The sequence below is a fragment of the Rhodococcus sp. RS1C4 genome (assembly GCF_002258225.1).
In the GTDB taxonomy this organism is placed as follows: domain Bacteria; phylum Actinomycetota; class Actinomycetes; order Mycobacteriales; family Mycobacteriaceae; genus Rhodococcoides; species Rhodococcoides fascians_E.
In genome coordinates, this window is sequence record NZ_NOXZ01000028.1 from 1 (window position 1) to 57671 (window position 57671).

Consider the following 57671-nt stretch of genomic DNA (forward strand, 5'->3'; position numbering starts at 1 on the left):
GGCGAGGGTGAGAACGGACCGATCGGGATGGTTGTGAAACGGGCAGTGGGTGCGAAAGTCGACGGTTGTTCCTCTTGACGCCGGGGCGCGCAGGGGTCACTCTTGTCCTGACGAAGGCACCCCGAAGCGATCGTGGAAGACGATTGCTCGACCGCGACACGCCGTGTTCGACGGCGACGCCGGTTCTTGGCTCGGGTGCTACTTTTGATGCCCCTGTTGCGCCCTGCGCACATTTGGGGTACCTTTGGACGTTGCGCTGGCTGCCTCCTGTCCACCTCTCGATTGCCGTGTCTGCGAAGTGTTACTTCGAAGAGATTGCAGTGGGGATTCGGTCTGGTTGTGACCAGCGAATTCGCCCCACATTGAAGCAAGCAGATACAGCGGCGGTCGCACTGCACGAGCGGCCCGCGTGAGGTGCTGGAAGGACGCATCTTGGCAGTCTCTAGCCAGACCAAGGCAGTTGTCGGAACACCGGGAGCCCCGAGGAGGGTTTCGTTCGCGAACATTCGCGAACCGTTGGAGGTACCCGGTCTCCTCGATGTACAGACGGACTCTTTCGAATGGCTGGTAGGCGCGCAGAGTTGGCGTGACCGTGCCGCCGCGCGCGGGGACAGCAATGTCTCCGGTGGTCTCGAAGACATCCTCACCGAACTTTCTCCGATCGAGGATTTCTCGGGTTCGATGTCTCTTTCCTTCTCCGACCCACGGTTCGACGAGGTCAAGGCCTCGCAGGACGAGTGCAAGGACAAGGACATGACGTACGCGGCTCCGCTGTTCGTCACTGCCGAGTTCATCAACAACAACACCGGCGAGATCAAGAGCCAGACGGTGTTCATGGGTGATTTCCCCATGATGACCGACAAGGGCACCTTCATCATCAACGGAACCGAGCGCGTCGTCGTCTCGCAGCTCGTCCGTTCGCCCGGCGTCTACTTCGATCACTCGATCGACAAGACGACGGAGAAGGACCTGCACAGCGTCAAGGTCATTCCTGGCCGCGGTGCATGGCTCGAGTTCGACGTCGACAAGCGCGACACGGTCGGTGTTCGTATCGACCGCAAGCGTCGCCAGCCCGTCACGGTGCTGCTGAAGGCTCTCGGCTGGTCCACCGAGCAGATCACGGAGCGCTTCGGCTTCTCCGAGATCCTCATGGCGACGCTCGAGAAGGACAACACCGCCGGTACCGACGAGGCTCTCCTCGACATCTACCGCAAGTTGCGTCCGGGCGAGCCGCCCACGAAGGAGTCGGCGCAGACTCTGCTGGAGAACTTGTTCTTCAAGGACAAGCGCTACGACCTCGCTCGCGTGGGCCGCTACAAGATCAACAAGAAGCTGGGCCTGAACTCGGGCCAGCCGATCGTTGCGTCGACCCTCACCGAGGAAGACATCGTCGCCACCATCGAGTACCTGGTGCGTCTGCACGCAGGTGACACCTCGATGACGGCGCCGGACGGCGTCGAGGTTCCCGTCGAGGTCGACGACATCGACCACTTCGGCAACCGTCGTCTCCGTACCGTCGGCGAGCTGATCCAGAACCAGATCCGCGTGGGCCTGTCCCGCATGGAGCGCGTCGTTCGTGAACGTATGACCACTCAGGACGTCGAGGCGATCACGCCGCAGACCCTGATCAACATTCGTCCCGTCGTCGCCGCGATCAAGGAGTTCTTCGGAACCTCCCAGCTGTCGCAGTTCATGGACCAGAACAACCCGCTGTCGGGTCTGACGCACAAGCGTCGTCTGTCGGCCCTCGGCCCCGGTGGTCTCTCGCGAGAGCGCGCAGGCCTCGAGGTTCGTGACGTTCACCCGTCGCACTACGGCCGTATGTGCCCCATCGAGACCCCTGAAGGCCCGAACATCGGCCTGATCGGTTCGCTGTCGGTGTACGCACGGGTCAACCCGTTCGGTTTCATCGAGACGCCGTACCGCAAGGTCGTCGACGGACAGGTCACCGACGAGGTCGACTACCTGACCGCGGACGAAGAGGATCGCCACACGCTCGCGCAGGCCAACTCGCCTGTCGATGCAGGCGGCCACTTCACCGAGGACAAGATTCTGGTCCGTCGTAAGGGTGGAGAGGTCGAGTTCGTCTCGTCCTCGGACATCGACTACATGGACGTGTCGCCTCGTCAGATGGTGTCGGTCGCGACCGCGATGATTCCGTTCCTCGAGCACGACGACGCCAACCGTGCCCTGATGGGCGCGAACATGCAGCGTCAGGCTGTTCCGCTGGTGCGGAGCGAGTCGCCGATCGTCGGAACGGGCATGGAACTGCGTGCTGCCGTCGACGCCGGTGACGTCGTCATCACCGAGAAGACCGGTGTCGTCGAAGAGGTCTCCGCGGACTACGTCACGGTCATGGCCGACGACGGAAGCCGCAAGACCTACCGCATGCGTAAGTTCGCGCGCTCCAACCAGGGCACGTGCGCCAACCAGCGTCCGATCGTGGACGAGGGTCAGCGCGTCGAGTCCGGTCAGGTCCTCGCCGACGGCCCGTGCACCGAGAACGGTGAGATGGCGCTCGGCAAGAACCTGCTGCTCGCGATCATGCCGTGGGAAGGCCACAACTACGAGGACGCGATCATCCTGTCGCAGCGCCTCGTGGAAGAGGACGTCCTCACCTCGATCCACATCGAGGAGCACGAGATCGATGCCCGCGACACCAAGCTCGGTGCCGAGGAGATCACTCGCGACATCCCCAACGTCTCCGACGAGGTCCTCGCCGACCTCGACGAGCGCGGCATCATCCGTATCGGTGCCGAGGTTCGTGACGGTGACGTCCTCGTCGGAAAGGTCACGCCGAAGGGCGAGACCGAGCTGACCCCGGAAGAGCGCCTGCTGCGCGCGATCTTCGGTGAGAAGGCGCGCGAGGTTCGCGACACGTCGCTCAAGGTTCCTCACGGCGAGAGCGGAAAGGTCATCGGCATTCGCGTGTTCTCACGCGAGGACGACGACGATCTGCCTCCCGGCGTCAACGAGCTCGTTCGCGTGTACGTCGCGCAGAAGCGCAAGATCCAGGACGGCGACAAGCTCGCCGGCCGCCACGGAAACAAGGGCGTCATCGGCAAGATCCTCCCGCAGGAGGACATGCCGTTCCTGCCCGACGGCACCCCGATCGACATCATCCTGAACACCCACGGTGTTCCGCGTCGTATGAACATCGGTCAGGTTCTCGAGACGCACCTGGGATGGATCGGGAAGACCGGATGGAACGTCCAGGTCGCCACCGACGGCACGAAGCCCGATTGGGCCGAGCGTCTGCCGGAGGAGATGCTGGCTGCTCCTGCCGACAGCAACATCGCCACCCCGGTGTTCGACGGCGCCAAGGAGCATCAGCTCGCTGGTCTGCTCGAGAGCACCATCCCCAACCGTGACGGCGTACAGATGGTCGGACCGGACGGAAAGGCCACGTTGTTCGACGGTCGTTCCGGCGAGCCGTTCCCGTACCCGGTGTCGGTGGGCTACATGTACATCATCAAGCTGCACCACTTGGTCGACGACAAGATCCACGCTCGTTCGACCGGGCCGTACTCGATGATCACGCAGCAGCCCCTCGGTGGTAAGGCTCAGTTCGGTGGTCAGCGCTTCGGTGAGATGGAGTGCTGGGCAATGCAGGCGTACGGCGCTGCCTACACGCTGCAGGAGCTCCTCACCATCAAGTCGGACGACGTCGTCGGCCGCGTGAAGGTGTACGAGGCCATCGTCAAGGGCGAGAACATCCCGGAGCCCGGTATTCCCGAGTCCTTCAAGGTGCTCCTCAAGGAGCTCCAGTCGCTGTGCCTCAACGTGGAGGTGCTGTCCTCGGACGGCGCAGCCATCACGATGGCCGACGGTGACGACGAGGACCTCGAGCGTGCCGCAGCCAACCTGGGAATCAACCTCTCCCGCAACGAAGCTGCCACCGTCGACGACCTCGCGCAGTAGATTTCTCGGTCCCGTGGGCCTCACCGCACTGCCGACACGCAGCAGGTGGGCCCACGGGGCGATCGACTTGATCTGATTCGCACAGCACAACACCCATCACGGGGAAAGGAAGTTACGTGCTCGACGTCAACTTCTTCGATGAACTCCGCATCGGTCTCGCGACCGCGGAGGACATCCGCAATTGGTCCTACGGCGAGGTCAAGAAGCCGGAGACCATCAACTACCGCACGCTCAAGCCCGAGAAGGACGGCCTCTTCTGCGAGAAGATCTTCGGCCCCACCCGGGACTGGGAGTGCTACTGCGGCAAGTACAAGCGCGTCCGCTTCAAGGGCATCATCTGTGAGCGCTGCGGCGTCGAGGTCACTCGCGCCAAGGTGCGTCGTGAGCGCATGGGCCACATCGAACTGGCCGCTCCGGTCACCCACATCTGGTACTTCAAGGGTGTTCCGTCACGCCTCGGTTACCTGCTCGACCTGGCACCGAAGGATCTCGAGAAGATCATCTACTTCGCTGCCTACGTCATCACCACGGTCGACGACGAGCTCCGCCACAACGAGCTCTCGACGCTCGAGGCCGAGATGGAGGTCGAGAAGAAGGCTGTCGCCGATCAGCGTGACGCCGACCTCGAGGCACGCGCTCAGAAGCTCGAAGCCGACATCGCCGAGCTCGAGGCGGAGGGCGCCAAGTCCGACGTCCGTCGCAAGGTCAAGGACGGCGGCGAGCGCGAGATGCGTCAGCTCCGTGACCGCGCGCAGCGTGAGCTGGATCGTCTCGAGGAGATCTGGAACACCTTCACCAAGCTGGCTCCGAAGCAGCTGATCGTCGACGAGCTCATCTACCGCGAGCTCATCGACCGGTACGGCGAGTACTTCACCGGTGCCATGGGTGCCGAGTCGATCCAGAAGCTCATGCAGAACTTCGACGTCGACGCCGAGGCCGAGAACCTGCGCGAGACCATCCGCAGCGGCAAGGGCCAGAAGAAGTTGCGCGCTCTGAAGCGTCTGAAGGTCGTCGCCGCGTTCCAGGCCGGCCGCAACTCGCCGATGGGCATGGTTCTCGACGCCGTCCCGGTCATCCCGCCGGAGCTTCGTCCGATGGTGCAGCTCGACGGTGGACGTTTCGCGACGTCCGACCTCAACGACCTGTACCGCCGTGTCATCAACCGCAACAACCGACTCAAGCGACTGATCGACCTCGGTGCTCCCGAGATCATCGTCAACAACGAGAAGCGGATGCTGCAGGAGTCGGTCGACGCCCTGTTCGACAACGGCCGTCGTGGACGTCCGGTCACCGGACCGGGTAACCGTCCGCTGAAGTCGCTGTCCGATCTGCTCAAGGGCAAGCAGGGTCGTTTCCGCCAGAACCTCCTCGGTAAGCGTGTCGACTACTCGGGCCGTTCGGTCATCGTCGTCGGCCCGCAGCTGAAGCTGCACCAGTGTGGTCTGCCGAAGCTCATGGCTCTCGAGCTGTTCAAGCCGTTCGTGATGAAGCGTCTGGTGGATCTCAACCACGCGCAGAACATCAAGTCGGCCAAGCGCATGGTCGAGCGTCAGCGTCCGCAGGTGTGGGACGTTCTCGAAGAGGTCATCGGCGAGCACCCCGTGCTGCTGAACCGTGCACCTACCCTGCACCGGTTGGGCATCCAGGCGTTCGAGCCGCAGCTCGTCGAGGGCAAGGCCATCCAGCTCCACCCGCTCGTGTGTGAGGCGTTCAACGCCGACTTCGACGGTGACCAGATGGCTGTCCACCTTCCGCTGTCGGCCGAGGCTCAGGCCGAGGCACGCATCCTGATGCTGTCCTCGAACAACATCCTCTCGCCGGCCTCGGGCCGTCCGCTCGCCATGCCGCGTCTGGACATGGTGACGGGTCTGTACCACCTCACGCGTCTCGACGCGGGTGCCGTGGGCGAGCGCGTCGATGCCAAGACCGACGAGCCGGAGTTCGGTGCGTACTCGTCGCCTGCCGAGGCTCAGATGGCAGTGGACCGTGGCGCTCTTCGGGTGCAGTCGCAGATCAAGGTTCGTCTGACGAACCAGCGTCCGCCGCTGGACCTCGAGGCCGAGCTGTTCCCGAACGGCTGGAACCGCGGCGATGCATGGACCGCGGAAACCACTCTGGGACGCGTCATCTTCAACGAGCTGCTCCCGGCGGACTACCCGTTCGTCAACGAGCAGATGCCGAAGAAGCGTCAGTCGACCATCATCAACGATCTCGCCGAGCGTTACCCGATGATCGTCGTCGCACAGACTGTCGACAAGCTGAAGGACGCAGGCTTCTACTGGGCCACGCGTTCGGGTGTCACCATCTCGATCTCCGACGTCCTCGTGCCGCCGGAGAAGCCGCAGATCATGGAGACCTTCGAGGCTCAGGCCGATCAGATCGAGAAGAAGTACCAGCGTGGCGCACTCGACAAGGTCGAGCGCAACTCTGCGTTGGTCAAGATCTGGCAGGACGCGACCGAGCAGGTCGGTAAGGCCATGGAGGCGCACTTCCCCGACGACAACCCCATCCCGATGATCGTGAAGTCCGGCGCAGCCGGAAACATGACTCAGGTGCGGTCGCTCGCCGGCATGAAGGGTCTGGTGACCAACCCGAAGGGTGAGTTCATCCCGCGTCCGATCAAGTCTTCCTTCAAGGAAGGCCTGACGGTCCTCGAGTACTTCATCAACACGCACGGTGCTCGTAAGGGTCTGGCCGACACGGCGCTTCGTACCGCCGACTCGGGTTACCTGACGCGTCGTCTCGTCGACGTGTCGCAGGACGTCATCGTTCGCGAGGTCGACTGTGGCACCGAGCGCGGAATCGTCACGACCATCGCCGAGAAGCTCGCCGACGGCACGATGATCCGCGACGCACACGTGGAGACCAGCACACGTGCTCGCACGCTGGCCACGGATGCGGTCGACGAGAACGGCAACATCATCGTCGCTCGTGGACACGACGTCGGCGATCCTGCCATCGATGCTCTGATCGAGGCCGGCATCACCGAGGTCAAGGTCCGTTCGGTGCTCACCTGCACCACCGGCACCGGCGTCTGCGCTACCTGCTACGGCCGTTCGATGGCCACCGGCAAGCTCGTCGACATCGGTGAGGCCGTCGGTATCGTCGCCGCACAGTCGATCGGTGAGCCCGGTACCCAGCTGACCATGCGTACCTTCCACCAGGGTGGTGTCGCCGGAGATGACATCACCGGTGGTCTGCCTCGTGTGACGGAGCTGTTCGAGGCACGTGTGCCGAAGGGCAAGGCTCCTATCGCGGACGTGTCGGGACGCATCCAGCTCGAGGACGGCGATCGTTTCTACAAGATCACCATCATCCCGGACGACGGCGGCGAAGAGGTTGTCTACGACAAGCTCTCCAAGCGTCAGCGTCTGCGCGTCTTCAAGCACGACGACGGCACCGAGCGCCTTCTGGCGGACGGTGACCACGTCGAGGTCGGCCAGCAGCTCATGGAAGGTGCTGCCGATCCGCACGAGGTGCTGCGCGTGATGGGTCCTCGCCAGGTCCAGATTCACTTGGTGAACGAGGTCCAGGAGGTCTACCGCAGTCAGGGCGTGTCGATCCACGACAAGCACGTCGAGACGATCGTGCGCCAGATGCTCCGTCGCGTGACGATCATCGACTCCGGCTCCACCGAATTCCTGCCCGGTTCTCTGACCGAGCGCAGCGAGTTCGAGGCGTCGAACCGTCGTGTCGTCGCCGAGGGTGGCGAGCCCGCAGCCGGACGTCCGGTTCTGATGGGTATCACCAAGGCGTCGCTGGCCACCGACTCGTGGCTGTCGGCAGCGTCCTTCCAGGAGACCACTCGTGTGCTCACCGATGCGGCTATCAACACCCGCAGCGACAAGCTCATCGGTCTCAAGGAGAACGTCATCATCGGTAAGCTCATCCCGGCTGGTACCGGCATCAACCGGTACCGGAACATTCAGGTGCAGCCCACCGAGGAGGCACGCGCTGCGGCATACGCAGTGCCGTCGTACGACGATCAGTACTACAGCCCGGACGGCTTCGGCCAGAACACCGGCGCCGCAGTGCCGCTCGACGACTACGGTTTCTCCAACGAATACCGCTAGGACTCACAGCAAGAGCCCCGCATCCGATTGGGTGCGGGGCTTTTGCGTGTTCCCAGCCGAGTTCCCAGCCGAGTTCTCAGCCGTGGTGGCAGACGGCTTCGAGATCGATGCCATTGAGATCGCGTACGAACGAACCGTAGTAGGTCGCGTGGTACTCCGGCTGCAACCCGGGAGCCCTGAGTTCGGTGGCACCGGCCGCGAGTGCGGCCACGTGAAACGCGTCGACCGTCGCCCGGTCCGGTGCACTGAAGGCCATGTGTGTGTGCGGACCGATCCGTGAGCCTGGTGCGTCGACGATCCAGAAGAACGGTTTCACCGCGGCCCAACCGAACGCGATCATCGCGAGCTGATCGGGTCCGACCGGCACTCGCATGATCTCGGTGATGCCCAACGGTTCGAGGGCTGCACTGTAGAACTCCGCGCTGGCCGCGAGATCGTGGACGCCGAAGTTCAAGTGGTCGATCTGGGATCCTGTGCGATCGAGTGATGTCATGAGTCCAGAATGCACGGTATTGCGGACACCGACAGTCCGCGTTCATCGAAATGTCGGACGCCCGACAAGTCCAGTTCGTGCCCACGAGAGAGCCTCGGAGGATGGGGCAACGAGACGTGAACATCGGACGGGACATCTCTCTGCGAGGAGGGGCGACGAGGCGACAGTTTCTGACGTGGAGTGCGCTGGTCGGGGCGTTGGCGTTCGCTCCGGAACTGAACCCCGCCACGGCGAGTGCGCAGTCGGGAACGCCCAGCAGCTATCCGTTCCGCCTCGGGGTCGCGTCCGGTGATCCTCTGCCGGATTCGGTGGTGCTGTGGACGAGACTCGCCACGGATCCGTTCGCGCCTGCCGGTGGTATGACGCCGGGTGTGGTGCCGGTGCAGTGGCAGATCGCGGCCGACGAACGCTTCACCCGGGTGACGGCGCAGGGCGTCGAACTCGCGACGGAGTTCGACGGGTGGTCCGTCCACGTGGATGTGCGTGGCCTCGAGCCTGCACGCGAGTACTTCTACCGGTTCCTGGTCGGCCCGCACGCCAGTGCGGTCGGTAGGACGAAGACTGCGCCGGCCGCCGGGCAGCCGCTGAGCAGGCTCGATTTCGGGTGGGCGTCGTGCCAGAAGTGGGAGGACGGGTACTTCGGTGCCTACGCGGATCTGGCGGCGTCGAACCTCGACGTCGTGTTCTTCCTCGGGGATTACATCTACGAGTACGCGGTCAAGGACGAGGGTGCCCGGGCCGGTCGACCGAGGCCGGAGTCCGCGAGCCGAGAAACCATGCAGCTCAGCGACTATCGTGACCGGTACGCGATGTACAAGGCCGACGAGAACTTGGCGGCAGCGCATGCGTCGGCGCCGTTCGTGTCGGCGTTCGACGATCACGAAGTGGACAACAACTGGGCTTCGCAGATCAGTCAGGACGACGACGATCCGGTGCTGTTCCTGAACAGGAGGGCCGATGCGTTCAAGGCATGGTGGGAGAACACTCCGGTGCGTGCCAATCTGAAGCCGCAGGGCCCGGACATGAAGGTCTACCGCCGTCTGAGTTTCGGTGACCTCGTGGACTTCTCGGTGCTGGACACGAGGCAGTACCGCAGCGACCAGGCCAACGGAGACAAGGAACACGCGCAGAACGCGGAGACGGCCGATCCGTCGCGCACCATCACCGGCGCCGAGCAGGAGAAGTGGATTCTCGACGGTTTCGCGTCGCCGTCGAAGTGGAATTTCCTTGCGCACCAAACGGTCATCTCGGATCTAGCACAGGGCTTGGACGGCGATCGCAAGGTCGGAATGGATCCGTGGAGCGGATACGAGGCGTCCCGTCATCGGATTCTCGACGGCGCACGGGAGCGCGGGACGACGAATGTCGCGTCGATCGTCGGCGACATCCATCGCACGATCGTGTCGGAACTCCGGCGGGACTACCAGGATCAGGCGTCTCCGGTGGTGGGTGTCGAGATCGCGACGACGTCGATCGCGTCGGGCAAGGACGGCGCCGACGTGGACACGACGGGTGCGGCGATCGCGAACGGCTCGCCCCACGTGAAGTACGGCAATGCGCGTCGCGGTTACCTGCGGTCGACGCTCACTCCGGGTGAATGGCGTTCGGAGGTAAGGGTTCTCGACGCGGTGTCGACGCCGGGGGCGTCCGTCCGGACGGCGACGACGGTCACCGTTCCGGACGGTCGCCCGGAGATCCAACTGGGTTGAGCGGCACGGGCGGCGGAGCCGCTCTACCGCCCGTCGGCGATGATCCGGGCGATGTTGCGCTCGGCCAACGCCGTGATGGTCAGCGAAGGGTTGGCGGCGCCCGTGCTGCCCGGGATGAGGGCGCCGTCGACGACGTACACGCCGTCGTGTCCCTTGACGCGGCCGTAGGAGTCGGTGACGTCGCCGATGACTGCGCCGCCGAGGGGGTGGGCGGTGAAGGTGTCGTCGACATCGCGGGTGAACGGCTCGGCGGAGACGACGGTGCCGCCTGCTTCGGCCATCCGGTTCTGTACTGCGCGTAGTGCTTCCACGGTGTCTCGGCTGCCGCCCTTGGGCCAGGACAGAGACATCGAGTCGGTGGCCGAGTTGTAACTGAAGTTGGCGCGCAGCGGGTCGATCGTCATCCCGAGGGATCCGATGAACCCGAGATCCCACGGGACTCCGGGCACGTACCAGTTCTCGACGGTCAGGGGTAGGCCGGAATCGTCGACGATGCGTGACGCGCACGGCGCGGCCTGGGGGACTCCGGCCGCGGGGCCGAGAGATCGGGTCATGGAGGCGTCGCCGTTGGTCCCCCACCCGCGTCCGACGAATTCGTTGAGGTTGCCCAGTGCGCCGGTGGCCTGTGCGCGCAGCAACAGTTCGGTGGTGCCGATGGATCCGGCGCCGAGTACCAGCTTGTCGCATGTCAGGGTGCGCGTTTCGAGTACGTTGCCCTCGGGATCGACTCGGCGTACCTCGACGCGGTATCGGCCACCGGATTCGGTGCCGATGGACGCGACCTCGTGGCTGTGAGCGACGAGTGCATTGCCGGTGGCTTCGGCCTGCGGGATGTAGTTCTGGGTGAGGTCGTGCTTGGCGCCGTTGGAGTTGCCGAACGTGCTGGCGCCGACGGTTGCCGACGGGCGGGATCGGCCGGCGATCTCGTCGCGGACGACGTTCCAGTTCCAGTTGCCGTCGACGGCCTCGGGAGTGAAGCCTGCTCGTCGGGCATGGTCGTCCCATGTGCGCGAGTGCGCGAAGTTGGGACTGCCCAGGATGTCGGCAGGGATCGGCGACGGCAGCAGCATCGACCGGGCTTTCGGGTACCAGGTGCCTGCCATCTCGTCGTAGGACAGGCGTCCACCGAAGGACATGTCGAAGAATCGGCGATCCGGTGCGATGGTGACGCCGGTGTAGACGACGGAACCTCCGCCGACTGCGGCGGCGCGCCAGACCGACAGGTTCTCGAAGCGAGTGGTGTCGAGGACACCACCGAAGTGATCGACGGGCCCGACGGGTAGTCCGGTGATGTTGGTGAACGAGCTCTGACGCCACAGGCCGCGTCCGTCGGCGGTCATGTCGGAGGTGAAGATGTCCCGCCACGGGTCTCGCGGCCACCGCAGGCCACGTTCGAGGACGGTGACCTTGGTGCCGGACTGGGCGAGGCGCAGCGCCGCAGCACTGGCGCCGAAGCCGGATCCGATCACGATGACGGGGGAGTGGTCCGGTGGGCGAGGGGGGTCGGCGAAGAGTTCGGGAACGAGGCCACGGATGGACCCGACCCCGATGGGAATGGCACCGGCTCGACCTGCCGAGGCGAGCGGCGGTACTGCCAATCCGGCGATTCCAGCTGCCGCCAGTTGCAGCAGTTGACGTCGCTTCACGTGTGTAGCCCCCTGCAGTTCTTGAACCCTGTTCGTCCCGACCACCGGCCATTGTTCCTCATTCGGACACCGAAAAGCGACCGGATGTCCGTGACCTTGGGATATTTCCAGATCGGCCGTGCCGGGGGCCTCAATACTGTGGCAGCTGCTGGACGGCCCACTTGTTTCCGTCGGGGTCCGCGAAGAACACGAACTTGCCCCAGCCCATGTCGACGACGGGGTCGATGTCGAGTCCGGCGTCGATGAGGTGTGCTCGAGCTTCCTCCGCGTCGGCGACGACCACCTGGAGTCCTTCGACGCTGCCGGGGGCGGCGTCGGTGATGCCGCGTCCGACGGCGATGGAGCAGGCGGATCCCGGGGGAGTCAGCTGCACGAACCTGATGTCCTCGGTGGGACTCGAGTCGTGATCGGCGTTGAATCCGATCTTCACGTAGAAGTCCTTCGCGCGGTCGACGTCGGAGACGGGAATGATGACGAGTTCGAGTTTGATGTCCATGCCGATCATTCTGAACCCGATCGCGGACAGAAACGGTCCTCTTCGGTGACTGAAATCCCGTACGAAATATGCCCGACGCGATACTGGTTGGTGTGAGTGTGCGCGTCTCCGTTCTCGATCGTTCTCGAACCCGTCTGGGGTCGCCGGACGCTGCTGCGCTGACGGCGACGATCGAACGTGCTGTCCACGCGGAGCAGCTCGGCTTCCACCGATTCTGGGTCGCCGAGCACCACGGTGTCCCCGGTATCGCGAGCGGAGCTCCTCCGGTGTTGCTCGCGGCGATCGGAGCCAGGACGTCGACCATTCGACTCGGGTCGGGCGGGGTGATGTTGCCCAACCATCAGCCGTTCGTCGTGGCCGAGCAGTTCGCCGTGCTCGAAGCGTTGTATCCGGGTCGTGTCGACGCCGGGGTCGGGCGGTCGTTGGGATTCACCGGTCCCGTGCGCGAGGCCCTTCGTACGAGCGCTGCGGATACGTTCGAGGACGATCTGGGCGAGCTACGGCGATATCTCGACGGGTCGGGTCCGGTGACGGTACGGCCGGCGACCGCGTCGCCTCCGGTGTTCGTGCTCGCGACGGGGCAGGGGTTGGCGATCGCGGCTCGCGCGGGGTTACCGGTGGTGGTGGGTGGACCGATACTGAAGGGCGACGCGTCGGCGATCGAGGTGTACCGACGTCGCTTCCGGCCGACCGAGTCCAATCCCGAACCGTCAGTGGTTGTTTCGCTGGACATCACCATCGCCGACAGTGCCGAGCGGGCGCGTGAACTGGTGCTGCCCGAGGCATGGGCCATGGCGCAGTCCCGGCGGACCGGAGAATTCCCACCGTTGATGTCGCCGTCGGACATCGATGTGGATTCGGCGCCGCCACGGACGCGAGAGCGCGTCGAGCGGTCCATCGCGTCAGGTGTCCACGGAACTCCGGACGAGGTTGCGTCCCAGCTGGACAAGCTGATCGACCGGACGGGCGCCGACGAGATCCTCGCGTCGACGTCGACGTACGACAGGGATGCACTGTGGCAGGCCGACGCGGCGCTGATCCACCTGGTGCGTTCGCTGTCCCGCTAGGTCTTTCTGTGCTGCGGCGGCGCACAGCCGATGCGCGCTACTGTGGAGAACACGGCATAACGGACTCGCCTCGGACGTCCGCGACACAGGGAGGTTCCCCATGGCTGGCAAGAAGATCGATCGCGTTCATGCGCAGACGGCACTCGAGACGGTTCGCGAGAACCCGGGCATCGCCCTGATCGCCGCAGCTCCGGCGCTCATGGTGTTTGCCGTGGTGTGGTGGCTGGCAGGCTTCGGCACTGCGCTGCTGTTGCTGATCGCTCTCGGCGTCGTCGGGTTCGTGGCCGCCAAGCTCAAGAGCTGACGCGCGCTAGCGGGGTACGTGGTAGCGGGTCAGTAGCCCGGTGCCACGTCCGATCTCGGCCCACGACGTGTCGAATGTCAGAACGGCGATCGCCGACGTCGGGAACTTCCTGCCGATCTCGATGGCGGCTTCCGAACCATCGGCTTCGGCCAATTCCAGTGCAGTGAACGGTATTCCAGGCGCATGCCCGACGACGAGGAGTGTGTGCACCGCGTCGTCGGTCAGCGCGATCTCGTCGATGATCTCGTCCGGTGATGCGCCGTAGATACGCTCCTCGAAGGTCACGGGGGCCTCGATTGCCGTCGCGACGAGGGTCTCGCGGGTGCGGGTGGCCGTCGAGCACAGAACTGCGTCGACCGTGCCGACGTCCGAGACGATCCACTGACCACCGAGCGCCGCTTCACGCTGTCCACGCTCGGCGAGCGGGCGATCGTGGTCGGGAACACCGTCGGGGTAGCCGGACTTGCCGTGTCGCATCAGGACGAGGGTGCGCGTCATGGATACCACCGTATCGGGACACACGCAGTGAAGCGGACCTGCTACCTTGAACGCCGTTCAAGTTTGCATCACGAGGAGTGGTCATGTCAGGTTCCGAAGGCGTACAGGAGTCACCGGTGGCGGGTTCGAGGTTTCACGTCTCCGCGAGAGACATGGCGCAGGTCGCCGTGTTCGCCGCGCTCATCGCAGCTCTCGGACTCGCCGGGGCCATCACGGTCGGCTTCAGTGGTGTTCCGATCACGCTGCAGACCCTCGGTGTCATCCTGGCGGGCGCCGTTCTCGGACCACGCAAAGGCGTCATCGCGGTCGCGGTGTTCATCGCGTTGACCCTGATCGGGCTGCCGCTGCTCTCGGGCGGCCGTACCGGGCTCACCGCGCTGGCGGGGCCGAGCGCCGGCTACCTCGTCGGCTGGATCCCTGCCGTCTTCGTGATCGGGTTGCTGACCGTACGGATCCTGCCGAAGTACCCCGTCGTGCTCGGACTGCTCGCCAACGCGATCGGCGGCATCGTCGTGGTCTACATCTTCGGAACCATCGGTTTGCTGCTGCGCACGGACCTGAGTGTGTGGGCCGCGGTCTCCACCAACTTCGCCTTCGTTCCCGGCGACCTCGTCAAGGTCGTCATCGCCACCGTCGTCGCGAAGAGTGTTCACCGGGCGTACCCGGGCATCGTCCACACGTGAAGTTGCCGCATTCCGCGGACGCTCTTGCGATCGACTGGGCAGGCACCCGGCTGACCTACGCGCAGTTCGACGCCGCGGTCGAAGCCTGGCCCGCACCTCCGCTTCACGAACACTCGGCACACGACGCGTCGGAACTCGCTGTTCCCGATGCGTTGATCTGCGTGTTCGCGGCAGCCAGGCAGGGCCGAGCGGTGCACGTCGAGGACCCTGCAGCCAGGCCCGATCGACAGTCCGTGCCTGCGGACGCCTGGTTGCTGATCGGCACGTCCGGGTCGACGGGTAGGCCTCGGCCGCTTGCTCGCACCGTGCGGTCCTGGACGGACAGCTTCGACGAGTTCACATCCGTCACCGGAATCGTCGAGTCCGACCGGGTGCTCGTCACCGGTCCGTTGCACGCGACCATGCACTTGTTCGCCGCCGTCCACGCCCTGTGGGTCGGTGCGTGCGTCACCGACGATCCGCGTGGCGCGACGGTCGCTCACGCAGTGCCCGCGGTCCTCCGAACTCTCGTCGAGACCGCCCCGGAACTGCGCCTCGCAGTCGTAGCAGGCACGACTTTCGATTCCGGGGCAGCCGAGGGCTGGAGTGGAGCCGGCAGGAACGACCGATTCGATCGACGACATCTCCGTGTGGTCGAGTACTACGGGGCGGCCGAACTGTCGCTCGTCGCTACCCGCGTGGTCCCGGAGCCGCTGCGGTTGCTTCCAGGTGTGGACGCGGAGATCCGCGACGGCCTGCTGTACGTCAGGTCGCCGTACCGCGTTCTCGGTGCCGACGAATGGGTCGGCGTCGGGGACCTGGCCGATCTCGGGTCGGACGGCGAACTCGTCGTTCACGGCCGAGGGGACGCCGCCGTCGACGTCGGTGGCACGACGGTCATCGCCGAGGACGTCGAAAGACTGCTCGACGCGATCGACGGAGTGCGCGCGTCGGCGGTCGTCGGGACACCACATACGGTCCTCGGGGCGACGGTGACTGCCGTCCTCGAACTGGACGACCCGGTCGTCCTCGATTCCGTCAAGGCCCGTGCTCGCGCCGCACTCCAGAAGGAAGCAGTCCCGAGGCGATGGGTTGTCGTCGACCGTCTACCTCGCACCGGCAGCGGAAAGATCGCCCGCGCCCGAGTGAGAGACTCGTTGCCATGAGTCGGTCTGCGTACAAGGCTGCTGCGCCGGTCCTCGTTGCCCCACGTCGAACACCGATCGGCAACGCCGGCCACGGATTCTCCCGGCTGACCACGACGGATCTCGCGGCACCGGTCCTCACCGCCGTGCTCGATACGCTGCGCGACGCCGGGGCACCGGACCAGGTGGACGACGTCGTCCTCGGCAACTGCCTCGGCCCCGGCGGCGACCCGGCGCGAATCGCATCCCTGGCCGCCGGGCTCGGCGTCGACGTGCCCGGCGTGACCGTGGACCGGCAGTGCGGTTCCGGCCTCGACGCGGTCGCACTCGCCGCCGCCCGAATCCGCAGCGGCGAGGACGACCTGATCCTGGCCGGCGGCGTCGAATCCGCCAGCACCGCACCGTGGAGACTCTGGCCGGAGACGCGCGAGCGCTACACCCGTGCCCCGTTTGCTCCTCCCGGTTTCCCCGACCCCGACATGGGAGTCGCGGCGGACGATCTCGCCAGGATTCGAGGGATCAGCCGAGAACGTCAGGACGCCTATGCGGCACGTTCGCATGCGCTGGCCGCGCAGACGGAGTTCTCGTCCGAGATCGTTCCGATAGCAGGCGTCGACCGCGATCAACGAATTCGATCGAACATGACCGAGGCCAGGTTGAGCCGACTCCGTCCGGCATTCACGCCGGACGGCACCGCGACCGCGGGCAACTCGTGCGGAATCTCCGACGGCGCAGCCGTTCTCGCCGTGGCGACGCAGGCGGGTGCACACGGCTTACCAGCGCTGCGTGTTCTCGGATCCGCGGTGGCGGGGTCGGATCCGTCGCTGCCCGGTCTCGGCCCGGTTCCCGCCATCGAGAAAGTGTTGCGCCGTAGCGGAGTTGCGCTGTCCGATGTCGGGGTCGTCGAGATCACCGAGGCGTTCGCATCCGTCGTACTCGCAGTCGCCGACGAACTGGACATCGACGAGGATCTGCTGTGCCCGCAGGGCGGTGCCATTGCGATGGGGCACCCGTGGGGTGCGTCGGGCGCAATCCTGCTCGTGCGGTTGGCGACTCGGATGTTCGCGTCGGACGGGCCGGAACTGGGATTGGCCGCGTGCGCCATCGGCGGCGGCCAGGGAGTAGCAATGATCGTGGAGCGTGTGCAATGAGCGAGATCGTGTTCGAGCAGGTTCGTCACGCCTTCGGTGAGCGAGAAGTGTTGCGGGGCGTCGATCTCACCATCACCGAGCGCCGTGTGGGCATCATCGGGTCCAACGGATCCGGCAAGTCGACGCTGGCGCGGACGATCAACGGGTTGCTCGCGCCGACGTCCGGGACAGTGACCGTCGACGGCATCGACGCAGCGAAGAAGGGCGCCCAGGTCCGTAAGAAGGTGGGGTTCGTCTTCACCGACCCGGACACGCAGATCGTCATGCCCACGGTCGCGGAGGATCTCGCGTTCTCGCTCCGCAGATCGGGACTGAGCAAGCCCGAGATCGCCGAGCGAGTCCAGGACATACTGACGAGGTTCCGCCTCGACGGACACGCCGAGCACCCCGCGCATCTACTGTCCGGCGGTCAGAAACAGCTCCTGGCAATCGGAGCCGTCCTGATCCGCAGGCCGGAGGTCGTCGTCGCCGACGAGCCGACCACTCTGCTCGATCTCCGCAACGCCCGAGTCGTCGCCGACGCGTTGGACTCCATCGATCAGCAGGTCATCGTCGTCACTCACCAGCTCGCTCTTCTCGAGTCGTTCGAGCGCGTCATCGTCGTCGACGACGGTGTTGTTGCGTTCGACGGCACCCCCGACGCGGCGGTTCCGGCATATCGGGAGTTGGTCCTGTGATCGGGCTGTACCGGCCGGGGAACTCTCTGCTGCATCGGTTGCCTGCGGGTACCAAGCTGCTGCTCCTGCTGGCGTCGATCATCCTCGCCACGATCTTCGCGCGCACCCCCGTGGACGTCGGGGTGATCGCACTCGTCGTGGCCGGGTTGTTCGGCGTGGCACGTATTCCGCTGAAACTTGCTACGGCGCAGCTACGTCCCGTGCTGTGGATGGTGCTGATCATCGGTGTCTTCCAGGTGATCATCACCGACTGGAAACGCGCGGTGGTGGTGTGCGGAGTGCTCGTGATCTCCGTTGCCCTCGCCGCACTCGTCACGTTGACGACCCGAGTGACGGACATGCTGGACACCGTCACTCGCGCGCTCGGGCCACTTCGGCGGTTCGGTGTCGACCCCGACCGCATCGGTCTGATGCTCGCCCTCGCCATCAGGTGCATCCCGGTGCTGGCCACCATCGTGCACGAGGTGTCCGAGGCGCGCAAAGCGCGCGGATTGCAGTGGTCCATGACTGCACTCGCCACGCCCGTCCTGGTTCGCGCACTCCGCACCGCCGACGCGATGGGCGATGCCCTCGTCGCTCGTGGCGTCGACGATTAGCGGGGCGATCAGCGCGTGAGCCCGCTACTCACCGACCGCATCGCCGGTCACGCACGCGAGAATCCCGAGGCGATCGCCGTCGTCGACCGTCGGGAATCGGTGACGTACGGCGATTTCTGGGAACGGGTCCGCCGCACCGGTGCCGGGATGAACGGCATGCGACGCGTCGCGGTTCTTCCGACGTCGGACGTCGGCTCGCTCGTCGCGGTGACCGCGGCGATGGCGTCGGGAATCGGTGTGGTGTTGTTGCACAGGCACTTGCTGCCCGGTCAGTTCGGCAGGGTCGTCGAGCTCGCCGCCCCGGACGTGGTGATCGCTGCGCAGCAACAGCATCGACGGGTGGCATCGCTCGGCTGGCCCGACCCGGTCGTCGGTCTGGACGGGCGGGGGCCGCACGGGAGTCCCACCGAGGGCGGTGAACTCCTGGTCGGGATCACGTCGGGAAGCACCGGTGAGCCCAAGCTCTTCGTACGGAACCAGCGTTCGTGGGCCAGGACGCTGGACCGCAGCGACGCCGTGTTCGACGTTCGGCGGGGAGATCGCGTGTCGACGCCGGGGGTGCTGGACCACACGCATTTCCTGTACGGCGCGCTGCACGGGCTGACACGGGGTGCGGCCGTCGACGTCCGGCCCGTGGTCGACGCACTGAACAGTGGCGCGACGCATCTCTATTCGGTGCCGACGATCGCGTGGGACGTCGTGCGCGCCGATGTCGGCCCGGTAGGGAGTGTGCGTGAAGTGCTCTCCAGTGCGGCCCGCTGGCCGGAGTCGGGGCGTCGAACACTGCAGAACGTGCTGCCGAACGCGTCGCTCGTTCACTTCTACGGCGCCTCGGAGCTGAGCTTCGTGTCCTACGATCGCGGCGTGAATCCCGGTGCGGGCACACTGTTCGACGGTGTCGAGGCGCGGATCGTCGACGGTGTCGTTCACGTGCGCAGTGACATGGTGTTCGACGGGTACCTGACCGACGGGGGACTCGCAGGCGGACCGGTCGACGGCTGGATGACGGTGGGAGACAGAGGAAGTGTGGACGGGTCGTCGCTGACTCTGTTCGGTCGTGATTCCGAGACGCTGATCCGGGGAGGGCTCAATGTCGAGCTCGCGCCGATCGAGCATGCAGCCCTGAGCATCTCCGGTGTTCTCGAAGCGGGAGTCGTTGCGATTCCCGACGCACGATTCGGTGAGGTACCCGCGCTCGCACTCGTCGTGAGCGCGGGCGCACCGCCCGTCGAGCGCATCCGTCGGTCGTTGCGTGAGGCCCTGCCCGCCCCCAGTGTGCCGACGCGGATCCTCGTGGTGCCCGCCCTGCCCCGCACACCGCGCGGCAAGCTGGACCGTCAGGCCCTCGGGGCGACCTTCGCGACGGAGCGCACCGCATCGTCGACGACGAACCACACGGTGAGCGCGCCGCCCTCGAAGCGGTGACGAATGGTCACGTGGTCGCCCGCCAGAATGGGGGAGAGATACTCGATGACGGCCCGGTGCGGGGCGTGCAACAGATCGGCGTGATCGACCAACAGTTCCTCGACGGCGTGCCAGTACGCGGCGTTGTTGACGTGGTTGAACGGGTCGATGTCGGTGGCGCGCAAGGGAAACTGCACGTCGGTGTGCGCGGGTGACGGCACCGGCTCGGTCAGCCAGGCCTTCCACCGCAACCGATGCTCGTCGGTGGTGCGTGCCAGCAGGGCCAAGGCCTCGTCGCTGATCCGGGTGGGCATACCGGTACTGGCACTGATGTTGATCCAGAATCCCTCGGTCTCGATGGACGCGCCCTTGTCGGTGGTGATGTTCACGCGCATGTTCGACCACCTCGTCGACATCGACGAGCACCACCGTCTCATGTGCACTCGGTCCGGGAACTCGACCGGGGTGTGCACGTCGATGACCGTGCGCCGCACGATCCAGAACGGGTCCGTGACGCCGAGCGAGGTGGCATCGAGATTGTCCGACCCGATGTCCTGCAGGTAGCGGGCCATACCGTCGAACCGCAGGCGGTTGTTCGGGTCGACGTCTCCGGTGCGGACGGTCCAGTTGGTCTCGAAGCCCTCGCCGTCGGCCGGCGCCGGAGCAAGAGGGTCGTCGAAGCCGACAGGTTCGGGGCTCCGCTGCGTTGCGCTGGTTCCGTCGGTCATGGTGAACGAACCTACCCGGCCGAGCGTGTCACAGGACCCGGCGCGCCTTCATTCCGTCGAACACCGGCCCGATCTTGACGACGTCGCCGAAGGTGGGCGCGTGCACCATCTGCCCGTTGCCGACGTAAATTGCGACGTGCCCGGGACCACCCGCCTGCCAGTTGCCGAACAGCAGGTCGCCGGGCTGAGCCAGCCCGAGCGGGATTTCGGTGCCGACGTTCCACTGCGTCTCCGACGTCCGCGGGAGGGTCACCTTGCCGCCGGACGCCTTGAAGATGGCGTAGGACGTCAGACCGGAGCAGTCGAACCCGCCGCCCGACGGTCCGTTGATGTTGCCGCCGCCCCACACGTACGGCAGGCCGAGATAGTTCATGGCGGACCGTACGGCGTTCGCGCCTGCACCGGCAATGTCCAGGGCGGAGAACGGGTTCAGTATCGCGGAGAACTGCATTTCCGTCGCCCGGATCTTCGCGACGTACGGCTTCGTCTGGTTCTCGTAATCCGGTGTACCGGAGGGCATCCCGCCGGAACGAAGGACTGCGCCCGCACCCGCGTTGTACCCGGCGATGGTCAAGTCGAGGGTGTCACCACTGACCCTGCCCTCGGACTTCCACTGCGAGACCTGACTGTGGATGTCGCACAACATGTTTCCCGACGCCATCACCGAATCCGCGATTCCGTTGATGTCGGCCACACCGTCACCGTCGGCGTCCTTGCCGTAGGTCGCCCACGTTCCCGGCATGAACTGCCCGGGGCCACGTGCCCCACTCGAGGACACCGGGGCCGTCGGACCGTGCCGGAACCCGTTCTCCGCGGCGTACAGCGCGGCAATGACGGGTGCCCCCACGCCGTCGCAGATGGCCCCGGCCTTCATGAGCCAGGGAACGAACGCGGTGATCGCACCGATAGGCGACGCGGACACTCCGGTGAACGTGGCGGGTACCCCGGGGAACAGCGCACGCCGAAGTGCCTCGGCGGCGGGCATGAACGCAGTCTGGGACACCAGATCGCCCAGTGAATACGTCGACGTACCGAACTGCAGGGCGCCGCTCGCGCTCGGTATCAGGGCTCCGAGCGATGTGATGGGCGAGCTCGTCACCGAGGCGACGGGCACCTGCGCCAGAGGCGGTGTGGGCGGTGCGTCCGTCGCGGCGCCCGCGTCCGCCGGTTCGGTCTCCTCGGTCTTTTCGGTGTCCGGCTCGTCCGGAAGCATCGGGTCGGCCGCGGATTCGATCGCGGCCGCGGCATCGTCGAGCATGGCGGAGGCGTCGTCGCGCTGATCGTCGGGAAGGGCCCCGAGAAGGTCGTCGAGTTGCTGTTGCAGACCGGGTGCGGCGTTCTCCGCGGATTCGGCGACGCCCGCAGCTCCGTCCTGGATCGGTGGGGGAAGGTCGGTCCCTGCTGCCGCCCCCGCTGCGGACACGATGACGGCCACGATGACTGCGATCGGATCGCCTGCCATGTAACAACTCCTGGTGCTGTGCGTCTCTCCCCAAAATGCTTCCATGCCCACTCATCCCCGCGTGAGGTGGCTCACATCATCATGCCCTGCGACGGCGCTCCGTGGTTCGGAATGCGCGGACGCAACCTACGCGTCGCATCTTCCATTGCGGCATCGGTGCGTAGGTTGGCGGTGCGTAGGTTGGCGGTGCGGACGAGAGGAGACACGAATGGACAAGCGAGTGGTGTCACCCGTGAGCGTGTGGGATCCCGGCGCTCAGTTGTTGTCTCAGTGTGTTGCGGTGGAGAACGCGTCGACGACGCTGTATCTGTCGGGCCAGACGGCGATCACGGCGGACGGTCAGTTCGCGGGAATCGGGGATGTCGAGGCGCAGATTCGTCTGGCGTTCGAGAACATTCGCCTGATCGTCGATGCAGCCGGTGGAGCCTTGGAGAACGTGGTCAAGCTGACCGTGTACTTCGTCGACATGGCACACCTCGACACCTACACCGCGGTTCTCGGTGAGTTGTTTCCCGAGACCAGGCCCGCTCAGACCGTCGTCGAAATCGTTCGGCTTGCGATGCCGGAGTTGCTGATCGAGATCGACGCCGTCGCGGCCCTTTAGACGAGCGTCGACCAGTAGTCCGAGAACCTGATGCCGACGAGGGCGATCACCACGGCGTACCAGAGCGCGAGGATCGTCCAACGCCATTCGAGCAGCAGCCTCGGGACGGTGCCTGCGCGCTCGCGGTCGACGAGTTGGGACAGCGTGACGACGAATATCGGCATCGTGACTGCCCAGACGACCATGCAGTAGGGGCACAGTGCGCCGATCTCGTAGAGGCTCTGGTCGATCAACCAGTGGATGAACACCTCGCCGAGCAGGGTGCCCAGCGACAGTCCGAGCCAGTACCAGTGCGGTAGTGCGACCTTCGCGAGGGTCAGGATTCCGGTGACGAGTACCACCGTGAAGGCGACGATCCCGATGATGGGATTGGGAAACCCGAACAGTGCGGCCTGATCGGTGGTCATCACCGAACCGCACGACAACACCGGATTCAAGCTGCACGACGGCACGTAGGACGAATCCTCGAGCAGTTTGAATCGTTCGATCGTCAGGGTCAGTGCCGCGAGGAGTCCGAGTACGCCGCCGACCGTGAGGACCCAGGCGGTGACCTTGCTGGTGGGCACTGCTCTACTGTGCCGCGGTGATCGCGGCCCGCAGGTTGTCCGGCGTCGGGACGTCGACGACGGTGCCGTTGACCGAGACGGTCGGGGTCCCGGTGACGCCGGAGTCGATGACGTTCTGCGTCTGGCTGGCGACGTAATCGGTGTAGGTGCCGTCGGTGATGCAGCTGCCGACGTCGACCTGAAGTGTCCGGGCGATTCCGTTCAGGTCGTCGTCGCTGAGGCCTGCGCCGCCCTCGGCGGGCTGCTGCTCGAACATGGCCTTGTGCCATGCAGGCCACTTGGAGATGTCGGCCTGCGCGACGCACATGCCCGCATTGGCTGCGCGCGTCGAGTAGTTCGTCGACGACATTCGGTCCAGGATTGCGATCGGCTTGTAGTCGACGGCAATGGTGTTGTCGGCCACGAGCTCGGAGAGGGTGTCGCCGGAGATCGCCTCGAACTGCTTGCAGGCTGGGCACTGGAAATCCTCGACGGCGGTGACGACGACGGAGGCATTCGGGTCACCGATGCGGATCGCACCGTCCTCGGTGACGACCGACGGCGTGGCAGCCGGGGTTGCGGTGGTGTCGTCGGAATTCTTCGACGCGATGTTGAAGCCGATGACGGCGATCAGCGCCACGAGAACGACGGCGACGCCGACCTGGATCAGGGTGCGGCGCTGTTTGTCCTTCTTGCCCTGCAGTGCCGCCGCAGCTGCCTGTGCCTTCTTCTTGCTGTTGTTGCTCGCCCTGTCTTTGCTCACCGATATCCCTCGTTCAGCCGAAATGCTCGACCCAGCATATGCAGGTGAACCTGAGGACTAGGTGAGAGAGACGAGCCGTTCGATGGCGAATCCGTAGCCCGCAATTCCGAGTCCGGCGATGACCCCGGATGCGATGGGGGAGACGAACGAGTGGTGACGGAACTCTTCTCGCGCGTGAACGTTGCTGATGTGGACCTCGATGATCGGTACTTCCGGGATCACCAGAGCGTCGCGGAGGGCGACGGAAGTGTGGGTGAGGCCACCGGGGTTGATGACGATTCCCGACACGCGCCCCCGTGCTTCGTGGATCCAGTCGATCAGGTGGCCCTCGTGGTTGGACTGCTCGGCTCGGACGGTTCGTCCGTGCGCGGCGGCGGTCTTCTCGCACAGTGCGACGACGTCGGCAATCGTCTCGTGGCCGTACACCTCTGGCTGACGCGTTCCGAGCATGTTCAGGTTCGGTCCGTTCAACACCAGGATGGGGTCGGCCATGGGCTTGCTCACTTTCGTCTTCGTCGCGTCCTGTCGGATTCGATCCTTGCACAGGGCACCGGGCAGAATGTGGGCAGTGAGAAGCGTGTGGGTGGTCTGGGGTGTCGGTGTCTTCGCATACATCGTCGCCGTGCTGCACCGCACCGCCTTCGGTGTCGCAGGGCTCGACGCCGCCGACAGGTTCGTGATCAGTCCGTCACTGCTGTCGTCGTTCGTCGTTCTTCAGGTCGTCGTCTACGCGGCGATGCAGATACCCGCTGGTGTGGTGCTGGATCGCGTCGGGTCTCGGAAGATGATCGCACTCGGCGCGCTGCTGATGACCGTCGCGCAACTGGTACTGGCATTCACCGATTCGCTTCCCCTGGCTGTGACGGCGCGTGCGTTCGTCGGAGTCGGGGATGCTCTGACGTTCATCTCGGTGTTGCGTCTGGTCCCGCAGTGGTTCCCGCCGAGGCAGGTTCCCATCGTGTCCCAGCTGACGGGTCTGCTCGGCCAGATGGGACAGATCCTGTCCGCGGTGCCGTTCCTCGTACTGCTCAACGGTCCGGGGTGGACGGTCGCGTTCGGCAGCGCTGCGTCGCTGGGACTCGTCGCCTTGGTCCTGACGCTCGCCCTGGTTCGTGATTCACCTCCCGGCACCGAGATCACCGAGAAGGCGACGTCGGTGCGTGAGACGTTCGCGACCATCGCGCAGGTGTGGAAGCGCCCCGGGACGCGGCTCGGGTTCTTCTCCCACACCGGTACGCAGTTCTCGATCACCGTGTTCGCGTTGTTGTGGGGTATCCCGTACCTGACGTCGGCGCAGGGGTTGTCGTCGTCGACGGCCGGCGCGCTGCTGTCGATCTCGGTGGTGGCAGCAGTGTTCTCCGGCGTCGGGCTCGGCATCCTCACCGGGCGGTATCCGATGCGACGGTCGTGGATGGTGCTCGCCATCATGATCAGCAATGCGGCGATGTGGGCAGTCGTGCTGGCACTTCCCGGTCCTGCTCCGCTGTGGCTGCTGGTCGTCCTGGTGGTCGTGATCTCCGTCGGCGGACCCGGTTCGGTCATCGGATTCGACTACGCACGTACCTTCAATCCGAGCGCCAACCTCGGCACCGCGCAGGGCATGGTCAACATCGGCGGATTCACCGCGTCGCTTCTGGTCATCGCATCGATCGGATGGATCCTCGACGCGTTCGGTGGCTACACGTTCGAGGGCTTCCGGGTCGCGTTCCTCGTCCAGTACCCGGTGTGGATCGTCGCGATCACCGGCGTCGTGCTGACCCGTCGCAAGACCCGCAGGCAGCTCGCCGACGAGGGTATCTACCCGCACACGATGCGCGAAATCCTCCAGCGCTTCCGGGACCGCTGAGCCGCGGAGCCGCCGGGACCGCTAAGCGTCGGAGACCGCCGAGACCTCGACCGGCGTCTGATATCCGCGCAGCTCCACCGGCCCGGTCGACTGCCAGTGACGCGCTTCGTCCGCGCCTGCGTCGTCGACGAGTCGGCTGCTGACCAGCACTCTGCCCGGCGCGAGTTTGGCGAGATCGGACAACCTCGCTGCGCAGTTCACCGGCTCTCCGATGACGGTGTACTCGTATCGCTGCAGTGCTCCGATGTCCCCGGCGAACACATCACCTGCAGCAACGCCGATCCCGAAGTCCATAGGAGCGGCGCCGGCTGGGTTTCCGGCGGAGTGACCGGGGGTGGTGCGGGTGTCGAGGGATCCGAGTGCGAGGCGTAGGCGTCGGGCAGCTTTCAAGGCGGCGGCAGCCGGATTGTCGATGGGTTGGGGCGCGCCGAAGACGGCGAGTGCGGCGTCGCCTTCGAATTTGTTGATGAAGCCGAGGTTGTCGTCGACGGTGTCGACGACGATGGCGAGGAATTCGTTGAGTACTTCGGCGACGCGTTCGGGCGGATGGTCGACGGCGAAGGCCGTCGACCCGACGAGATCGATGAACAGGACAGCGGCGTACTGGACGTCGCCGCGGGGGAAGTCGGATTGTTCGAGTGCTCTCGAGGCGACCTGGGTGCCGACGTGTCGGCCGAAGAGGTCTCGTAGTCGTTCACGTTCGGTGAGTCCGCGCGACATGCTGTTGAACCCGCGTTGCAGGTTCCCGATCTCCGAGGAGTCGTAGACCGGGACGGCTACGTCGGTCCGTCCCTTCTCGATCTCCGTCATCCCTTGGCTTACTTCTCGCACCGGCTCGGACACCGATCGTGCGACGAGGATGGTTCCGCGGAGTCCGGTGCCGAGTGCGATTGCGGAGACGATGAGGATGGGCAGTTCGATCGGGGCGGGGATTGCGACGGGCTTTCCGGTCGAGTGCACGATGACGATCAGCGTGATCGCTGCCACCGGAATGGCCGTGCACACCAACCAGGTGAGGATCAGTCGTGCGAGCACGCTCAGTTCACGTCGCGCCGGGGTGCCCGTCGACGCCAGCACGGTGACGGGACGCAGTGACCTCTCGGTCAACAGGTATCCGGTTCCGGCGGTGGTGACCGCACCGAACACGGTGCCGATGACGATGAGTACCGTCACGTCGTGTTCCGCGTCGTGCGTCAACGCTGCCATGGAGAACCCGAATGCCAGCCACAGCGCGAGGTGCGACGCGGTGTGGTGCAGCGGAATCCGTGTCGCACGTTTCGATTGCTCGACCGTCGGGATGTCCTCGTGTGCGAACCACCGCAGGGTGGGCAGGATCAGCACGATGCCTGCGAGGGCTCCGACCGTGATGCCGAGCGGGACGATCCATCGGAATGCGCTGAATGCGGGGTCGGTCAGAATGCTGCCGACCGTCGCGGTCTCGGATCTCGCGAGCAACGCCACGACGAAGATCACCTGCACCGCAGCGGCGATGTTCAACGCGATCAGCGATGCCCCGTACTTGACGGCGACACGTCGGGCTTGCCGGGCGGTCACCGCAGTCCCCGAGGCTGCGACGGGGTGATTGCTGCGACGAGGGCGGTCATCGCGGACTGTGCGCTGTCGGTTTCCGTCGGCCCGAGCGCGGCGAGGGCCGCGATCAACGCGGCGATCTCCTCGAACGACAAATGCAGGGGAGCAGGCTTGTCGTGGCTGGGAAGTCGGCTGCCGCCGCCTGTTCCCGGTACCGACACGATCGGGACGCCGGATTCGACGAGACGGCGGCGGTCGCGTTCCACGGTTCTGGCGCTGACCTGTAGTTTCTCGGCCAGATCTTCCGTCGGTACGGGCAGTGGCGAGTCGGCCAGGATTTCGATGAGACGTTGCTGACGCACCACGCGTCGCAGCGTCAGGTGGTTGTCGCGTGAGTCGGAGCTCGTTTCGCGGGGCACAATCGGAGATTCTTTCCGATTACCGTCACCGGCGTGGCGGTAATCAACCGTAGGTTCTCCGTTCATGACCTCCACCAGCACCGAATCGATAGAGGACTTCTTCGACCGCTACACCGGTTACCTGTCCTCGGGCGACATCGACGCCCTCGCGGACATCTACCACTATCCAGCTCTCGCGGTGTCGCCTCGCGGCTGCCTCGCCGTCACCGATCCACAGCAGACGCGTGACTTCTTCAGCCAGGGGCAGCAGTTCTACCGATCCCGCGGAATCCAGGGCGTCCGAGCGAAGGACATCGTGACCGACATCGAGGGCAACGGGATCTGGGTGGGACATCTGCTGCTCGAGAACCTCGATTCCGGCGGCAACTCCGTCGGCGTGGAGCGCAACGCCTACCAGATCGTGCTCGACGCCGATGGAGCTCGCCGTATCGCGGTCATCACCCCTCTGGACGGTGTCTGACGCGTTCGACCTTGTCTGCGGTCCTTCACAGCATTTCTCGAGGTTGTTCCCAGCGGGGACGAACCCGGCCCGGTCACTCTGGTCCTCGACACTACCGACGGAGGACCTTTTCGTGACCACAACACTTCTGCCGCCGACACCAGCGGAACCGCAACCTCGGCATCGTAAGGCTGCGAGGTATGCGCCGAACCGCCACCACGTAGTGCTGGGCGTGCTCCTTGCGGCGACCGCCGTGCTGTACCTGTGGAACCTGACCGCCAGCGGATACGCCAACACCTTCTATGCCGCTGCGGCGCAGGCTGGTTCGAAGGACTGGACTGCGTGGTTCTTCGGTTCGCTCGACTCGGAGAACTTCATCACCGTCGACAAGCCGCCCGCATCGCTGTGGGTGATGGGATTGTCGGCTCGGATCTTCGGGTTCTCCAGCGCCAGCCTTCTGGTGCCGCAGGCATTGATGGGTGTGGGTGCGGTCGCCGTCGTCTACGCCGCAGTCAAGCGGGTCGCCGCGCCCACGGCAGGGCTCCTGGCGGGTGCGGTCTTGGCGTCGACGCCGGGGGCGGCGTTGATGTTCCAGTTCGACAATCCCGATGCACTGCTGGTGTTGCTGATGTCGATCGGCGGATACTTCGTCGTGCGCGCCCTGCAGACGTCTGTCGGTCGCCGAGCGGCGATGTGGCTCGCGTTCGCCGGCGTCGCGCTGGGTTTCGCGTTCCTGACCAAGATGCTCCAGGGTCTGCTGGTGCTCCCGGCCTTCGGGTTGACGTACCTGGTTGCAGGGCAGGCGCGTCTGGGTGCTCGGTTGCTGCATCTCGTCGGTGCGTTCGCCGCGCTCGTCGCCGGAGCCGGGTGGTGGGTTCTGACCGTTGCGCTCTGGCCCGCCGATGCGCGCCCGTACATCGGAGGTTCGACGGACAACACCGTCATGGATCTGGTGCTCGGCTACAACGGACTCGGCCGCATCTTCGGATCCGACGGCAATGCCGGTGGCGGAATGGGCGGCGGTGGAATGGGAGGGGCCGCGGGTTCCAGTTTCGGCGGCAGCACGGGACTGGACCGGCTGTTCGGTAGTGAGATGGGCATCCAGATCTCGTGGCTGATCCCCGCCGCGTTGGTGGCACTGGTGTTCGGGCTCATTGCTCGGGGACGCGCACCGCGCACCGATCTGCTGCGCGCTTCGCTCGTTCTGTGGGGCGGTTGGTTCCTGGTGACGGGTTCGATCTTCAGTTACATGTCCGGAACCATCCACCCGTACTACACGGTGGCCCTCGCGCCGGCTGTTGCAGGCATGGTCGGGACCGGCGGCTATGCATTGTGGATCGCACGCGAATCCGTGTGGGCGCGTCTCGGTCTGGCGTCGATGATGCTCGCGGCAGGCGGATGGGCCTGGGTTCTGCTGCACCGCAACGCTGACTGGCTGCCCGCTCTGAAGTGGATCCTGTTGCTCGGAACCGTCGTCGCTGCTGTCGCGATCCTCGGTGCGGGTCGGTTCCGTGTACTCGCCGTCATCGCTGCCCTCGTCGGCTCGATCGCAGGTCTCGGCGGCGGTGCGTCGTATGCCATCGCCACCTCGTCCACCGTCCACAGCGGATCCATCCCCACCGCGGGTCCCGTCGGTGCCGTCTCGGACTCCGGCATGGGCGGCGGTACCCCGGGTGGAGGTATGCCGGGTGGCGGTATGTCTGACGGCGCGGTTCCCTCGGGTGGGATCCCAGAGGGTGGTATGCCCGGTGCTGCCGCAACAACCGATGGTGACGGTGCAGGTGCCGCCGGCCAAGTCCCGGACAGTCCGGTGGCCGGAGACGAAGCAGGTGTCATGGCTGGTGGCCCCGGTATGGGTGGAGGTTCCGCTTCCAGTGATCAGGTGAACGCTCTGCTCGAGTCGGCCGACACCAAGTGGTCCGCTGCGGTGAACGGATCGCAGACAGCCGCGACCTACGAGTTGGCCACGGACACAGCGGTCATCGCTATCGGAGGGTGGAGCAGTGATCCCGCGCCGACTCTCGATCAGTTCATCTCCTACGTCTCGAATCACGAAGTCAAGTACTACATTTCCGGTGGCCGAGGCGGCGGAATGGGCGGCGGCATGCCCGGTGGTGGTAACTCGCAGTCCACATCGTCCGACATCGCGGAGTGGGTCGCAGCGAACTTCACCGCCACTACCGTCGATGGCGTCACCGTGTACGACATGAGCGGATACACAGGCTGACCGACAGTCCATGGACGCCGATTCGTCCGAGCCCCTGCACCGTTCAGAACGGTGCGGGGTCGTCGGTGTCATTTGTCGTTGGGGTGTGGGTGTTGTTTGCCGTGTTGTTGTTGGTGGTGATGATGGGTCTGCGTTTGCGGGGTATGTGGGGGATGAGTGATTGTGCGGCGAGGTCGGTTGTTCCGTAGGTGTTTCCGGGGAGGGTGACTGCGGTGGTACCGGAGTTCGATTGCCAGTGTTCGGCGGCTCCGGCGAGCATGGTGGGTGTCCAGGCGCCCATGGTCTTGAGGGAGTGGTGGTACCTGCAGAGGCAGTGGAGGTTGGTGAGGATGGTCCAGCCGCCGCGGGTGGGGTCGCGGTGGTCGAAGGCAATGACGTGGTCGATCTCGCAGCCGGCTGCGGGGACGTCGCATCCGGGGTGGCGGCAGGTGCGGTCGCGGTGTCGGACGAGGTCTGCGAGCGAGGCGCCGGGTCGGTAGGTCAGTGCGCCGGGTGGTGGGGTGGTGAGTCCGCCGTGGCCGTCGGGGTAGAGCGCGACGGCGAGTCCGGGGTTGGTTTCGATGGCGGTTTCGAGTGCATCGATGAGTTGATAGGTGCCGCTGTAGTTTTCGGTGGAACGTCCGGTCGCTGTGTTCGGAAGAGTGGGTGGGGTGGGGAGTGTGAGTCCGCTGCGACGTCGTCCGCGGCCGAGTGGGTTGAAACTGATGTGCGTCGGTCGCGGTTGTGCCGGGGCAGTGGTGATGCCTGTGTGGTCGGCGAGGTTGGTGGCGTCGGTGAGGATGACGTTGAAGTGGCTGTTGGCGGCCAGTTCTCGGGCGTATTCGGGGTCGATGATGCCGTGGCCTGCGAGGTAGGCGGGGAGGTCGTGGAGTCCGAGGAGTGTGTCGATGTCGATGGTGATACTGGTCAGTGGGGTACGGCGGTCGGGAAGTTGAGGGTTGGCGGTGCAGGATTTGTCGGCGTCGGGTGTGCAGGTGCAGGTGAGGTGGGTGTCGCGGTGGATGAGTGCGACGAATGCTGCGGCGAGGCGTTGGCTGCGAGTGCGTGGGTCGCGGGGGCAGAGGGTGGCGGCCGTTTCGGCGATCAGTTGCCAGCAATCGGCGGCTTGGGCTGCGGGGAGGTTGGCTTCCAGGGTGGCGATGACGCCTTTGTCTCGGTAGCGCAGTGAGGTGAGTTTGTCGGTGACGTCTTTGCGGTTGGTTGCGGCTTCGTCGGGTGCGGTTCGAGTGATGATGGCGTTTATTTCGGTGGCGAGGGGGCCGGGGGAGAGGCGTCGGGCTGCGGTGAGGGTTTCGGTTTCGATGCGGTGGGCGGCGTCTGCGCTGAGGCTGGCGGTGGTGCGGTAGATGGCGCGGATGCGTGCGAAGTCGATGTCGCCGTCGGCGAATGCGGCGGCGACGGCGGGAAGGCACAGACGTAGGTCCATGCCGACTTCGGCAAGGGTGTCGGCGACGGTTTTGGAGCAGCCGAGGGTGGCGGCGGTTTCCGAGGCGGCGTAGTTACCGGCATCGGTGATGAAGTCGCCGATCTGGACGGTCTGGTTCACGCAGGATTCCCAGATTTGGGCGGCGAGTGCGATTTTGCGGGCGCAGGCTCGGTTTTCCTCGCGTGCTGCGTCGGCGAGTTGGGTCAGTAGCACGGGATCGATGGTGGGTTGTGGTTGTGGTCCTGCGCATCGGGCGAATGTGCTGCGTGGTGCGGTGCGTGGCATATGGTGAACCCCCGGTCAATGGGAACGTATGTTCGAATATACCGCTCCGCTCGGGATCTGGCAACAGTCTTGCTGTTGCTGTGCAACAGCTTTCGATAGTGGTACCGCTACCACATGCCACCGACACGGTGGTGCTCAGCGCACCATCCGGATGGTGACGTAACCGTCGATCCCAAGGAGGTCCTGGGCTGAACCGTCGGGCTCGAAGCCGTTGCGTCGATAGAACTTCATGGCACGTCGGTTCGTTTGGGCGACCCAGAGTTCGGTCGGTTCGTCGGTCAGGACAGTGTCGAGCAACAGTTGCCCAACGCCGCCGCCGTGGAACGCTTCCAGAACGTAGAGTGCAAACAGTTTTCGTCGGCCGTCCTCGAGGCCGCAGTGTGCAATCCCGACGATGTCGGAATCCACCACTGCAACAGCAACATTCTGGCCTTGTTGGTTCGGGTCGAGTACTGTCCGCCAGTGCTGAGTTCGCCGTGTGATCGAACCCTCGTCGAGATAGGTGTCCGGAACCGATCCTCCGTAGGTAGTGCGCCAGGCCTCGGTATGCATCCGAGCGATCGCCTCGGCCTCGTCTCGACCCGGCCGTCGTACTACTGGAGTCATGGTGACACTGTAGATCGCGGTTCGATTGTCAACCAATGATTTCTCGCTGATTCCATCGATTCCGGCTCGGCGGACACGCCGGTAGCCTTCAGCAGTCATACGTTCGCGACTCGACGGGGGAATCACGTTGCCTGGGGTAGTTCGGTCGACGCGTCGTCGTCGAGAGATTCTGTCCGGGTACGCATTTCTTCTGCCCAGTCTGATCGGCATCTCGGTCTTCCTTGCGGTGCCCATCGTGACAGTCGTATGGCTGAGCTTTCAGAAGTGGGATCTCATAGGTCCGGCCGAGTTCATCGGATTGGACAACTTCCGAGCTGTGCTGACGGACGGCCGTTTTCTGCATTCACTGATCGTCACGACACTCTTCGTGGCCGCCGCGCTGCCTCTGCAGACCGTGTTGGGTCTCGGACTCGGCATGTTCCTCGAACGGCGCGTACCGGGATCGGCTGTGTTCCGGGTGGTGCTGTTGTTGCCGTGGGTGGCCGCACCTCTCGCGCTCGGCATTGTGTGGAAGTGGATTTTCGCCCCGACCGACGGATTGCTCAATGCAATTGTCGGACAACGTATCGAATGGCTCGCAACACCCTCGTTGGTTCTTCCGGCGATCGTGGTGGTCAGCGTATGGACCAACATCGGATACGTGTCGCTGTTCTTCGCAGCCGGCCTCCGTGCAATACCCAGTGACGTTGTCGATGCCAGCAGAATCGACGGCGCGGGGCGGTGGCATCGTTTCCGGTACATCAGCCTCCCGCTCCTGCGTCCGACGATGTTCTTCGTTCTGGTCACCGGTCTGATCAGTTCCTTTCAGGTATTCGACACCGCGTACGCGCTCGCTCCGAATGGTGGGCCGGAGCGCGCCGGTGACGTAGTGACCGGGCGAATCTATTACGAGGCCTTCCAATCGTTTCAGTTCGGGCGCGCAGCGGTGATGGCGCTCGTACTCTTCGTGATTCTCGTGGTCTTCACCCTCCTCCAGCAGCGGTACTTCAGGTCCCGCACCACCTACGAGGTCGCCTGAATGGTCGCCACTCTCGAGAAGACAGGCGTTGGTGCGGATCAGGAAATCCGTCCGCGCCGACGAACCCCGGTGCTGGACGTCATCACGTACACGGTGCTGGTGGTGTCGTCGCTGCTGGTTCTCGGGCCGTTTCTTCTCAGCACGATGACGTCTCTGAAATCGAGCAAACAGTTCGCAGCGGAACCCGCGACTTCCTTCCCATCGCCTCTCACCGCGGACTCCTACGTGGGGTTGATCCAGGGGAACTACGGATTCGGTAGATCGATCCTGGTCACGGCTGTCGTGAGCCTGGTGATCGTCGTCGGGCAGACTGTGTTCTCCGTGTTTGCTGCTTACGCCTTCGCACGCCTGGAGTTCCCAGGACGTGACTTCCTCTTCTGGGCCTACTTGTCGACGCTGATGGTTCCGGGCGTTGTGACAATGATTCCGCTGTACCTGCTGCTCAGTGAATCCGGCCTCCGAAATACGTTCTGGGCTCTGGTGCTTCCGTTCGTCCTCGGATCTCCCTACGCGATATTTCTTCTACGGCAGCACTTCCTGAGTCTCCCGACGGATCTGATCAGCGCGGCGCGACTGGATGGCGCCGGACACCTCAGGATTCTGTGGCATGTGGTGGTGCCACTGAGCAAGCCAGTTGTATCGACGCTGGCAGTCATCACCGCGGTGACGCATTGGAACAGCTTTCTGTGGCCGCTGATCATCACCAGTGGAGGTCGGTGGCAGGTCATCACCGTGGCGACGGCCAATCTGCAGACGCAGTTCAACGGTAACTGGACGCTCGTCATGGCGGCGACGACGATCGCGATCGTCCCTCTGCTCGCATTGTTCGTCGCGTTTCACAAGACCATCGTGTCCTCCTTGACCGTCAAGGGCTTCAACTGAAACAGATTCCTCGACACCGAAAGAGACGTCCATGAAAAGAAGCATCAGCACGCTGGCTACGGTCGGCCTCACCCTCGGCCTGGCTGCGTGCAGCGGCACAGGAGACGGCGGGGGCGACAACACGGTGACTTTTCGTATCTGGAGCGACGACGCGGTCGCTGCTGCGTACGAGCAGTCCTTCGCCGAGTTCACCGCACAGAACCCCGACATCACGGTTCAGCTCAATCAGGTTCCCTGGGCGAACTACTGGGACAAACTTCGTGCCGATCTCTCCGGAGGAGGCGGCGACGACATCTTCTGGGTCAACGCGCCCAACTACGCGAGCTACGCCGACAACGGCAATCTCGTGAACATTTCCGAGTCGTTACCCGACGCGGTGTCGGATTGGGAGCCTTCGGCCGTCGAAAAGTACACACGTGACGGATCCCTGTGGGGTGTTCCACAACTCATCGACGGTGGAAAGGTTTTGTACTACAACAAGAAGCTTGTTTCCGACGCAGAGGTCGACCTGGCCGATCTCACTTGGAATCCAAGTAACGAACAGGCAGACACGTTCCTGCAGGCGTTGAAGAAGCTCACAGTCGACTCAGCAGGGCGGACTGCTGACCAGCCCGGTTTCGACCCGGGTGCGGTCACGCAGTACGGCTTCAACGCTGCTTGGGATTTCGATGCGATCGTCGGAAACTTCATCGCGTCGAACGGTGGGCTCTATCAGGACGGCGGGAAATACGTATTCGCCGACGATCCAGCGTCCGTCGACGCAATCGAGTATGCCGTTGACCTCGTGAACGACGACCATGTTGCACCGTCGTCCGCGGACACGAACGACAATCTCGACTTCTCGCGAGATCAGTTCTTACAGGGCAAACTGGCAGTGTTCGAGTCCGGCGCATACAACCTCGCCAACATCTCCGAAGGCGCCGACTTCGAGTGGGGAATAACCCCGATCCCGGCGGGACCTTCCGGTCGGATCCCGGTGACCAACAGCATCATCGCTGCCGGCAACTCGGCGTCGGAGAACTCGGAGGCGACGCAGAAGGTTCTCGACTGGATCGGGAGCGAGGAAGGCAGTGAACCTCTCGGCGCCAACGGGGCTCTGATCCCGGCAGTGACCGGAGCTCAGCAGTCGTACTTCGATTTCTGGGCAAGCAAAGGCGTCGACGCCACGTTGTTCCCGGCGGGAGTGCAAGACGGGGTCTTGAAGAACGATCCGGTACCGGGGGCTCAGGCAGCATCGGCCGATCTCGATTCCGCGTTCAAGGAAATCTTCTCCGGGCGCGCGGGGGACATCCAGGAGGCGCTGAAAGTAGCTCAGGACAACGCAAACGAGCAGATATCCGGTTGAACGCCGAGCTCATCGATTCGCGTCGGGGCTCTGGCTGTTGGAAAGATGCAGGATCGATTGTGCAGCAGCTGCCTCGACGGTTTGAGCCAGCAATACGGCTATCGTCATCGGGCCCACTCCGCCTGGGACGGGGGTGATCCACCCTGCTCGCTCGGAGGCGCGATCGAATTCGACGTCGCCGACGTTGCCTGCGTTGTAGCCGGCGTCGACGACGACTGTGCCCGGTTCGATCCAGTCTCCGCGGATAAGTTCTGCGCGTCCGACGGCGGCGACGACGATGTCGGCTTCCGCGATTCGATCGGCAAGGTCCTCGGTATGGGAATGGCAGTACGTCACTGTCGCATTCTCGGCGAGGAGCAACATACCGACCGGCAAGCCGAGAATTGCGCTGCGTCCGACGACGACGGCGTGTTTTCCACGCACTTCGATTGCGTTGTCCTGCAGCAACCGGATGATCCCGCCGGGAGTACACGAACGAAAACCATTTCCATGCAATGCCATAGCTGAAAACGATGCGGAGGTGACACCGTCCACATCCTTTCCCGGCGCGATGGCGTCGAACGCTTGGCGTTCGTCGATGTGGGCGGGGACTGGATGCTGAAGGAGGATGCCGTGTACGTCGGTGTCGCTGTTCAACGAGTCGATAGCGTCGAGTAGTTCTTCGGTGGTGGTACTGGTGGGCAACTCGATTCGTCGGGATTCGATGCCCACGTCTGTTGCACGCCGCGCCTTCATTCGGACGTAGGTGTGGGACGCAGGATCATCGCCGACGAGGATGGTTGCCAGACATGGCGTGACGTCCGAAGCGAAGACGCTCGAACGTACTTCGTTCAGCAGAGCTTCGGCCGAGCGGCGGCCGTCCAGAATACGCGCAGTCAACATCTGCTCCTTCACACCGTTGTAGTGTGAAGCACCCAGGCGGACGACGCTTCAGGAAGATCAGCACTTCCCGGTGGTGAACCACCCTCGCCAGTCGTGCGTGGAACCTACTCTAACGCCCGAAGCCGGAGGGTGCATGAACGCGGACTGTCTGCTCTGCCTCGAGGTCGAAGGGAAGATCCCGCTGCCAGGTGGGGGGGGTACGAGACTCCGACGTCAGTGGCCTTTCATCTACCCGAGCAACCGAGCGGTGACGTGTTGCTCGGGCATCACCTGGTGGTGCCGAAGAGGCATGTCGACGATCATGGCGGACTCGACGAGAACGAGGCGGAGGACATCGGTCGGATCACTCGTGTCCTCTCCCGGGCACTGTCGGCCGCGGGGGCTCAACGCGTCTACGTTTTCTCGGTCGGTCATTCCTGGCCGCATCTGCATGTTCACCTCGTTCCTCGGTGGCCGAGCGTGCCCGAGGAAGTGCCGTGGCACGCGGTGAAGGACGAGCCCGGATCGCACCGAGTCGACTTCGCCACTGCTGCTTCGTTTGCCGAACGAATTCGCTTTGATTTGGGGTGATTTCAACCCTTGACGTAACACGCATCGATGGGTTGCATGGGCGGATGCCGAACGCACTGTCGCCGAGGTGTTGCGGGTCGATCTGACCCGCACCGACCATTCTTCACTCGACTCATGGAGCACACGCAGTGAAAACAATCATTCTTATCGGCATCGTGGGGCTTGCGGCCCAACTCGTCGACGGCGCACTCGGCATGGCGTACGGCGTCACGACGACGACGCTTCTGCTCGCCATCGGCACCAATCCCGCGGCCGCGTCGGCCACCGTGCATCTGGCGGAGATCGGCACCACGTTCATTTCCGGGCTGTCGCACTGGAAGTTCGGCAACGTCGACTGGAAGGTCGTTCGGCGGATCGCCCTACCCGGTGCGGTGGGTGCGTTCGTCGGAGCGACGGTTCTGTCCAACCTGTCCACCGAAGCCGCAGCTCCCGTCATGGCCTTGATCCTTCTGGGCCTCGGGTTGTACATCCTCATCAGGTTCACCGTCCAGGGGATTCCTCGGGGGAATCTCGGAAAGCCGCTGCGCAAGCGGTTCCTGGCGCCGCTCGGTTTGCTCGCGGGCTTCGTCGATGCCACCGGTGGAGGCGGGTGGGGCCCCGTGGGAACCCCGGCCATTCTCGCCAGCGGACGGCTCGAGCCTCGGAAGGTCATCGGCTCGATCGACACGAGTGAGTTCGTGATCGCGCTGGCGGCAAGCCTGGGCTTCCTGTTCAGCCTCGGCTCGCAGGGAATCAACATCAGCTGGGTCCTGGCGATCCTTGCCGGTGGCGTCGTGGCGGCTCCTCTCGCGGCCTGGTTGGTCCGTCACGTTCCGCCTCGGTTGCTGGGAGCCTCGGTGGGCGGCATCATCGTGCTCACCAACACGCGGAGCCTGTTCCGGAGTGGTTGGTTCGAGCTCAGCGGCGCAGTCCAGGCCACTGCGTACGTCACCATCGTCGTGGCCTGGGTGGGGTGCTTCGTGTTCTCACTGAAGGCGTACCTGCAGGACCGCGAGAACGAATCGGCGGACAAGATCTCGGAGGAGGCGAAGACCAATGCGGAGCAGGAAGTCGCTGTCTGAAATGGCCTCGATCGCCAGGTCAGCCCTGATCGGGTTCGGATCGACCATTTTCGCCGGCCTCACCACGTACGGCGAGTACCACCTCGGCGCGCACTGACACGCCGGAATTACGAACCTGCCCGATTCGAACCATTGACGAGGTTCTGTGCTGGTGGTGGACTTCGAGGATGCCATTCTTCGACGGGGCGCGGGGACCGATCTACTACCGGCACTGGGCCGCAGAAGTTCCGCGCGCGAACGTAGTGTTCCTCCACGGCTACGGGGAACATTCCGGTCTCTATCACCGGTTCGCGGATTCTCTGAGCGCCGACGGTATCGACGTGTGGGCGTTGGATCTGATCGGTCACGGGCTGTCGTCGGGGGACCGCGGGGACTTCGGGTCGTTGCGTGACCTGCAAGCGGACGCGGGCGCCCTCACCTCGCTGGCCAGGGTGGGCGTGCCCGACGTTCCTACCGTCGTGATCGGACACTCGCTCGGTTCGGTCGTCGCGACGCTGTCGGTGCTCGACGAGCCGGATCGCTACGTCGCCGCCGTGATCTCCGGTGCGACGCTGGCACCCATCCCGTGGTTGGACCCCGACAACGCTCGATTCGATCTCGATCCGAGTGAACTGTCGGCCGACCCGTTCTACCTCGACGCATTGATCAACGACCCGCTCGCATTCGTCAGTGCGGATTCGGGTCGACTGCTCGGTGCCGAGCTGCGGACGGCGTGGGACAGGTTCGACGCCGACCTGGCCGCACTGCGGGTGCCGACGCTCGCGGTGCACGGCGACGCCGACACGGTGTCGCCGATCGAGAACGTCCGGACCCGGGCGGGACGAGTTCGTGAACTCGAACTACGTGAGATCGCCGGCGCCAGGCACGACGTGCTGAACGAGACCGGGCATCGTCGAACCGCTGCCGTCGTCGCCGATTTCGTTCTCGAACGTGCCGATGCTGCATCACTTGTCGTCTACGAGGAGGAGCCGTCGTGGCGAGGCTGACGATCACCGACGCGCAACGGGCCGCCCTCGCCGATGCGGCCGCATTCCCGCTGCTCGACGCAATAGCCGGTCGACGGTCACGCCGTTTCCCTCTCGGTGGGAAGATCCCCGACGGTCCGCTGGCGTACGAGAGCACTCACCCGGTCATGCCGATCAGCGAGGTCGAGCGGGCTCTTCTGCTGTCGGTCGTCGGCGGAGTCACCGGGTGGCACTACGGCATCACCCGCCACGGTGGGTACGCGCCGAAGTTCCCCAACTACTCGGGGAGTGCTGTGGGAAGAACCTTTCCGTCGGCCGCCGGATTTCATACCAGTCAGCTGTTCTTCACCGACGACTCGGGAACGTACCTGCTCCCGACACGCGACACCCCACCGTCGCCCGGCGAGTTCGATATCGAGGAGTGGCTGAATCACACTGCGGATCAGTATGTTCGGCTCGGTGACACGCGACTGGAAATTCCGCGCGAAGAGCCCTACATGGAAGGTCACAACACCTGGATAGCCAACCATCCGGGAAGCTTGCTCGCGTTTCCCGTTGCCGACCTCTCCGAGCACCTGATCGCCAACCTGTCCTTCTTCGCCGCCAACGGCTACGTCGTCTTCGACGACGTGCACGACCGGCCGATTCCGGGAATCGACAAGTTCTCGGCTCTGGCTCACTTCGACGATCCGGTCCCTCTGTCGTTCGTCGAGCAATACACCCTGACGGAGGCAAGCGCGGAACTTGCGACGGCAACCCACAACGGCGTCTTGGTTCTGCAAGCACTCGGTCTCGGCGGGTGGATGTTCGACGGACTCGACCGACTGTCCGTGCTGGGTGGATCCGGTGATCCGCGCGCTCCAGGTCTGGGCTTCCGGTCCGACAACGACCCGAGCTGGCCGTTCCCCAATGCAACCGGCTTGGACGGGGTGTTCGAGACATTGACTCCGCCGCATGTGAACACCGTCGCCGACGGTGTCGCCAAGTACATCGGCCGCAAGTACGGGCCGGGTGGGCCGTTCCACCCGGACACACCCGGGGCATGGTCGGAGACGCCCAAGGTCCGTGCAGCCGCCCTGCCCGCGGACGCAGTGCAGGAACTCGTGACCGCGGAGGCGTCGTACATCTACGACGCCTTCGGCAAACTGCCGGGAACCGTGCCCACCGTCCATGTACTGATGTATCTGCAGGCCCAGAACATCGACCTGGACTTCTACGACACTCACTTCGCCCCGGGGGCGTACCTGCACACCCACGCCGAGCATGCCCGGCGCGGGTGGTGAGGACGCTTCATCTCACTCCAGTTTGAACCCGACCTTGATCGTCACCTGGAAGTGAGCGATCGATCCATTTTCGATGTGGCCGCGGGTTTCGAGCACCTCGAACCAGTCGAGATTGTTGAGGGTGGCGTTCGCGCGCGCGATCGCCTTTCGGATGGCGTCGTCGGTGCTCTCGGTGGAGGTTCCGACGATCTCGGTGACGCGGTAGATGTTGTCGCTCATGGGTTCTTTCGCTCCTCTGCGGTCTGGTGAACTTTCCGACTGCTGATACTTCTCCTGCAATGCCGATTTCGAAACCGAACGACGAAATCGTTTGCCGTAGGCGCTGGTCGAGGCAGCGCGGGGAAAAATCATCGTGATTCGAAGGGTGGTTTCTCGTCCGACGACGGACCACACTCGGGCATCGGCATGAAGTGAAATGCGAAGACCGGACGAGTTCCCCTCAGTTTTTCTGAACGAATCGTGAAGCGCGACTGCCGTTATTCGACACACCGACTGGAAGGAAGGACCGTGAACACCGTCCGAACCCTTTGTCGGCCCCTTTGTCGGCGATCTCGAGTTCTGTGAATCTGCACCGCCTTTCATTCGCACGTCGGCGCATCGAGCGCCGGTGCTGTCCCTTTTGTCCTTCTCGAGGAGTATCTCCGCAATGACGCTTCGGCGCTTGTCCTTGTCCGGAATTCTGATGGCCGTGGTGGCTGCGACGTCGGTTGCACTCGCGGGGTGTGCAGCATCGACCGTTGCAGATCCAGCCTCCGACGACAGTGCCGGTCCACCGGTGTCCGGTGGAACGTTGAAGTTCGCGGTGCTCGATGCACCGGCGAACCTCGATCCGCACTCGGGTGGCTCGTATCCCGAGTCGCTGATCACCAGCAACACCGCGGACAAGCTGACCTACCAGAACCCGGAGACCGGCGAAATCGAGCCGTGGTTGGCGACATCGTGGGAGATCAACGACGACTTGACGCAGTTCACCTTCCATCTCCGCAACGACGTCACGTTCAACGACGGTTCCGCATTCGACGCGACATCCGTTCAGGAGAACTTCGACATCCTGGGCAGAGGCAACGAAGCGCTGAACATTCCAGCGGTGACGGCGTATTGGGTGGGGTACGAGAGCACCGAGGTGATCGATCCGCACACGGCCAGGGTGACGTTCGACCGTCCGAGCGCAGGATTCCTGCAAGCGCTTTCGCATTACTTCTCCGGAATCGTCGGCCACTCCACGCTGCAACTGAACAAAGCCGATCGTGCTCTGCCTCAGAACATCGTGACCACCGGCCCATTCACGGTGACCGAGCACGTTTACCAGCAGAAGACGGTGCTGACCAAGCGGGAGGGATACAACTGGGCGCCGGCGAGCCGCGGACACAACGGTGACGCATACCTCGACTCCGTCGAGATCGACGTCATCCCGGAAGCCAGCGTTCGGACCGGAGCTCTCCAGTCGGGTGACGTCGACGCCATCCTCGACGTCAACTCGACGGACGAAACACCGCTCACTGCCGCCGGATACCGCATCGTGCCGCAGCTGATCCCCGGACGAGACATCGCCTTCGACTTCAAGATCGATCAGTTCCCGACCAACGAGCAAGCGGTACGCGAAGCGATCAAGCTCGGGTGGAGCCGCGACGCACTCGAGAAGACCGTACTGACCGACAGCTACACGGTGTCGAGTTCCGTGTTGTCCGAACGTGTTCCCGGCTGGAAGGACTTCAGTGCGGATCTCGCCGAGGACCAGGAGAAGGCCGAGCAGATCCTCGAGGACGCGGGCTGGAAGGAAGGCGCCGACGGTGTGCGGGAGAAGGACGGCAAGAAGCTGACCGTCAAGTTGCTGGGCATCAACAATCTGGTGATCAACAAGCCCGCCTACGAGCTCATCCAGCAGAATCTGAAAGACGTCGGCATCGACCTGGAACTGAACGTCCTTCCGATTCCGGACTACACGGCGGCGACCAAGCAGCAGAACACCTGGAACATCACGGCGGCCAACACTTCTCGCGGTGATGTCTCGGTACTCGAGCAGCTGTACTCGCCGCTCTACTCCAACGGTGCTCGGATCCAGAAGGACGACCCGATCTACCAGGAGTCCATCGACACCCTGGCCGCCGTCAGTGCCACCCTCGATCCGCAGCAGCGGGCCGACGCCGCCGCGACCGCGCAGGACTTCCTGCTGAACAAGTACGTGCTGAGCGTGCCGGTCTACAACCCGGCTCAGGTCACTGCCGTCAACCCCGACGTTCACGGGGTGAATTACGAGGCGCAGTCGCGCAACGTCTTCTACGACACCTGGCTGAGCGGACAGTGAGGCGGCGATGACCCGATACGTCTCGACCAAGCTCGCTCAATCGGTCTTCGTGATCTGGGCGGCGTACTCAGTCACGTTCGTGCTCCTGTGGGTGCTTCCTTACGACACGGTCGACGTCATGTTCGACCCCACCGACACGGCATCTATCTCGGTCGAACAACAGGATGCGGTACGTGAGTCGCTCGGCCTGAACGATTCTCTCCTCGTGCAGTACTTCGACCGCCTGTTCGCCGCAGCTCAGGGTGATTTCGGACAGTCCGTGCGCACCGGAGAGGAAGCGTGGTCGATGGTGCTGAGCGTCTTGCCACAGACTGTCGTCCTGTCGGCGGCTGCGCTGGCGATCGCCGTGGTGATCGCGTTCGCGGTTGCTCTCACGGCGTCGTACACCCGGCACCGTTGGCTGGCGAATGCAATTTCGGTACTACCGGCGGCTGGCGTGTCGGTGCCGGTGTTCCTGGTAGGCCTGGTGTTACTGCAGATCTTCTCGTTCCAGCTGCGGTGGTTCCCTCCGATGGGCAACTCCGGTGCGGCGTCGCTGATCCTGCCCGCCGTCACACTGGCCATCCCGGTGTCGGCGCCGATCGCGCAGCTGCTGCTCGAGAACATCACCCTCGGACTGAGAGCCCCCTACGTGACTGTCTCGGCGGCAAAAGGTGGCACGCGATTCTGGCTGCTCACCCGCGAGGTCCTCAAGAACGCGTCGCTGCCGGCCCTCACCATCGCGGGGGTAGTCGTCGGCAATCTGCTCGCGGGGGCGGTCATCGTCGAGACCATCTTCTCGCGGTCCGGACTGGGCAGGCTCGCGGAGAGCGCGGTGCGGACGCAGGACGTTCCGCTCGTCCAGGCGATCGTCGTGTTCGCAGCGCTCGTGTTCGTCGTCGTGAACTTCGTCGTCGACATCATCTACCCGCTGCTCGATCCGAGGTTGAAGGACCGAGCCGGTATCGCCCCGGCCTCCGGAAACAACGACTCGAAAGTCGACAAGTCGACAAGCGTATTGCCACAACAGGACCGACTGGAGGTATCGCAATGACCACGGTGGAGATCGTGTCCCTCCAGAAAGCCGACCCCAGCGGGGAGTCCGCACCAGCAGCAGCCGCGCCGCCACCGGAACCACGTGAGGACGTCCGGGGTGTCCCTCGTCGGCTCTGGCGGTATCTGTACCGGGCTCCCGGGTTGGCGTTGTCCTGGCTCGTCGTAGTCACCGTCGTCGCCTGGGCGTTCGTTCCCAGCGTCTTCACTTCCACGAGCCCGTACGACGGCGATGTCGACGCGAGCTTCGCGCCCCCGAGCTTGGAGCATCCTTTCGGTGCCGACCGATTGGGCCGTGACCTGTTCGCCCGCGTGGTACACGGCACCGCAACGACGCTGTCCGCGACGCTGCTCGCAGTGCTCGTCGGACTGATCGTCGGGTCGCTCATCGGACTGCTCAGCGGATTCGTCGGCGGCCGCATCGACGCAGCCGTCATGCGGTGTGTCGATGTCCTCCTGGCGATTCCCGGCCTGCTCCTCGCGATGACCGTGGTCACTGCACTCGGATACGGAACCCTCGAAGTTGCTTTCGCGGTGGGAATCACGGCGATCGCGGCGTTCGCCCGCGTCATGCGTTCCGAGGTACTCAAGGTCGCGCGCAGCGAATACGTCGAAGCCGCATACGGTTCCGGGGCCGGATTCGTGCGTGTCGTGTTTCGTCATGTGCTGCCGAACTCTCGGGCCGCTGTCTTCTCCCTCGCCGCGCTCGAATGCGGATCGGCCATCCTTGCTGTGGCCGCGCTCGGCTTTCTCGGGTACGGCGCGCCGCCGCCTCGACCGGAATGGGGACTCGCCGTCTCCGAAGGACGTGACTACCTGGCCACCTACCCGTGGATCGCCCTCTTCCCCGGCATCGTCATCGCGGCGGTGGTTCTGTCCACCAACCGCATCAGCAAGTCGTCGGGAGTATGAGCATGCCGCGCAACCGAGCAGAGCACACGGAAACCGTCAGCACACTGGAGTACGACCGCGCTGCACCGCTGTTGGAAATCGAGGATCTGCACGTCAGCTATGTCGGACGTCGAACCAAGCATGCGGTCCGCGGACTGGGCCTCACCGTTCGACGTGGCGAATTCCTCGCATTAGTCGGTGAATCCGGATCCGGGAAGAGTACGACGATCCACGCGGCGCTTCGGCTGTTGCCGCTGGGTGCGCGCATCGAGTCGGGGCGCGTGTCGTTCGGTGGCCTCGACACCACCGGATGGCGCGATCGAAAGCTCTCGCGGCTGCGGGGCCCGTTCGTCGGATTCGTACCGCAGGACCCGGGTACCTCCCTCAATCCGGTCAAGCGCGTCGGTGTGCAGGTGTCGGAGGCGATTCGCTTGCATCGCACAATCGAGACCACAGCGGCGAAGAACCTCGTACTCGACAAGCTTCGACTGGCCGGTCTGTCCGACGCCGAACGGGTGTACGGGCAGTACCCGCACGAACTGTCCGGCGGCATGAAGCAGCGAGTGCTCATAGCAGTCGCGCTCGCCAGTGACCCGGAACTACTCATCGCCGACGAACCCACGTCGGCCCTCGACGTCACTGTCCAGAAAGTGATCCTCGACCACCTGGCCCACCTACGCGACACCCTCGGCCTCGGGATCCTGCTCGTGACGCATGATCTCGGCGTGGCCGCGGATCGAGCCGACCGCGTCGTCGTCATGAAGGACGGAGTGATCGTCGAACTCGGTGCGACGAAATCGGTGTTGTCCGCACCTGCCGACCCGTACACACGGCGCCTGTTCGCCGCTGCTCCCGCCTTTCAGACGGGCAGGCTCTCGTCGTCACGCGCCGCAGTGCGGACAACCGATGGGACTTCCGAGATTCTCGAGATCGCTGGAGTGACGAAGACGTTCTCTGCGGGCCGGGGGGCACCCGCGTTCACCGCCGTCGCCGACGTGTCGCTTGGAGTGCGCCGCGGCACGACGCACGCGATCGTCGGTGAATCGGGGGCCGGAAAGTCGACGCTGGCACGTATCGCTGTCGGTCTCACCGCACCCGATCGCGGAACCGTCGAGTACCACGGGCGCAACGTCGACGGCGTACTCAGCGGACTGCGTCATCGCGCTCTCCGGCCGTACCGTCGAGAAATCCAGCTCGTGTACCAGAACCCGTTCTCCTCGCTGGACCCGAAGTTCACCGTCGAGCAGACGGTGACCGAGCCGCTGATCGCGTTCGGGACCGTGAAGAAACGCGTCGACCGTGTATCGCGTGCACTCGAACTGCTCGATGCGGTTGCTCTCGACGGGAGTTTCCTCGACCGGAGAGCGTCCGAACTGTCCGGGGGACAGCGGCAACGCGTCGCGATCGCGCGGGCGTTGGCAGCCGATCCACGCCTGCTCGTGCTCGACGAGGCAGTCTCGGCGCTCGACGTGTCCGTGCAAGCGCAGATTCTGCAGCTGCTCGTGGATCTGCGAGAGGAGTTCGGTCTCTCCTACCTCTTCATCACCCACGACCTGTCCGTCGTCCGGCTCGTCGCCGACGACGTCACCGTGATGCGAGCAGGTGCTGTCGTCGAGAGCGGGTCCGTCGACGACGTGTTCTCGAACCCGTCGTCGGAGTACACCGCTACCCTGCTCGACGCGGTGCCGGGCACCGCAGCGGCGGTCTGAGGTGTACGACGTCAAGAGACTGATTCTGCTGCGAGATCTCGCGGAGTACGCGACGATGTCCGCCGTCGCCGAGCTGCACGGCATCACCACCTCGGCTGTGTCGCAACAGCTTCGTACTCTCGAAGACGAAGTCGGTGCCGTCCTGACGCGGCGCGACGGTAGGAAGCTGCGGCTCACCGGTGCAGGCAGGGTACTGGTGGATCACACGGCACGTGTTCTCGCTGCACTGGAAGAAGCCGAGAGTGCGGTGGCGGCGACCGGCGACGTCATCACGGGTGTCCTGACCGTCGCATGCTTCCAGACCGCGATGGCGCAGCTCGCGCTGCCGGTGGCCGCGGGCCTGGAGAGCGCGCACCCGGGACTGCGCATCCGGTTGGTCGAGTCGATGCCGCTCGATTCCGTTCCCGCGGTGCGCAATCAAGAAGTGGATCTGGCGATCACGTACACCTACTCGTTCGGGGCCACCGACCTGCCCACGGGCATGACGACGGACTACCTGTTCGACGACCCACTCGTCGTGCTGGCGCCTACCGCGTGGCACGAGCGAATTTCGGAGATGGGTCTCGCGGCGCTCGCCGAAGCAGACTGGATCGCAGCAGCCGACGGTGCGCCGTCCGTGCAGTCGGTGGTGTTCAGCTGCCGGCAAGCAGGGTTCACTCCGCGAATCCAGCACCGCAGCAACAGTTTCGCGATGATGGCTGTAATGGTCGGGCACGGATTCGGTGTGACCATCGTGCCGCAGATGTCCGTGCCCGACGAACTCAGGCACCTCGTATCGCACCCCGGTGTCACTGAGCCGATCATCGACGGTGCCCGACGGCTCGGCGTGACGTACCGACAGGCCTCGATCGAAAGGCCGGCGGTCGCCGAGGCCGTACGCGCGTTCCATCGGCGCGTTCGCCCGGTCGAACTGGCGTCCTGACTCTGTCGAACGAACGGAAGGCCCGAACATGATCAGCGACATGCGGAAGAGAACAACGAGAGGCGCATCGCAATGACGCGACGGATTCACCTCAATGTCAACATCCTGAACTCCGGTGTGTTCGGGGGGAGTTGGAGATTCCCCGGGACCGACCCGTTCACCGCCTTCGGGCTGGACCACTACGTCGGGATCGCGAAGAAGGCCGAAGCCGCCACCCTCGATGCCGTCTTTCTCGCCGACGGTCCGGTCCTGGCGGAGGACGTGCGCTACCGCACCTTCAACAGCCTCGAACCAACGGTCGTGCTCGCTGCCGTCGCGGCGTCGACGTCGCACATCGGTCTGATCGGAACCCTGTCCTCGTCCTACAACGACCCGTACGATGTCGCGCGCAGGCTCGCCACCCTCGACCGATTGAGCGGAGGCCGGTCGGGATTCAACGTCGTCACCACGGCCGGTGCCGCCGCAGCCCGCAATTTCGGTTGTGCAGACGAGCCCGAGCACGGTGAGAGATACCGCAGGGCAGCAGAGTTCGTCGACGTCGTACGGACATTGTGGAACAGTTGGGCCGAGGACGCTCTCGTCGGCGATCGCGACACGCACCGATTCGTCGACACCTCCAAGATTCGCGACGCCCACTACGACGGCACGTACTTCCAGGTCGAGGGTGCGCTCAACGTTCCACGCTCACCCCAGGGTGAGCCCGTCCTCGTGCAGGCAGGAGCGTCGAAGGACGGACGGGAACTGGCTGCGAGGGTAGGCGAGGTGATCTTCACGGCGTCGCAGACCATCCCAGAAGCGCGCGAGTACTACCAGGACGTCAAACGTCGGGCGGCAGGCCTCGGACGCGACCCCGGCCAGGTGGTGATTCTGCCTGGACTGTCCACCGTCGTCGGCAGCACCGAGAAGGAAGCACAGGAACGACGCGAACTCCTGGACGAACTGGTGCCGCCCGCCTATGCCCTCGGGCGACTGGCCGGGCAATTGGGTGTTCCGGCCGACTCCCTCGACCTCGACGGTCACCTGCCGTGGGACCTGCTGAAGGACCCCGACGAAGCAGGCGGCTCGCAGACGTTCTACCGCATCGCCCTCGGCCTCGCCCAACGCGAGAACCTGACGGTTCGCGCGCTGCTGAAACGGCTCGGCGGAGGCGCGGGCCACCGGATCGTGACGGGCACACCCGAACAGATCGCCGATGACATCATCGAGTGGGTCGACGCAGGAGTCGCGGACGGTTTCAACTTGATGCCCGACGTGCTGCCGAGCGGATTCGACGATTTTGCAGACCACGTCGTTCCGGAACTGCGACGGAGAGGTCGCTTTCGGACGGAGTACACCGGCAGCACGTTGCGCGAGAATCTGGGTCTCAGGGTGCCGCCCTTCGCGCGCGGTGGGGCGCGGGTGGCATCGTGAGCGTTCATTTTCTCGTCAACATCGGCGGAGCCGGGTACCACCCGGCGGCGTGGCGCGAGGACTCGGCGTCGCCCGCCGATTTCGTAGACCTCGATCACTACGTCAACGCAGCCCGGGTCGCGGAACGCGGACTGCTCGACGGATTGCTGTTCCCCGATATCCCGGTCCAGCAACCCGGGATATCGATCGGACCGACCGCCACGCTGGATCCGACGTTGCTGACCAGCGCGATCGCAGTATCGACGTCGAACATCGGGTTGATCCCCACTGCGTCGACGACACTGAACCGGCCGTACAACCTGGCGCGACGAATCCTCTCTCTCGATCACATCAGCAACGGCAGGGCCGGCTGGAACGCAGTGACGACTTTCGAGCCGCGGGCAGGGCGGAACTTCGGGATCCGGGAACTGCCCGACCGAGACGAGCGGTATCGCCGCGCCACCGAATTCGTCGACGTGACTCTCGGGCTGTGGGACAGCTGGGAAGACGGTGCGCTCGTCGGAGATCAGGAGAACGCACGGTTCGCCGACCCCGATCGTGTACACGCACTCGAGCATTCCGGTGAGTTCTATTCCGTACACGGACCGCTGAACGTCACGCGTTCCCCCCAGGGCAGGCCTGTGCTGGTTCAAGCTGGCTCTTCGCCCCAGGGAATCGAATTCGCGGCGCGCCACGCCGAGGTGATCTATGCGACGCAGTACTCGCTGGACGGTGCAGCACGGTTCGCTGCGGCGGTCGAGGACAGTGCGGTGCGCGCACGGCGACGCCGAGCAGACATCAAAATCCTCCCCGGACTCGTTCCCATCATCGGATCGACCGAAGCCGAGGCACGCGCCGCTTTCGATCGGCTGCAGTCGCGGCTGCATCCCGACAGCGATCCGTTCACTTCTTTCGCCCGGTGGCTCGGCGTCGACCCGGCAGAGTTGGACCTCGATTCACCGCTCGCTCCAAACCATCTCGAACTCCCCGCCACCCGAGTGGGACCACAAGGATTCTTCACGACGCTCGCCGGCCACGCAGCAGAGACCGGCGCAACGGTACGCGAACTTCTGACTCGATTCCTCGGCGGCCACAGAGTGGTCACCGGAACACCGGAATCCGTCGCCGACCACATCGAAGCCTGGTCGCGTAGCGGTACCGTCGACGGGTTCACCATCATTCCCGCCGTGCTGCCGTCCTCGCTCGCCGACTTCGTGGACCGGGTCGTTCCCATCCTGCAGAACCGACAACTGTTCCGTCGGGAATACGCGGCATCCACCCTGCGCGGCAACCTCGGCCTCGTCGAACCCGCCAACAGGTTCGCTCGACCTTCATGAATGTTCCTGATTGCACACAGACCGCTTCACCGGGGCCGGATGTGCCCTGCCGAGCCGACTCGAGTGCAACCAGGAACACAGTCATCCCAGGAACACAGTCGCCCCAGGAAACATCGAAAGGGAACATCCATGACTCAGGCCCTGCTGTCCGCCCGAGGCGCCGACCGCCTGCTCGCCGGTGGGTTCGGGCCTCCGGCAACGGGGTTGGCGGCCGACACCATTCGACTGCTCGGAGGAGTGCCCGCCGACGAAGCCCTGCCGACCGAGGAACTCGCCGACGCCTTCGCAGCCGCACTGAAAGACCCGAGCGCGCTGCAGTACTCGGTGCTGCCCGGTATCGAGCCGTTGCGCACGTGGATCGGCCGACGGGAAGGCGTCGATGCGAGTCGAGTGCTGGTCACCAACGGAGCGCTGCACGCACTGAACCTGATCTTCGACGCTGTCCTCGAACCCGGCGACATCGTCGCCGTCGAAAGCCCGACGTTTCCGCTCGCGCTGCGCGAGGCCAGTTATTTCGGCGCGCGGTTCCTGCCCGTGCCCACATCCGAGGGTGGTCTGGATCTCGACGTGTTGGAGGAACACCTTCGAGCAGGGGTTCGGCCCAAGCTCTTCTACGTGATTCCCGACTTTCAGAACCCGACGGGTAGCACGCTGTCGGCGTCGGCGAGGACGCGTCTGACGGAACTGGCGGAGCAGTACGGCTTTCTCGTCGTGTCCGACAATCCGTACAAGGAACTGCGATTCGAGGGTGAAGCCGTCGACGACTTCGACCTGTCGAGCGACAACGTGGTCCGTGCCAACACCTTCTCGAAAACTCTCGGTCCGGGGTTGCGGCTGGGTTGGATCGCAGCACCGCAGGCGCTGATTCCCGCGCTGTCACGTATTCGCAGCACACAGGATCAGCACACGTCACTCGTCACGCAGACCGCCGTCGCCCGGCTGCTGAACACCGACGGTGAATTCGATCGGATCGTGGACACTGCACGTGATCTGTACCGAACACGATCGGCCGTTCTCGTCGACGCACTCGAGCGCGAACTGCCAGGACAGCTCCACATCACGTCGCCGGAAGGCGGAATCTTCCTGTGGTTGCGGGTGCTCGACGCCTCGGTCGATCTCGCCGACCTCCAGTCGCGTGCCCGCGCCGGCGGAGTCGACTTCCCGCTCGGCCGCTACTTCGACCCGTCGGGACCGACCGGATATCTGCACAACGCGCGTCTGGGCTTCAGCAACCGAAGCGCCGATGATCTGGTCGAGGGAGCCAGGCGATTCGCGGCCGCCTTCGGACGCTGACACTCACCCGTGTTCACGCACTGCGGAGGGATACCGGTTCGGTCACCACGCGCACGCCCGGCTCCGGATCGAATCGGTATCCGGTGCCGCGCACCGTGGTCACGAGCCGACCGAACGATCCCAATTTGGTGCGCACTCTCGACAGATGTACGTCCACGCTGCGACCGCCGCCGCTGCGGGTCAGCTCGTCACGTCCGACGACGACCCGCGGGTTGCGCACGAGGTGGGAGAAGATCTCGAACTCGGTGTGACTGAACGACACACTCTGTCCGCCGACGACGACGTCACGCGCAGGCAGATCGATCACCAGTGGCGAGTTGCGGTCGTTGAACCGCACGTCGAATCTCGTCAGGATGCGTGCGTTCGGGGCGAACGTTTCGGTGGTTCGGCGCAGCGCATCCGCGAGCGCGTGCAGTTGCGCCCTGGACAGGCCCTCCAGGGAGGGCGTACCCGTGTCGGAGATGTGCAGCACCACGGTGTCTTCGACAGTCATTCTCTCCCCCCCGAAATCTTCGGCGCGACGGGTGAGTCCCGACGTCGGTCCATGGAATCTCGTCGACGCGCACTTGGGAAGATATTCGCTCGAGTTGATCGAAAACGAGAGGATCTGCGTGATCGAAACCGTTGACGTGCGCCGGCCCGCGGTGATGGACTTTTCGGCGTGAATGTCGAGAACGACCTGGTGACAGTGGCCCTGCGGACGGAGGAGGTCCCGTGGGACCACGCCGATGCCGAAGCCTTGCGGGCGGCGATGGCCGCGGAAGTCGGGCCGCGGTACGCCGACCGGGCCGCGGACATGGCCCGCACGCAGGCGAACGCCGTCGACCCGGACACTGTGCACCGCACCATCGTCGTCTACGCGGGAGAAACACCCGTCGGGCACGCAGCGGTCCGATGGAACGCCGGTGACCTGGAACTCAAGCGCATGTTCGTCCACCCGGACCACCGCGGAACCGGGGTGTCCACGGCGTTGCTCACCGCGTCGGAGGACGCGGCCCGCGAACTCGGACTGCCGCGGCTGATCCTGCAGACCGGCGACCGCCAGCCCGACGCCGTGCGCCTGTACGAGAAGAGCGGCTACACGCGCATCCCGATCTTCCCGCCCTACGAGGCCATGCCGTTCTCGAACACCTTCGAGAAAGTCTTCACCGACTGAGCCTGAACCCGATGTGGCTGCTGGAGGTGTCCTCCGTGACGCCCGAACGGGCCGAGGTGCGGTATCGCCGGCAGTAACTGGCGTGGCACAGGTGCGACCCGCCGCGGATGACGGCCCGGATGTCGCGGCGGGCGGCGTCGAACGTCCCGGTGGTCCATTCCCAGACGTTGCCGGTGGTGTTGTAGAGGCCGTAGCCGTTCGGCTCGAACGACCGGACGGGTGCAGTGAACACCGTGTCGACGTGCTCGCCGGGGAACTCACCGCGCCACGTGTTCATCCGGTCGAGCGATTCGTCCGCCCCCCAGGGGAACGGTTGCTGCTCCAACCCGCCGCGCGCCGCGTACTCCCATTGCTCCTCGCTGGGCAACGACGACCCGGCCCATGCGCAGTACGCGTCGGCGTCACGCCGGGACACGTGGGTGACGGGGTGATCGGCCACCGGGCTGATCGACGACGCCGGGCCCGACGGCCGCCGCCACGACGCCCCCGAGACGACGCGGAACCACGGCGTCGCGGTGACCGCGGGCGACGAGTCCTCGGCGGGGAGCGATCCGGCGAAGACGAGGGAATCACCGAACTGTTCGGCGTCGGTGACGTATCCGGTCGCGGCGACGAACGCATCGAACTCGGCAACGGTGACCGTCGTCGGCGCGATCGAGAACGCCTCGACTTCGACGCGGCGGACCGGCCCCTCCAGATCGGCCGGATACGCCAGGGGATCCTCCGATCCCATCAGGAACGTCCCACCCGGCACCTCGATCAGCACGCCCGGCTCGGCGCCGCGCTCGGGAAGGTCCCGACGCCCACTGGACTCGTCGCGATCGGGCGCACAGCATCCACCGCTCATACCCCCATGCTGCCACCTGTCCCCCTGAGCGAGGGCCGGACATGTGCTAGGCAATAGGAATGACGAAAGAGAACGTCCTGCTGATCCACTGGCACGATCTGGGGCGGCATCTCGGCGCATACGGGCACCGATCGGTATTGAGCCCGCGGGTCGACGCACTTGCCGCGGAGGGCTTTCTCTTCACGCACGCGCACGCGACGGCGCCGTTGTGCTCACCGTCGCGAGGGTCGCTCTTCACCGGCCGCTATCCGCACAGCAACGGGTTGGTCGGATTGGCTCACCACGGGTGGGAGTACCGCCCCGGTGTGCAGACCTTGCCCGCGCTGCTCGGTGAATCCGGTTGGCAGACGGCCCTGTTCGGCATGCAACACGAGTCCTCGTTTCCGTCCCGGCTGGGTTTCGATTCCTACGACGTCTCCAACTCGTACTGCGAGTACGTCGTGGAGAAGGCCGACGCCTGGTTGCGCGAGGATCGCACCGAGCCGTTCTTCCTGACCGCGGGATTCTTCGAGACGCACCGTCCGTACCCCGCCGAGCGGTACACCCCGGACGACGCCGATGCCGTGGAGCTTCCCGACTACCTGCCGGACACACCGGAGGTCCGCGAGGACCTCGCCGAGTTCCACGGATCGATCACCGTCGCCGACGCTGCCGTGGGCGAGCTGCTCGACACCCTCGCCGAGACCGGGCTCGACCGTTCGACGTGGGTCGTGTTCATGACCGACCACGGTCCGGCGTTTCCCCGAGCGAAGTCGACCTTGTACGAGGCAGGGACGGGGATTGCGTTGATCGTCAGACCACCGACCGATCGCGGTCTGGCGCCCCGGGTCTACGACGAGCTCTTCAGCGGCGTCGACCTAGTGCCCACCCTGCTCGACCTCCTGGGTGCACCCGTGCCCGACGAGGTGGAAGGGCTCTCGCACGCAGACAACCTCGCGTCGGGCCGCGCGCCGGTGCGCGACGAGGTGTTCACCTCGAAGACCTACCACGATTCCTTCGACCCCATCCGCGCCGTGCGGACGAAGGATTTCAGCTACATCGAGAACTACGCCGAACGTCCCGTACTCGACCTGCCGTGGGACATCGAGGAGAGCCCGTCGGGCCAGGCCGTGGCCGAATCGGTGCGCTCACCGCGTGCACGCAACGAGCTCTACGATCTGCGCAGCGACCCGGGCGAGACAGTGAATCTGCACGAGGATTCGGAGTACCGTGCCATTGCCGAGGACCTGGCTCTGAGGTTGCACACGTGGCGTGAATCCACGCGTGACGTGATTCCGTCGGACTTCGTCGGGTCGCGCATTTCCGACCGCTACACCCACGACTACCTCGTCACGAAAGGCCTGAAACTGCCGTCGCGGTCTCCGCTGTCGTCCGAGCGCGGGATAGCGGAGGGTACGCAGGACGGTCCCGCTGCACACTGAGTTCGGTTTGGCAATGGTTTGACGCAACAGGATCGAAAATCCTGTTGTGCAAAGTGTTTCGCGTGTGTCTAGTATTCCCGGCATGAGCGATCAGCCGCGTTCGTACCTCGTCCTCGCGTCACAGCGAAGCGGAAGCACCCTGCTCGTCGAATCGCTTCGTGTAACCGGGCAGGCTGGCGAGCCACAGGAGTTCTTCCAGTACCTCCCGAGCACGTCGCTGGCGCCTCAGCCGCGTGAGTGGTTCGCCGGCGTCGACGACGAGAACATCCTGAGATTGCTCGCGCCGTGGAAGCCCGGAACACCGTCCACGGAGACGCCGCAGGAGTGGCGCGCCCGAATCCTCGATGCCGGGCGCACCCCGAACGGGGTGTGGGGTGGCAAGCTCATGTGGAACCAGACGCCGCTGCTCACCGCATGGGCCGACGGATTGGCAGGCCGGCAGGCCGACGATCCGGACGCCGGCGACCTGAAGACCGCCATAGAGGACGTACTGGGCCCGGACGTTCTGCTGGTGCATGTCGCGCGAAAAGACACTGTGGCGCAGGCGGTGTCGATGTGGCGCGCCGTGCAGACCCAGGTGTGGCGCGGCCGTGCCGACCCGGAGGTGGACGCTCGCGCCGAGTACAACGCCGACGGCATAGCTCATCTCCACGCCATTCTGGAGGATCAGGAGCGGCAGTGGGCGCGATGGTTCGGCGAGGCCGGTGTCGAACCGCTCGACATCGACTATCACGAGCTGGCATCGGACACGACCGGACAGGTCGCCAGGGTGCTCGTCGCCTTGGGGCTCGATCCGGAGTTGGCGCCGCCGCCCGCCCTGCAGCGGCAGGGCAACGACAGGTCGAACGACTGGATCGAGCGTTACCGCGCAGAAAGGATTTCAGTATGACGACCACCGACGAGGTGACCCCCGACGTCACTCACGTGGACGAGCTCCGCGTTCTCGAAGCCGAGGCCGTGCACATCATCCGCGAGGTGGTGGCCGAACTCGAACGTCCCGTTCTCCTCTTCTCCGCGGGCAAGGACTCGATCGTTCTCCTTCGTTTGGCGGAGAAAGCGTTTCGTCCGTCACCGCTTCCGTTCCCGGTGATGCACGTGGACACCGGGCACAACTTCCCCGAGGTCATCGAGTTCCGTGATCGCAGGCTCGAAACGGCGGGACACAGACTGATCGTCGCCTCCGTGCAGGAATCCATCGACTCCGGGCGTGCGAGCGAGATCGGTGGCCCCAACGGCTCGCGGAACCGACTGCAGACCAGAACGCTGCTCGACGCCCTCGAGGCGGGCCGGTTCGATGCTGCCTTCGGCGGTGCGCGACGCGACGAGGAACGGGCACGTGCCAAAGAGCGCGTACTGAGTTTCCGAGATGCATTCGGGCAGTGGGATCCTCGTGCGCAGCGGCCCGAGCCGTGGTCGCTGTACAACGGCCGAATCAGACGCGGCGAGCAGGTGCGCGTGTTCCCGCTCAGCAACTGGACCGAACTCGACATCTGGCGGTACATCGAACTCGAAGGCCTCGAGCTCCCGTCGATCTACTTCGCGCACGAGCGCGAGGTGTTCGCCCGAGACGGAATTCTTCTCGCCACATCGGAATTCACATCTCCGGCCGAGACCGAACAGGCTGCGACGGAATGGGTTCGATACCGCACGGTCGGCGATCTCACCATCACCGGCGCCGTCCGCAGCCATGCAACCGACATCGCCGGAGTGATCGGGGAGATCTCGGCCGCGACGGTATCCGAACGGGGAGAGACGCGCGCCGACGACCGGACTTCGGTGGCCGCGATGGAAGATCGCAAGCGCGAGGGGTACTTCTGATGACACGGCAACTACTGCGACTGGCAACCGCGGGCTCGGTCGACGACGGCAAGAGCACGCTCATCGGACGGCTCATGTTCGACACCGACAGCCTGCCCCTCGATCACCTCGAAGCAGTGACGCGCGACGACGGTGTCCCCGACCTCGCGGCCCTGTCCGACGGATTGCGCGCCGAACAGGAACAAGGCATCACCATCGACGTCGCCTACCGGTTCTTCTCCACCGAGAACCGCAGCTACATCCTCGCCGACACACCGGGTCACGAGCGGTACACCCGCAACATGTTCACCGGCGCATCGACCGCTCACGTCGCCGTTCTCCTCGTCGACGCCCGGGCAGGCGTACTGCGGCAGACCAGACGGCACGCACGGATCTCGTCGCTGCTCGGCGTCCGGCACCTGGTCGCCGCCGTCAACAAGATCGATCTGATCGACTATGCGGAAGACAAGTTCCGCGACGTCGAAGCCGAGCTGCACACGCTCGCCGGCCGTCTCGGCGCCACCGATCTGACGGTGATCCCACTCGCGGCCAAGGACGGCGACAACGTCGTCCACCGATCGACCAACACCCCGTGGTACACCGGCCCCACCTTGCTCGAGTACCTCCAATCCGTCGAACTCGTCGCTCCTGCAACACGTCCGGAGGAACTGCGCCTTCCCATCCAATGGGCGTCGCGACCCACGGCGAACGAGCGGCGACGCTACACCGGTCGCCTGTCCGCCGGAACGCTGCAGGTCGGTGACGCCGTGGTGGCACTGCCGTCCGGAGCGCGCAGTACCGTCACCGCGCTCGACACACTCGACGACAACCGCTCCACCGCGGT

General features: G+C 64.8%; 52 protein-coding genes and 1 riboswitch (1 of these 53 running past the window's edge). Of the genes, 35 read left to right on the forward strand and 17 right to left on the reverse strand.

Translation table 11 applies throughout. From position 1 onward, the window contains the following. Positions 1–414: 414 nt before the first annotated feature. Positions 415–3921: a DNA-directed RNA polymerase subunit beta gene (gene rpoB / locus CH289_RS13440; RefSeq protein ID WP_019665536.1), complete on the forward strand. Its 3507-nt coding sequence runs from the start codon at positions 415–417 to the stop codon at positions 3919–3921. A 116-nt stretch (positions 3922–4037) separates the two neighbouring features. Continuing rightward, entirely contained in the window at positions 4038–7994 is a 3957-nt protein-coding gene (locus tag CH289_RS13445) for a DNA-directed RNA polymerase subunit beta' (RefSeq protein WP_019665535.1), read from the forward strand. Between the two features lie 76 nt (positions 7995–8070). Here the strand turns inward: CH289_RS13445 and CH289_RS13450 are convergent, their stop codons facing one another. Then, a complete protein-coding gene (locus CH289_RS13450; RefSeq protein WP_019665534.1) occupies positions 8071–8487 on the reverse strand; it encodes a VOC family protein in 417 nt (138 codons plus the stop codon). 101 nt (positions 8488–8588) lie between these two features. Between CH289_RS13450 and CH289_RS13455 the strand changes: the two genes are divergently transcribed. Next, the gene (locus CH289_RS13455) at positions 8589–10196 is read left to right on the forward strand and encodes an alkaline phosphatase D family protein (protein WP_020112667.1); all 1608 of its coding nucleotides are present in this window, start codon (positions 8589–8591) and stop codon (positions 10194–10196) included. 23 nt (positions 10197–10219) lie between these two features. Here the strand turns inward: CH289_RS13455 and CH289_RS13460 are convergent, their stop codons facing one another. Beyond that, the gene (locus CH289_RS13460) at positions 10220–11842 is read right to left on the reverse strand and encodes a GMC oxidoreductase (protein ID WP_019665532.1); all 1623 of its coding nucleotides are present in this window, start codon (positions 11840–11842) and stop codon (positions 10220–10222) included. 130 nt (positions 11843–11972) lie between these two features. After that, on the reverse strand, positions 11973–12338 hold the full coding sequence (locus CH289_RS13465) for a VOC family protein (protein ID WP_026347865.1): 366 nt from the start codon (positions 12336–12338) through the stop codon (positions 11973–11975). A 98-nt stretch (positions 12339–12436) separates the two neighbouring features. Between CH289_RS13465 and CH289_RS13470 the strand changes: the two genes are divergently transcribed. Next, positions 12437–13405, forward strand: a complete 969-nt coding sequence (locus CH289_RS13470; protein ID WP_026347864.1) for an MsnO8 family LLM class oxidoreductase — start codon at positions 12437–12439, stop codon at positions 13403–13405. A gap of 100 nt (positions 13406–13505) precedes the next feature. Next, entirely contained in the window at positions 13506–13709 is a 204-nt protein-coding gene (locus tag CH289_RS13475; protein WP_019665529.1) for a hypothetical protein, read from the forward strand. A gap of 6 nt (positions 13710–13715) precedes the next feature. Here the strand turns inward: CH289_RS13475 and CH289_RS13480 are convergent, their stop codons facing one another. Beyond that, on the reverse strand, positions 13716–14207 hold the full coding sequence (locus CH289_RS13480; RefSeq protein ID WP_019665528.1) for a SixA phosphatase family protein: 492 nt from the start codon (positions 14205–14207) through the stop codon (positions 13716–13718). Between the two features lie 152 nt (positions 14208–14359). Between CH289_RS13480 and CH289_RS13485 the strand changes: the two genes are divergently transcribed. The 6 genes from CH289_RS13485 to CH289_RS13510 are packed head-to-tail and all read left to right on the forward strand — an operon-like array spanning position 14360 to position 19863. Beyond that, positions 14360–14890, forward strand: coding sequence for a biotin transporter BioY (locus CH289_RS13485; protein WP_019665527.1), 531 nt, complete (start codon positions 14360–14362; stop codon positions 14888–14890). Then, positions 14887–16035, forward strand: a complete 1149-nt coding sequence (locus CH289_RS13490) for an AMP-binding protein (RefSeq protein WP_019665526.1) — start codon at positions 14887–14889, stop codon at positions 16033–16035. The genes CH289_RS13485 and CH289_RS13490 overlap by 4 nt, the downstream gene beginning before the upstream one ends. Next, on the forward strand, positions 16032–17165 hold the full coding sequence (locus CH289_RS13495; RefSeq protein WP_019665525.1) for a thiolase family protein: 1134 nt from the start codon (positions 16032–16034) through the stop codon (positions 17163–17165). The genes CH289_RS13490 and CH289_RS13495 overlap by 4 nt, the downstream gene beginning before the upstream one ends. Next, positions 17162–17842, forward strand: a complete 681-nt coding sequence (locus CH289_RS13500) for an energy-coupling factor ABC transporter ATP-binding protein (RefSeq protein WP_019665524.1) — start codon at positions 17162–17164, stop codon at positions 17840–17842. Before CH289_RS13495 ends, CH289_RS13500 begins: the two co-directional genes overlap by 4 nt. Further along, on the forward strand, positions 17839–18438 hold the full coding sequence (locus CH289_RS13505) for an energy-coupling factor transporter transmembrane component T family protein (protein WP_019665523.1): 600 nt from the start codon (positions 17839–17841) through the stop codon (positions 18436–18438). The genes CH289_RS13500 and CH289_RS13505 overlap by 4 nt, the downstream gene beginning before the upstream one ends. Positions 18439–18453: 15 nt before the next feature. Then, positions 18454–19863 (forward strand): AMP-binding protein, encoded by a 1410-nt coding sequence (locus tag CH289_RS13510; RefSeq protein ID WP_019665522.1) that lies wholly within the window; start codon positions 18454–18456, stop codon positions 19861–19863. Here CH289_RS13510 and CH289_RS13515 read toward each other — a convergent pair. Together CH289_RS13515 and CH289_RS13520 are read right to left on the reverse strand one after the other, a co-directional pair. After that, positions 19776–20570, reverse strand: a complete 795-nt coding sequence (locus tag CH289_RS13515; protein WP_019665521.1) for an acyl-[acyl-carrier-protein] thioesterase — start codon at positions 20568–20570, stop codon at positions 19776–19778. The two genes, CH289_RS13510 and CH289_RS13515, sit on opposite strands and share 88 nt — an antisense overlap. Positions 20571–20598: 28 nt before the next feature. After that, positions 20599–22032 carry a C40 family peptidase gene (locus CH289_RS13520; protein WP_020112666.1) on the reverse strand — a complete coding sequence of 478 codons (1434 nt, stop codon included), beginning with the start codon at positions 22030–22032 and terminating at the stop codon, positions 20599–20601. 208 nt (positions 22033–22240) lie between these two features. Here CH289_RS13520 and CH289_RS13525 point away from each other — a divergent pair, with 208 nt between their 5' ends. Next, positions 22241–22636, forward strand: a complete 396-nt coding sequence (locus CH289_RS13525) for a RidA family protein (protein ID WP_019665519.1) — start codon at positions 22241–22243, stop codon at positions 22634–22636. Here the strand turns inward: CH289_RS13525 and CH289_RS13530 are convergent. From CH289_RS13530 to aroQ, 3 genes are read right to left on the reverse strand one after another with little or no spacing between them, the layout of a single operon-like run. Continuing rightward, positions 22633–23202 (reverse strand): vitamin K epoxide reductase family protein, encoded by a 570-nt coding sequence (locus tag CH289_RS13530; RefSeq protein ID WP_019665518.1) that lies wholly within the window; start codon positions 23200–23202, stop codon positions 22633–22635. The genes CH289_RS13525 and CH289_RS13530 overlap by 4 nt on opposite strands. Before the next feature lie 4 nt (positions 23203–23206). Further along, on the reverse strand, positions 23207–23944 hold the full coding sequence (locus CH289_RS13535; RefSeq protein ID WP_019665517.1) for a DsbA family protein: 738 nt from the start codon (positions 23942–23944) through the stop codon (positions 23207–23209). Positions 23945–24001: 57 nt separating this feature from the next. Further along, positions 24002–24436 (reverse strand): type II 3-dehydroquinate dehydratase, encoded by a 435-nt coding sequence (gene aroQ / locus CH289_RS13540; RefSeq protein WP_170947486.1) that lies wholly within the window; start codon positions 24434–24436, stop codon positions 24002–24004. Between the two features lie 67 nt (positions 24437–24503). Here aroQ and CH289_RS13545 point away from each other — a divergent pair, with 67 nt between their 5' ends. Then, on the forward strand, positions 24504–25790 hold the full coding sequence (locus CH289_RS13545; RefSeq protein WP_020112665.1) for an MFS transporter: 1287 nt from the start codon (positions 24504–24506) through the stop codon (positions 25788–25790). A gap of 21 nt (positions 25791–25811) precedes the next feature. On the opposite strand, the gene CH289_RS13550 is transcribed toward CH289_RS13545, so the two are convergent. Beyond that, positions 25812–27344, reverse strand: coding sequence for an adenylate/guanylate cyclase domain-containing protein (locus CH289_RS13550; protein ID WP_020112664.1), 1533 nt, complete (start codon positions 27342–27344; stop codon positions 25812–25814). After that, positions 27341–27739: a helix-turn-helix transcriptional regulator gene (locus CH289_RS13555; protein WP_230594049.1), complete on the reverse strand. Its 399-nt coding sequence runs from the start codon at positions 27737–27739 to the stop codon at positions 27341–27343. Before CH289_RS13555 ends, CH289_RS13550 begins: the two co-directional genes overlap by 4 nt. Positions 27740–27803: 64 nt before the next feature. Between CH289_RS13555 and CH289_RS13560 the strand changes: the two genes are divergently transcribed. Further along, positions 27804–28199 carry a hypothetical protein gene (locus CH289_RS13560; protein WP_020112663.1) on the forward strand — a complete coding sequence of 132 codons (396 nt, stop codon included), beginning with the start codon at positions 27804–27806 and terminating at the stop codon, positions 28197–28199. A gap of 112 nt (positions 28200–28311) precedes the next feature. Continuing rightward, entirely contained in the window at positions 28312–30405 is a 2094-nt protein-coding gene (locus CH289_RS13565) for an ArnT family glycosyltransferase (protein WP_442978573.1), read from the forward strand. A 43-nt stretch (positions 30406–30448) separates the two neighbouring features. Here CH289_RS13565 and CH289_RS13570 read toward each other — a convergent pair whose 3' ends face one another. Together CH289_RS13570 and CH289_RS13575 are read right to left on the reverse strand one after the other, a co-directional pair. Next, positions 30449–32044, reverse strand: coding sequence for an HNH endonuclease signature motif containing protein (locus CH289_RS13570; protein ID WP_256977201.1), 1596 nt, complete (start codon positions 32042–32044; stop codon positions 30449–30451). A gap of 207 nt (positions 32045–32251) precedes the next feature. Beyond that, on the reverse strand, positions 32252–32722 hold the full coding sequence (locus CH289_RS13575) for a GNAT family N-acetyltransferase (RefSeq protein ID WP_256977202.1): 471 nt from the start codon (positions 32720–32722) through the stop codon (positions 32252–32254). A 127-nt stretch (positions 32723–32849) separates the two neighbouring features. Here CH289_RS13575 and CH289_RS13580 point away from each other — a divergent pair, with 127 nt between their 5' ends. From CH289_RS13580 to CH289_RS13590, 3 genes are read left to right on the forward strand one after another with little or no spacing between them, the layout of a single operon-like run. Next, positions 32850–33740: a carbohydrate ABC transporter permease gene (locus CH289_RS13580; RefSeq protein ID WP_019663239.1), complete on the forward strand. Its 891-nt coding sequence runs from the start codon at positions 32850–32852 to the stop codon at positions 33738–33740. Further along, the gene (locus CH289_RS13585; RefSeq protein ID WP_094728048.1) at positions 33741–34622 is read left to right on the forward strand and encodes a carbohydrate ABC transporter permease; all 882 of its coding nucleotides are present in this window, start codon (positions 33741–33743) and stop codon (positions 34620–34622) included. A 31-nt stretch (positions 34623–34653) separates the two neighbouring features. Next, positions 34654–35967, forward strand: a complete 1314-nt coding sequence (locus CH289_RS13590; protein WP_094728049.1) for an ABC transporter substrate-binding protein — start codon at positions 34654–34656, stop codon at positions 35965–35967. Between the two features lie 9 nt (positions 35968–35976). On the opposite strand, the gene CH289_RS13595 is transcribed toward CH289_RS13590, so the two are convergent. Further along, positions 35977–36861 carry a bifunctional 5,10-methylenetetrahydrofolate dehydrogenase/5,10-methenyltetrahydrofolate cyclohydrolase gene (locus CH289_RS13595; protein ID WP_094728050.1) on the reverse strand — a complete coding sequence of 295 codons (885 nt, stop codon included), beginning with the start codon at positions 36859–36861 and terminating at the stop codon, positions 35977–35979. An 11-nt stretch (positions 36862–36872) separates the two neighbouring features. After that, positions 36873–36954: riboswitch (ZMP/ZTP riboswitch) on the reverse strand. Positions 36955–37065: 111 nt separating this feature from the next. Here CH289_RS13595 and CH289_RS13600 point away from each other — a divergent pair. The 4 genes from CH289_RS13600 to CH289_RS13615 all read left to right on the forward strand — a co-directional run bounded on the left by CH289_RS13600 (position 37066) and on the right by CH289_RS13615 (position 40728). After that, positions 37066–37419 carry an HIT family protein gene (locus CH289_RS13600; protein ID WP_256977203.1) on the forward strand — a complete coding sequence of 118 codons (354 nt, stop codon included), beginning with the start codon at positions 37066–37068 and terminating at the stop codon, positions 37417–37419. A 128-nt stretch (positions 37420–37547) separates the two neighbouring features. Further along, on the forward strand, positions 37548–38480 hold the full coding sequence (locus CH289_RS13605; protein ID WP_019663243.1) for a sulfite exporter TauE/SafE family protein: 933 nt from the start codon (positions 37548–37550) through the stop codon (positions 38478–38480). A 167-nt stretch (positions 38481–38647) separates the two neighbouring features. Then, positions 38648–39466 (forward strand): alpha/beta fold hydrolase, encoded by an 819-nt coding sequence (locus tag CH289_RS13610; RefSeq protein ID WP_094728051.1) that lies wholly within the window; start codon positions 38648–38650, stop codon positions 39464–39466. Further along, positions 39454–40728, forward strand: coding sequence for a hypothetical protein (locus tag CH289_RS13615; protein ID WP_179276800.1), 1275 nt, complete (start codon positions 39454–39456; stop codon positions 40726–40728). Before CH289_RS13610 ends, CH289_RS13615 begins: the two co-directional genes overlap by 13 nt. Before the next feature lie 12 nt (positions 40729–40740). On the opposite strand, the gene CH289_RS13620 is transcribed toward CH289_RS13615, so the two are convergent. Beyond that, positions 40741–40947 carry a dodecin gene (locus CH289_RS13620; protein WP_094728085.1) on the reverse strand — a complete coding sequence of 69 codons (207 nt, stop codon included), beginning with the start codon at positions 40945–40947 and terminating at the stop codon, positions 40741–40743. 427 nt (positions 40948–41374) lie between these two features. Between CH289_RS13620 and CH289_RS13625 the strand changes: the two genes are divergently transcribed. The 8 genes from CH289_RS13625 (at position 41375) to CH289_RS13660 (ending at position 51606) form a co-directional block, all read left to right on the forward strand. Beyond that, positions 41375–43033 carry an ABC transporter substrate-binding protein gene (locus CH289_RS13625; protein ID WP_094728052.1) on the forward strand — a complete coding sequence of 553 codons (1659 nt, stop codon included), beginning with the start codon at positions 41375–41377 and terminating at the stop codon, positions 43031–43033. A gap of 7 nt (positions 43034–43040) precedes the next feature. Next, positions 43041–44066, forward strand: a complete 1026-nt coding sequence (locus CH289_RS13630) for an ABC transporter permease (protein ID WP_094728053.1) — start codon at positions 43041–43043, stop codon at positions 44064–44066. After that, positions 44063–44977, forward strand: coding sequence for an ABC transporter permease (locus tag CH289_RS13635; RefSeq protein WP_094728054.1), 915 nt, complete (start codon positions 44063–44065; stop codon positions 44975–44977). Before CH289_RS13630 ends, CH289_RS13635 begins: the two co-directional genes overlap by 4 nt. A 2-nt stretch (positions 44978–44979) precedes the next feature. Continuing rightward, complete coding sequence (locus CH289_RS13640) at positions 44980–46665, forward strand: dipeptide ABC transporter ATP-binding protein (RefSeq protein ID WP_094728055.1); 1686 nt, start codon at positions 44980–44982, stop codon at positions 46663–46665. 1 nt (position 46666) lies between these two features. Then, a complete protein-coding gene (locus CH289_RS13645) occupies positions 46667–47587 on the forward strand; it encodes a LysR family transcriptional regulator (RefSeq protein ID WP_094728056.1) in 921 nt (306 codons plus the stop codon). Positions 47588–47659: 72 nt separating this feature from the next. Then, positions 47660–48997, forward strand: a complete 1338-nt coding sequence (locus CH289_RS13650) for an LLM class flavin-dependent oxidoreductase (RefSeq protein ID WP_019663249.1) — start codon at positions 47660–47662, stop codon at positions 48995–48997. Further along, positions 48994–50313 carry an NtaA/DmoA family FMN-dependent monooxygenase gene (locus CH289_RS13655; RefSeq protein ID WP_094728057.1) on the forward strand — a complete coding sequence of 440 codons (1320 nt, stop codon included), beginning with the start codon at positions 48994–48996 and terminating at the stop codon, positions 50311–50313. Before CH289_RS13650 ends, CH289_RS13655 begins: the two co-directional genes overlap by 4 nt. A gap of 129 nt (positions 50314–50442) precedes the next feature. Further along, complete coding sequence (locus CH289_RS13660) at positions 50443–51606, forward strand: aminotransferase-like domain-containing protein (RefSeq protein WP_019663251.1); 1164 nt, start codon at positions 50443–50445, stop codon at positions 51604–51606. Between the two features lie 13 nt (positions 51607–51619). Here the strand turns inward: CH289_RS13660 and CH289_RS13665 are convergent, their stop codons facing one another. After that, the gene (locus CH289_RS13665) at positions 51620–52099 is read right to left on the reverse strand and encodes a winged helix-turn-helix domain-containing protein (protein WP_019663252.1); all 480 of its coding nucleotides are present in this window, start codon (positions 52097–52099) and stop codon (positions 51620–51622) included. Positions 52100–52267: 168 nt separating this feature from the next. On the opposite strand from CH289_RS13665, the gene CH289_RS13670 reads away from it, so the two are divergent. Next, a complete protein-coding gene (locus CH289_RS13670; RefSeq protein WP_019663254.1) occupies positions 52268–52762 on the forward strand; it encodes a GNAT family N-acetyltransferase in 495 nt (164 codons plus the stop codon). On the opposite strand, the gene CH289_RS13675 is transcribed toward CH289_RS13670, so the two are convergent. Beyond that, positions 52752–53609, reverse strand: a complete 858-nt coding sequence (locus CH289_RS13675; protein ID WP_019663255.1) for a formylglycine-generating enzyme family protein — start codon at positions 53607–53609, stop codon at positions 52752–52754. The two genes, CH289_RS13670 and CH289_RS13675, sit on opposite strands and share 11 nt — an antisense overlap. Before the next feature lie 59 nt (positions 53610–53668). On the opposite strand from CH289_RS13675, the gene CH289_RS13680 reads away from it, so the two are divergent. The 4 genes from CH289_RS13680 to cysC form a co-directional block, all read left to right on the forward strand. Next, positions 53669–55030, forward strand: coding sequence for a sulfatase family protein (locus CH289_RS13680; protein ID WP_094728058.1), 1362 nt, complete (start codon positions 53669–53671; stop codon positions 55028–55030). 82 nt (positions 55031–55112) lie between these two features. Further along, positions 55113–55919, forward strand: coding sequence for a trehalose 2-sulfotransferase (gene stf0 / locus CH289_RS13685; RefSeq protein ID WP_026347456.1), 807 nt, complete (start codon positions 55113–55115; stop codon positions 55917–55919). Further along, complete coding sequence (gene cysD / locus CH289_RS13690; RefSeq protein ID WP_019663258.1) at positions 55916–56848, forward strand: sulfate adenylyltransferase subunit CysD; 933 nt, start codon at positions 55916–55918, stop codon at positions 56846–56848. Before stf0 ends, cysD begins: the two co-directional genes overlap by 4 nt. Next, positions 56848–57671: the 5' end (the start) of an adenylyl-sulfate kinase gene (gene cysC / locus CH289_RS13695; protein WP_094728059.1), read on the forward strand. The gene runs 1030 nt beyond the window's last position; the window shows 824 of its 1854 coding nt (coding positions 1–824); its start codon is at positions 56848–56850; its stop codon lies beyond the right edge, outside the window. The genes cysD and cysC overlap by 1 nt, the downstream gene beginning before the upstream one ends.

Bases quoted from the DNA above. Each gene is read 5' to 3' on its own strand.
- CH289_RS13525 (WP_019665519.1), top strand. From the start codon at position 22,241: ATGGACAAGCGAGTGGTGTCACCCGTGAGCGTGTGGGATCCCGGCGCT.
- CH289_RS13590 (WP_094728049.1), top strand. From the start codon at position 34,654: ATGAAAAGAAGCATCAGCACGCTGGCTACGGTCGGCCTCACCCTCGGC.
- CH289_RS13620 (WP_094728085.1), bottom strand. From the start codon at position 40,947: ATGAGCGACAACATCTACCGCGTCACCGAGATCGTCGGAACCTCCACC.
- CH289_RS13520 (WP_020112666.1), bottom strand. From the start codon at position 22,032: ATGGCAGGCGATCCGATCGCAGTCATCGTGGCCGTCATCGTGTCCGCA.
- cysD (WP_019663258.1), top strand. From the start codon at position 55,916: ATGACGACCACCGACGAGGTGACCCCCGACGTCACTCACGTGGACGAG.
- CH289_RS13465 (WP_026347865.1), bottom strand. From the start codon at position 12,338: ATGGACATCAAACTCGAACTCGTCATCATTCCCGTCTCCGACGTCGAC.
- CH289_RS13495 (WP_019665525.1), top strand. From the start codon at position 16,032: ATGAGTCGGTCTGCGTACAAGGCTGCTGCGCCGGTCCTCGTTGCCCCA.
- CH289_RS13640 (WP_094728055.1), top strand. From the start codon at position 44,980: ATGCCGCGCAACCGAGCAGAGCACACGGAAACCGTCAGCACACTGGAG.
- CH289_RS13585 (WP_094728048.1), top strand. From the start codon at position 33,741: ATGGTCGCCACTCTCGAGAAGACAGGCGTTGGTGCGGATCAGGAAATC.
- CH289_RS13480 (WP_019665528.1), bottom strand. From the start codon at position 14,207: ATGACGCGCACCCTCGTCCTGATGCGACACGGCAAGTCCGGCTACCCC.
- CH289_RS13675 (WP_019663255.1), bottom strand. From the start codon at position 53,609: ATGAGCGGTGGATGCTGTGCGCCCGATCGCGACGAGTCCAGTGGGCGT.
- CH289_RS13455 (WP_020112667.1), top strand. From the start codon at position 8,589: ATGGGGCAACGAGACGTGAACATCGGACGGGACATCTCTCTGCGAGGA.
- CH289_RS13630 (WP_094728053.1), top strand. From the start codon at position 43,041: ATGACCCGATACGTCTCGACCAAGCTCGCTCAATCGGTCTTCGTGATC.
- CH289_RS13560 (WP_020112663.1), top strand. From the start codon at position 27,804: ATGACCTCCACCAGCACCGAATCGATAGAGGACTTCTTCGACCGCTAC.
- CH289_RS13485 (WP_019665527.1), top strand. From the start codon at position 14,360: ATGGCGCAGGTCGCCGTGTTCGCCGCGCTCATCGCAGCTCTCGGACTC.
- CH289_RS13660 (WP_019663251.1), top strand. From the start codon at position 50,443: ATGACTCAGGCCCTGCTGTCCGCCCGAGGCGCCGACCGCCTGCTCGCC.
- CH289_RS13515 (WP_019665521.1), bottom strand. From the start codon at position 20,570: ATGACCGACGGAACCAGCGCAACGCAGCGGAGCCCCGAACCTGTCGGC.
- CH289_RS13610 (WP_094728051.1), top strand. From the start codon at position 38,648: ATGCCATTCTTCGACGGGGCGCGGGGACCGATCTACTACCGGCACTGG.
- CH289_RS13650 (WP_019663249.1), top strand. From the start codon at position 47,660: ATGACGCGACGGATTCACCTCAATGTCAACATCCTGAACTCCGGTGTG.
- stf0 (WP_026347456.1), top strand. From the start codon at position 55,113: ATGAGCGATCAGCCGCGTTCGTACCTCGTCCTCGCGTCACAGCGAAGC.
- CH289_RS13635 (WP_094728054.1), top strand. From the start codon at position 44,063: ATGACCACGGTGGAGATCGTGTCCCTCCAGAAAGCCGACCCCAGCGGG.
- CH289_RS13665 (WP_019663252.1), bottom strand. From the start codon at position 52,099: ATGACTGTCGAAGACACCGTGGTGCTGCACATCTCCGACACGGGTACG.
- CH289_RS13450 (WP_019665534.1), bottom strand. From the start codon at position 8,487: ATGACATCACTCGATCGCACAGGATCCCAGATCGACCACTTGAACTTC.
- CH289_RS13625 (WP_094728052.1), top strand. From the start codon at position 41,375: ATGACGCTTCGGCGCTTGTCCTTGTCCGGAATTCTGATGGCCGTGGTG.
- CH289_RS13680 (WP_094728058.1), top strand. From the start codon at position 53,669: ATGACGAAAGAGAACGTCCTGCTGATCCACTGGCACGATCTGGGGCGG.
- CH289_RS13500 (WP_019665524.1), top strand. From the start codon at position 17,162: ATGAGCGAGATCGTGTTCGAGCAGGTTCGTCACGCCTTCGGTGAGCGA.
- CH289_RS13575 (WP_256977202.1), bottom strand. From the start codon at position 32,722: ATGACTCCAGTAGTACGACGGCCGGGTCGAGACGAGGCCGAGGCGATC.
- CH289_RS13545 (WP_020112665.1), top strand. From the start codon at position 24,504: ATGTGGGCAGTGAGAAGCGTGTGGGTGGTCTGGGGTGTCGGTGTCTTC.
- CH289_RS13475 (WP_019665529.1), top strand. From the start codon at position 13,506: ATGGCTGGCAAGAAGATCGATCGCGTTCATGCGCAGACGGCACTCGAG.
- aroQ (WP_170947486.1), bottom strand. From the start codon at position 24,436: ATGGCCGACCCCATCCTGGTGTTGAACGGACCGAACCTGAACATGCTC.